The 57,671-nt window shown below is 47.0% G+C and carries 43 protein-coding genes and 5 tRNA genes (2 of these 48 cut by a window edge); 15 read left to right on the top strand and 33 right to left on the bottom strand.

Annotated features, from left to right (window positions below; translation table 11 throughout):
• Positions 1-53, top strand: partial view of a 5'-methylthioadenosine/adenosylhomocysteine nucleosidase gene (locus DXD65_RS12920; protein WP_008662547.1) — the final stretch only. The gene continues 652 nt to the left of window position 1, outside the view; only the last 53 of its 705 coding nucleotides appear in the window; the start codon falls outside the window, past its left edge; the stop codon is at positions 51-53.
• A gap of 24 nt (positions 54-77) precedes the next feature.
• Complete coding sequence (locus DXD65_RS12915; RefSeq protein WP_008662549.1) at positions 78-569, top strand: S-ribosylhomocysteine lyase; 492 nt, start codon at positions 78-80, stop codon at positions 567-569.
• A gap of 105 nt (positions 570-674) precedes the next feature.
• Here the strand turns inward: DXD65_RS12915 and DXD65_RS12910 are convergent, their stop codons facing one another.
• The 6 genes from DXD65_RS12910 to rpsO form a co-directional block, all read right to left on the bottom strand.
• Entirely contained in the window at positions 675-2,321 is a 1,647-nt protein-coding gene (locus tag DXD65_RS12910; RefSeq protein WP_008662551.1) for an AMP-binding protein, read from the bottom strand.
• 87 nt (positions 2,322-2,408) lie between these two features.
• A complete protein-coding gene (locus DXD65_RS12905) occupies positions 2,409-2,984 on the bottom strand; it encodes a helix-turn-helix domain-containing protein (RefSeq protein WP_005830747.1) in 576 nt (191 codons plus the stop codon).
• Positions 2,985-3,160: 176 nt separating this feature from the next.
• The gene (locus DXD65_RS12900; protein WP_034532744.1) at positions 3,161-5,485 is read right to left on the bottom strand and encodes an outer membrane beta-barrel family protein; all 2,325 of its coding nucleotides are present in this window, start codon (positions 5,483-5,485) and stop codon (positions 3,161-3,163) included.
• Positions 5,486-5,628: 143 nt separating this feature from the next.
• Entirely contained in the window at positions 5,629-6,117 is a 489-nt protein-coding gene (locus DXD65_RS12895) for a DUF4251 domain-containing protein (protein WP_005830743.1), read from the bottom strand.
• A 13-nt stretch (positions 6,118-6,130) separates the two neighbouring features.
• Complete coding sequence (locus DXD65_RS12890) at positions 6,131-7,018, bottom strand: helix-turn-helix domain-containing protein (protein ID WP_005830741.1); 888 nt, start codon at positions 7,016-7,018, stop codon at positions 6,131-6,133.
• A 92-nt stretch (positions 7,019-7,110) separates the two neighbouring features.
• Positions 7,111-7,380, bottom strand: a complete 270-nt coding sequence (gene rpsO / locus DXD65_RS12885; RefSeq protein WP_005830737.1) for a 30S ribosomal protein S15 — start codon at positions 7,378-7,380, stop codon at positions 7,111-7,113.
• Positions 7,381-7,538: 158 nt separating this feature from the next.
• On the opposite strand from rpsO, the gene typA reads away from it, so the two are divergent.
• Positions 7,539-9,338 carry a translational GTPase TypA gene (gene typA / locus DXD65_RS12880; protein WP_005830735.1) on the top strand — a complete coding sequence of 600 codons (1,800 nt, stop codon included), beginning with the start codon at positions 7,539-7,541 and terminating at the stop codon, positions 9,336-9,338.
• Positions 9,339-9,428: 90 nt separating this feature from the next.
• Here the strand turns inward: typA and DXD65_RS12875 are convergent, their stop codons facing one another.
• Together DXD65_RS12875 and pckA are read right to left on the bottom strand one after the other, a co-directional pair.
• A complete protein-coding gene (locus tag DXD65_RS12875; RefSeq protein ID WP_022400767.1) occupies positions 9,429-10,076 on the bottom strand; it encodes a nitroreductase family protein in 648 nt (215 codons plus the stop codon).
• A 137-nt stretch (positions 10,077-10,213) separates the two neighbouring features.
• On the bottom strand, positions 10,214-11,821 hold the full coding sequence (pckA, locus tag DXD65_RS12870; RefSeq protein WP_008662559.1) for a phosphoenolpyruvate carboxykinase (ATP): 1,608 nt from the start codon (positions 11,819-11,821) through the stop codon (positions 10,214-10,216).
• Positions 11,822-12,114: 293 nt separating this feature from the next.
• On the opposite strand from pckA, the gene upp reads away from it, so the two are divergent.
• The gene (upp, locus tag DXD65_RS12865) at positions 12,115-12,774 is read left to right on the top strand and encodes a uracil phosphoribosyltransferase (protein WP_005830723.1); all 660 of its coding nucleotides are present in this window, start codon (positions 12,115-12,117) and stop codon (positions 12,772-12,774) included.
• Here upp and DXD65_RS12860 read toward each other — a convergent pair.
• The 8 genes from DXD65_RS12860 to DXD65_RS12825 form a co-directional block, all read right to left on the bottom strand.
• Positions 12,717-13,805 carry a hypothetical protein gene (locus DXD65_RS12860; protein WP_005830721.1) on the bottom strand — a complete coding sequence of 363 codons (1,089 nt, stop codon included), beginning with the start codon at positions 13,803-13,805 and terminating at the stop codon, positions 12,717-12,719. The two genes, upp and DXD65_RS12860, sit on opposite strands and share 58 nt — an antisense overlap.
• Before the next feature lie 12 nt (positions 13,806-13,817).
• On the bottom strand, positions 13,818-15,206 hold the full coding sequence (locus DXD65_RS12855) for an MBOAT family O-acyltransferase (RefSeq protein ID WP_008662563.1): 1,389 nt from the start codon (positions 15,204-15,206) through the stop codon (positions 13,818-13,820).
• 3 nt (positions 15,207-15,209) lie between these two features.
• Positions 15,210-15,452, bottom strand: coding sequence for an acyl carrier protein (locus DXD65_RS12850; RefSeq protein ID WP_005830717.1), 243 nt, complete (start codon positions 15,450-15,452; stop codon positions 15,210-15,212).
• A gap of 8 nt (positions 15,453-15,460) precedes the next feature.
• Positions 15,461-16,969, bottom strand: coding sequence for an amino acid adenylation domain-containing protein (locus DXD65_RS12845; RefSeq protein WP_008662567.1), 1,509 nt, complete (start codon positions 16,967-16,969; stop codon positions 15,461-15,463).
• Positions 16,970-17,270: 301 nt separating this feature from the next.
• Complete coding sequence (locus DXD65_RS12840; RefSeq protein ID WP_008662569.1) at positions 17,271-18,953, bottom strand: SusD/RagB family nutrient-binding outer membrane lipoprotein; 1,683 nt, start codon at positions 18,951-18,953, stop codon at positions 17,271-17,273.
• Positions 18,954-18,984: 31 nt separating this feature from the next.
• A complete protein-coding gene (locus DXD65_RS12835; protein ID WP_034532661.1) occupies positions 18,985-22,365 on the bottom strand; it encodes a SusC/RagA family TonB-linked outer membrane protein in 3,381 nt (1,126 codons plus the stop codon).
• A gap of 629 nt (positions 22,366-22,994) precedes the next feature.
• Positions 22,995-23,999, bottom strand: a complete 1,005-nt coding sequence (locus DXD65_RS12830; RefSeq protein ID WP_005834397.1) for a 2-oxoacid:ferredoxin oxidoreductase subunit beta — start codon at positions 23,997-23,999, stop codon at positions 22,995-22,997.
• A gap of 99 nt (positions 24,000-24,098) precedes the next feature.
• Positions 24,099-25,946: a 2-oxoacid:acceptor oxidoreductase subunit alpha gene (locus DXD65_RS12825; protein ID WP_009037628.1), complete on the bottom strand. Its 1,848-nt coding sequence runs from the start codon at positions 25,944-25,946 to the stop codon at positions 24,099-24,101.
• A gap of 165 nt (positions 25,947-26,111) precedes the next feature.
• Between DXD65_RS12825 and DXD65_RS12815 the strand changes: the two genes are divergently transcribed.
• A tRNA-Arg gene (locus DXD65_RS12815) sits at positions 26,112-26,183 on the top strand.
• Positions 26,184-26,248: 65 nt separating this feature from the next.
• Here DXD65_RS12815 and secDF read toward each other — a convergent pair.
• From secDF to DXD65_RS12790, 5 genes are all read right to left on the bottom strand, one after another.
• A complete protein-coding gene (gene secDF, locus DXD65_RS12810) occupies positions 26,249-29,248 on the bottom strand; it encodes a protein translocase subunit SecDF (RefSeq protein ID WP_008662577.1) in 3,000 nt (999 codons plus the stop codon).
• Between the two features lie 83 nt (positions 29,249-29,331).
• The gene (locus tag DXD65_RS12805; RefSeq protein WP_009037630.1) at positions 29,332-31,416 is read right to left on the bottom strand and encodes a M3 family metallopeptidase; all 2,085 of its coding nucleotides are present in this window, start codon (positions 31,414-31,416) and stop codon (positions 29,332-29,334) included.
• Between the two features lie 35 nt (positions 31,417-31,451).
• A complete protein-coding gene (locus tag DXD65_RS12800; RefSeq protein WP_117887705.1) occupies positions 31,452-32,552 on the bottom strand; it encodes an endonuclease/exonuclease/phosphatase family protein in 1,101 nt (366 codons plus the stop codon).
• 92 nt (positions 32,553-32,644) lie between these two features.
• Positions 32,645-33,535, bottom strand: a complete 891-nt coding sequence (locus tag DXD65_RS12795; protein ID WP_117887704.1) for a rhomboid family intramembrane serine protease — start codon at positions 33,533-33,535, stop codon at positions 32,645-32,647.
• The gene (locus DXD65_RS12790; protein WP_005830648.1) at positions 33,516-34,199 is read right to left on the bottom strand and encodes a rhomboid family intramembrane serine protease; all 684 of its coding nucleotides are present in this window, start codon (positions 34,197-34,199) and stop codon (positions 33,516-33,518) included. The genes DXD65_RS12795 and DXD65_RS12790 overlap by 20 nt, the downstream gene beginning before the upstream one ends.
• A gap of 246 nt (positions 34,200-34,445) precedes the next feature.
• Between DXD65_RS12790 and DXD65_RS12785 the strand changes: the two genes are divergently transcribed.
• Both DXD65_RS12785 and argS read left to right on the top strand, forming a co-directional pair.
• Positions 34,446-34,712 carry an HU family DNA-binding protein gene (locus DXD65_RS12785; RefSeq protein WP_005830643.1) on the top strand — a complete coding sequence of 89 codons (267 nt, stop codon included), beginning with the start codon at positions 34,446-34,448 and terminating at the stop codon, positions 34,710-34,712.
• A 155-nt stretch (positions 34,713-34,867) separates the two neighbouring features.
• Entirely contained in the window at positions 34,868-36,685 is a 1,818-nt protein-coding gene (gene argS, locus DXD65_RS12780) for an arginine--tRNA ligase (RefSeq protein ID WP_117887703.1), read from the top strand.
• 141 nt (positions 36,686-36,826) lie between these two features.
• On the opposite strand, the gene topA is transcribed toward argS, so the two are convergent.
• The 4 genes from topA to DXD65_RS12760 all read right to left on the bottom strand — a co-directional run bounded on the left by topA (position 36,827) and on the right by DXD65_RS12760 (position 44,710).
• Positions 36,827-39,229 (bottom strand): type I DNA topoisomerase, encoded by a 2,403-nt coding sequence (gene topA / locus DXD65_RS12775; RefSeq protein WP_117878815.1) that lies wholly within the window; start codon positions 39,227-39,229, stop codon positions 36,827-36,829.
• A 145-nt stretch (positions 39,230-39,374) separates the two neighbouring features.
• Positions 39,375-41,006, bottom strand: a complete 1,632-nt coding sequence (locus tag DXD65_RS12770) for a TonB-dependent receptor (protein ID WP_008662591.1) — start codon at positions 41,004-41,006, stop codon at positions 39,375-39,377.
• Between the two features lie 15 nt (positions 41,007-41,021).
• The gene (locus tag DXD65_RS12765) at positions 41,022-44,066 is read right to left on the bottom strand and encodes a tetratricopeptide repeat protein (RefSeq protein WP_008662593.1); all 3,045 of its coding nucleotides are present in this window, start codon (positions 44,064-44,066) and stop codon (positions 41,022-41,024) included.
• Positions 44,067-44,170: 104 nt separating this feature from the next.
• Positions 44,171-44,710, bottom strand: coding sequence for an NUDIX domain-containing protein (locus tag DXD65_RS12760; RefSeq protein ID WP_005834443.1), 540 nt, complete (start codon positions 44,708-44,710; stop codon positions 44,171-44,173).
• Between the two features lie 106 nt (positions 44,711-44,816).
• On the opposite strand from DXD65_RS12760, the gene DXD65_RS12755 reads away from it, so the two are divergent.
• Positions 44,817-45,308: a 3'-5' exonuclease gene (locus DXD65_RS12755; protein ID WP_005830635.1), complete on the top strand. Its 492-nt coding sequence runs from the start codon at positions 44,817-44,819 to the stop codon at positions 45,306-45,308.
• Positions 45,309-45,379: 71 nt separating this feature from the next.
• Here the strand turns inward: DXD65_RS12755 and DXD65_RS12750 are convergent, their stop codons facing one another.
• The 3 genes from DXD65_RS12750 to DXD65_RS12740 form a co-directional block, all read right to left on the bottom strand.
• The gene (locus DXD65_RS12750) at positions 45,380-45,859 is read right to left on the bottom strand and encodes a DsbA family protein (protein WP_005830632.1); all 480 of its coding nucleotides are present in this window, start codon (positions 45,857-45,859) and stop codon (positions 45,380-45,382) included.
• Positions 45,860-46,078: 219 nt separating this feature from the next.
• The gene (locus DXD65_RS12745; protein ID WP_117887702.1) at positions 46,079-48,148 is read right to left on the bottom strand and encodes a tetratricopeptide repeat protein; all 2,070 of its coding nucleotides are present in this window, start codon (positions 48,146-48,148) and stop codon (positions 46,079-46,081) included.
• Positions 48,149-48,158: 10 nt separating this feature from the next.
• Positions 48,159-49,271: a CHAT domain-containing protein gene (locus DXD65_RS12740; protein ID WP_117887701.1), complete on the bottom strand. Its 1,113-nt coding sequence runs from the start codon at positions 49,269-49,271 to the stop codon at positions 48,159-48,161.
• A 304-nt stretch (positions 49,272-49,575) separates the two neighbouring features.
• On the opposite strand from DXD65_RS12740, the gene DXD65_RS12735 reads away from it, so the two are divergent.
• The 4 genes from DXD65_RS12735 (at position 49,576) to DXD65_RS12720 (ending at position 52,430) form a co-directional block, all read left to right on the top strand.
• The gene (locus tag DXD65_RS12735; protein WP_005830624.1) at positions 49,576-50,178 is read left to right on the top strand and encodes a DsbA family protein; all 603 of its coding nucleotides are present in this window, start codon (positions 49,576-49,578) and stop codon (positions 50,176-50,178) included.
• A gap of 241 nt (positions 50,179-50,419) precedes the next feature.
• Entirely contained in the window at positions 50,420-50,887 is a 468-nt protein-coding gene (locus DXD65_RS12730) for a hypothetical protein (RefSeq protein WP_016272409.1), read from the top strand.
• 9 nt (positions 50,888-50,896) lie between these two features.
• A complete protein-coding gene (locus DXD65_RS12725) occupies positions 50,897-51,694 on the top strand; it encodes an inositol monophosphatase family protein (RefSeq protein ID WP_005830618.1) in 798 nt (265 codons plus the stop codon).
• Between the two features lie 31 nt (positions 51,695-51,725).
• Positions 51,726-52,430: a ComF family protein gene (locus DXD65_RS12720; RefSeq protein ID WP_005830616.1), complete on the top strand. Its 705-nt coding sequence runs from the start codon at positions 51,726-51,728 to the stop codon at positions 52,428-52,430.
• A 1-nt stretch (position 52,431) separates the two neighbouring features.
• Here the strand turns inward: DXD65_RS12720 and DXD65_RS12715 are convergent, their stop codons facing one another.
• From DXD65_RS12715 to DXD65_RS12695, 5 genes are all read right to left on the bottom strand, one after another.
• Entirely contained in the window at positions 52,432-53,037 is a 606-nt protein-coding gene (locus tag DXD65_RS12715) for an outer membrane beta-barrel protein (protein WP_005830614.1), read from the bottom strand.
• A gap of 186 nt (positions 53,038-53,223) precedes the next feature.
• A tRNA-Asn gene (locus tag DXD65_RS12710) sits at positions 53,224-53,297 on the bottom strand.
• A gap of 21 nt (positions 53,298-53,318) precedes the next feature.
• Positions 53,319-53,392: transfer RNA gene (locus DXD65_RS12705), tRNA-Asn, on the bottom strand.
• A 21-nt stretch (positions 53,393-53,413) separates the two neighbouring features.
• Positions 53,414-53,487, bottom strand: a tRNA-Asn gene (locus DXD65_RS12700).
• Positions 53,488-53,508: 21 nt separating this feature from the next.
• Positions 53,509-53,582 (bottom strand) — tRNA-Asn (locus DXD65_RS12695).
• Positions 53,583-53,663: 81 nt separating this feature from the next.
• Here DXD65_RS12695 and DXD65_RS12690 point away from each other — a divergent pair.
• From DXD65_RS12690 to DXD65_RS12680, 3 genes are all read left to right on the top strand, one after another.
• Entirely contained in the window at positions 53,664-54,647 is a 984-nt protein-coding gene (locus DXD65_RS12690) for an adenosine kinase (RefSeq protein WP_005834458.1), read from the top strand.
• 108 nt (positions 54,648-54,755) lie between these two features.
• Positions 54,756-56,522, top strand: coding sequence for a S41 family peptidase (locus DXD65_RS12685; protein ID WP_005830610.1), 1,767 nt, complete (start codon positions 54,756-54,758; stop codon positions 56,520-56,522).
• A gap of 154 nt (positions 56,523-56,676) precedes the next feature.
• Positions 56,677-57,671, top strand: partial view of a DUF5723 family protein gene (locus tag DXD65_RS12680; protein ID WP_057254077.1) — the 5' portion only. 403 nt of this gene lie beyond the right edge of the window; 995 of the gene's 1,398 nt are visible here — the first part of the coding sequence; it begins with the start codon at positions 56,677-56,679; its stop codon lies off the right edge, out of view.

The raw sequence follows: 57,671 nt of genomic DNA, 5'->3' as shown, positions 1-57,671 counted from the left end.
GTTCGTTCCTCACGATATGGACCTTCCTCTCCACCCTTCCCAGCAATTTATAACTCATAACTTATAACTTATAACTCATGAAGAAGATTCCCAGTTTTACAATCGACCACATCCGCTTGTTGCGCGGCATTTACGTATCCCGCCAGGATGAAGTGAACGGAGAAACAGTCACTACTTTCGACATCCGTATGAAAGAGCCCAATCGCGAGCCTGCTTTGGGACAAGGTGCTCTGCATACTATCGAACATCTTGCCGCCACCTACCTGCGCAATGACCCGCAGTGGCAGGACAAGATTATCTATTGGGGTCCCATGGGCTGCCTCACCGGTAATTATCTGCTGATGAAAGGTGACTTGAAGCCGCAGGACATACTGGCACTGATGCAGGACACCTTCCGCTTTGTTGCCGAATATGAAGGTGAAGTCCCCGGTGCCGCTCCGCAAGATTGCGGCAACTACCTGCTCCACGACCTTCCGATGGCTAAATGGGAGTCTGCCAAATACCTGCATGAGGTCTTGGAACAGATGAAAGAGGAGAATATGAAGTATCCGGAAAAAGAAGAAAAATAAGGGGGTTAGCGATTAGGGATTAAGGATGGGTTTATGCCTATATTAAAGTCTATGCGGCCCCAAATAATCCCTAATCGCTAACCCCTTATCTCTTATCCTTTATTATCACACAATCTCAATCCCCTGCTCCTTGCAAAGCTGTAATCCCAGGTCTTTCAGCTTGAATTTCTGTATCTTGCCACTTCCCGTCATGGGGAATTCTTTGATGAAGAAGATATACTTGGGTATCTTGTAGCGTGATATTTTGCCGATGCAGAAGTCTCGTACATCCGATTCGTGCATATCCACTCCTTCGTGCAGGATGATGAAAGCGCCTACGGCTTCACCGTACTTCTTAGAGGGAATGCCGGCTACCTGCACGTCTTTTACGCCTTCCAGTTGATAGAGGAACTCTTCTATCTCGCGGGGATAGATATTTTCACCACCGCGGATAATCATGTCCTTGATGCGTCCTGTAATGCGGTAATTGCCGTCCTCGTCCTTTATTCCAAGGTCTCCCGAGTGCAGGAAGCCGTTCTCATCAATGACTTCGGCTGTGGCTTCCGGGTTTTTGTAGTAACCCTTCATGGTGTTGTATCCGCGGTTGCACATTTCACCTTGTACGCCTACGGGACACTCTTCTCCGGTTTCGGGGTCGATAACCTTTACTTCCGTATGTTCAAAGTCGTGTCCTACGGTATTGCAACGTACATCGAACGGGTCGTCTATCCGGGTGGCGGTCATTCCGGGAGCAGCTTCGGTCAGCCCGTAAACGCTGGTTACCTTCATGTACATTTTCTCTTCCACCTGCTTCATCAGCTCTACCGGGCAGAGGGAACCTGCCATGATACCCGTACGGAGGCTGGACATGTCGAACATGTCGAACATCGGATGGTTCAGTTCGGCAATGAACATGGTGGGTACGCCGTAAAGTGCCGTGCAGCGCTCCTTGTGGATAGAGGCGAGCACTACCAGTGGGTTGAAGCGTTCCACCATTACTTCTGTACAGCCGTGTGTCAGGCAGTTCATGGTGGCAAGTACCACGCCAAAGCAGTGGAACAATGGTACGCAGACGCAGAGCTTGTCATCGGCGGTAAACTTCATGTGCTCACCGGTAAGGAAACCGTTGTTGGCAATGTTGTAGTGGGTCAGCATGACGCCTTTCGGGAATCCCGTAGTGCCGGAGGTGTATTGCATGTTCACTACATCGTGGCAAGTGACCTGACTTTTGAGTTCATTCAGGCGGCTGTCTTCTATATTGTTGCCCAAGAGAAGTATTTCGGCCGTGTTGTACATGCCCCGGTGCTTCTCCTGCCCCACGTAGATGACGTTTTTCATATAAGGGAAACGTTCGCTTTTCAAGTGTCCGCGTTGGCAGGTCTTCAGTTCCGGAAGCATGGTATAGGTCATCTGCACAAAGTCACTGTCCTTTTCGCCATTGACGATGCAGAGGGTATGCATGTCGGAGTTCTGGCAGAGATATTCCAGCTCGGACTGTTTGTAGTTGGTGTTTACCGTTACGTAGACGGCACCTATCTTGGCGCAAGCGTATAATAGAGTCAGCCAGTCGGGTACGTTGGCTGCCCAGATACCTACGTGTGTTCCCCGCTCCACGCCGATGGCGATAAGTCCTTTGGCCATGTCGTCCACCCGGCGGTTGAACTGGCTCCAGGTGAAACGCAGGTTGCGGTCAGAGTAAACGATATATTCTTTGTCTGGTGTTGTTTCGGCCCAATGTTCCAACCATTGGCCGAGGGTACGTTCGTATAACATGATGTGGAAGTTGAAAGTGGAAAGTTGAAAGGTGAAAATAGAAAGTATTTATCATTTTCCATTTTCACCTTTCAATTTTCCATTAATTTAAATTGGTGTATAAACTACTGCAAGTATCTTGGCTGCCTGCCCTTCATAGGCGTGTACGTGGTGCGGAACGATGGAATCGTAATAGATGCTGTCACCTTCTTCGAGCAGGTAGGTGTTTTTGCCGTAACTGATTTCCATGGTTCCTTCCATCACCATGATGAATTCTTCGCCTTCGTGTGAGGAGAGTACAAAGTCACTGTCGTCCGTAGCGGCCACATCAATGATAAACGGCTCCATGTGGCGGTCGGCTTTGGATTTGGAGAGTGAATGATACTCCATATGCTTGCGGCTGTGGATGGCATTGTTGGAGAAACTGATGCTGTTCTGCGACTCGTCCTTACGGCAGACCACGGGACCGTTCTCATCCTGGTCGTCAAGAAAAGTTCCCAAACGTACACCCAGCACACGCGCTATCTTGATGAGGGGAGCCAGTGACGGGAGGTCGATGTTGTTTTCTATACGTTCAATCTGTTCGATAGCAAGTCCCGAACGCTGTGCCAGTTCTTCCATACTGATGGATTGGCTTTCACGGAGTGATTTTATTTTTTCTCCTACGATTTTGCTGGTATCCATAATGATAGTATTTTCTGTCTAAAGGTTATAATTTATAGCTGTTAAACCGCAAAAATAAGAGAAACTTTTACTTGATGCAACATTCTGAGGGAAAATATTGCTGAAATATCTCCGGTGGTCGGCTTATTTGTATAATATTCTTCTGTTCTGTTTCTCTTTCTTCCCCAAAGTTCTGTTTATAGCCGCTTCAAGTCTTGTTCCGATACGTGCTTTCCTTTGTACGCTTTGCCTGCTGCATTGAAACGATAGCTTAGGTTCAGGGAGAAGCTGCGCGAGTCCGGGTTTGCCTTTTTCGTATAGGTCAGCCGGGGACCGAACAGCATGAAGGAGCCATACCGGGAATTCCACAGGTCATTGGCTTGCAGTCCGAGCGTCAGCCTTTTGTTGAAGAATGTTTTGCGGATGCCGGCGTTTATGCCCCAATAGGAACGTTGCAGCATGGCGCCGAAGTTGCCTTCGCTCTGGTAGTCGGCATCAAGGGAGAGAATCCACTCGTCCGGAAGCTGGAGACTGTTTTGCAGAAAGAGGTAAATGCTGCCGCGGTTCATATTCTTGCTACTGCCTTGATTGGTGACTTTGAAGAACGGTTGGGCGAAGTAGATGCCGAGCTCCGGTTTCCAGATGCCGACGGTGGGTGACAGATGGGCAGAGGCGGTGAGATACTGCATCCGTTTGAAATTTCCGGTAGTGAAGATGACAACATCCAGATTGTCCTCGTATTCTTTGGTCATGAAGGCAATGGCATTGCGGCGGTATTGGTAGTTAAGTCCGAATTGTACCCACTTGTAAAGGGCCGTGAACTGCAGGTCGTGGTTGGTTTCGGGGGTGAGCAGTGGGTTTCCGCCTTCGTAGATGAAACGGTTGTTATAACTCAGTGTGCTACGTAGCTGGAAGAAGCTGGGGCGGTTGCTTTTGGCTGTATAGCTGAGATTGGCTTGGGCTTTGCCGAGAGGAAAGTCTACCGATAGGTTGGGGCACCAGTCATTGTAAGTACGACTTTGACCGGACACGTACTTTTCCTGCTCCCAATAGTCGGAGACGGCATGCTCGAAGCGCAGTCCTGCAAGAAGGCTGATTTTTCCTAATGTCAGTGAGTATTCGGCAAAGACGGCGGACTTGCTTTCGTCGATTCGACTGTCTGTATCGGGAAGTATGTGCTGCCGGTTCAGGAAATTGTCATTTCGCCGGATGAAGGTGTAATCGGCACCGGTCTTCAGTTCACCTTTCCAAAGGGGATGGGTCAGAATCAACTTGGCGGCATAAAGGCGGTTGTCGGCGTGGTTGAAAGAGCTGATGTCGCGATTGCCTTCGGTCTGGCTTTCTTCTTTAGCCTCCTGGTGATTATAACTTTTTCCGTATACCAGGTCGGTGTTGAAGTTTATGTGGAGTTGCTTTATGCTGCCCTGATAGTAGGCATTCAGCTGGTGCCGGTTGGTTTGCTGCAAGTTTTGGGAGGAATGTATGGTGTGATCGGCCAATTCTTCATTTGCCCGGACGGTATATGCCGAATGGTCACTGCTGTGATAATCGGGGGTACGATGAAACTCATAGGAGGCACCGAGGCTGTGTTGGGGGTTGAAGTCGTAACTGGCGCTTGCTTTTCCTCCGGCAAGTAGTCTCTTATTATATAAGTGAACCCGGTTATTTACATCCCATTGTATTTCGGACGGTATCTGGTAGCGAACCTCCTGGTGGCGTTTTCTGTTTTCATAATTGGTGTACAGCATGCCCAGCAGGGACAGTCCTTTCTTCTGATAATTCAGATTGACTTGTCCGTAATGGCTGTTGCGTCTCCGTTGGGTGATTCCTGCACGGAAATTACCGCCAAAACTGTCTCTTTTGTTACGTACGGTGCGTATGCGTACAACGGCTTTAACGGTAGCATCGTACTCTGCACCCGGGTTGGTGATGAGCTCCACTTTTTCAATATCGGCGGCAGAGAGGCGTTGCAGCTCGGAGTTGTCTTGCAGAAGGCGGTTGTCTATATAGATGACCGGTGTCCCTTTGCCAAAAACGGTATACCCCTCATCAGAGGAGCGCAGTCCGGGGATATGTTTCAATACGTCGTTGGCATCATTCAAGGATGCGAGCAGGGTTTGCCGTACGCTTGTCTCCAACTTTCCGCCCTTTAGTCGGAAAACGGGGCGGGCGGCGGTGATGACGGTTTCCGCAAGTAGCACGGCATCGGTTTGCAATATCCAGTTGTGGGTACTCCCGGTGGGGCAAGGCTGGCAAAGGGGTTTGTAACCGATGGAAGAAACTTGTAGTAGATAGTTTCCGGGAGCGGGAGGGAGAAGTTCAAAACTACCGTCGCTTCGGCTACACGTTCCTTGTATGAAGGTGGAATCTTCGGAAAGGAGGGCGATGTTGGTAAACTCTATCGGTTGCTTTTCCTCTGTGAGAATTTTACCTCGGATGGAGGGTGTTGCCGGGCTGGTTTGTGCTTTTGTTGTCGTGACGCTCATTAGGAGCAGGGCAAGAATACATATTATCTGTTTCATGTTCCGGTTGTTGTTTGATTTCGGGACACGAAGGTATCCGCTTTCTGCCGGGATGGAAGAAACAAAAAGCGGATAGTTGTCTGACATTTGCCTGACAATAGACTGACAATACTTTCTTTTGTCCTTTTAAAGGGGGAAGATGATTACTTTTCTGTATCCATCTCTCCGGTGAACGAGATGGACTGTTTGTTCATGGGTTGCACATGGATACTGGTAGAACCATCGGGAAAGATGGTGAGGCGGTACTCATAATTGTCTTCATCACTACGGGTCTTGAAGTCTATTTGGATTTTGCCTTTTTTGAGTGCTCTGGTTGTGTATCCGGTGATGGATGCATTGAAATTCAGGCTCTTGCCTCCTCCATACGGAGCATTGTAGGCCACTCCAAAGTAAGGCAGGTAAGAGAAAACGGAGTCGTTTCTGATTTCCAGTGTGTAGTTGGTGGTCAAGTTACGGCTACCGCCTCTCATCGGTTGCATCCGATCTACGTTGATTTTGTATTGTTTAGCAGCAATAGCTTCTTTTACAGCACGTTCAGTGCGCTCTTTCTTTTCGTTACGGTTTTGGGCGGTTGTCGGCATTGCGACAGTCAGGCAGATTAGCCCTAATAGGATAAGTTTGTTAGTCTTCATGATTCTATAATGTTTAGGTTTTTATTTCCAGTCCGTAGGCGCGGCCACGATCTGTTGTTATTCTGAGGTTGCTGTTATCCTCGACAATGGGCTTCAGACGCCGTATCAATGTGTAAAGCGTTTCGTCTGCATTGTCTTTTCCCGGCCATAGCGATTGGCAGATGTCGGATTTGAAAAGTAGGTGTGAGGAAGAAAGGTAGAACATCTCCATCAGTGTGTACTGCATGGGGGTGAGTTTTAGCTTTTCCTGCTGTTCGTTATAGAAGCAGGCTTCCTGGAGGGAAAGCGAAAGGTTGCCGAAGGTAATGAAGTTTTCTTGTTGCTGCCCGTTACTGGCATTAGTCTTTGTGCGCCGACGGAAATAGAAAAAGGTGAATCCTCCCCACAGCAGGGCGGCCAATAGCAATGTTGCCGGAATTGTCTGCTTGGATAAGCTGAACAGCATGGTAGCTGAGCAACGGGCATATCCCCGGAAGGAAAGTGTCAGTCCAGATGCATCGGCTGTGGTGGAGAGCCATACCAATGTGTCGCTGGCAAGACATCCGGCAGGAATCTCATTGAATACGGTGGCGGGAGAGTTCTTTTTCAGTATATGCAGCGAAAGGGTAGAGACATCTTTCAATCCGGTGATGGACAATGCTTCGGTAAAGGCTCTGTGGGAACCGTTTACAGAAACGGGGGCACCTATCACTTCTTGTAGTTTGGCATAAGTCTGGATTGTGTCCGCATTCAACCATAATCCCTTGTTCTGCAATACTGTGCGTTGCAGTGCCTGGTTCAGGTCAGAGACCACACGTTGTTCTGCCTGCGAATAGCTGCGATAACCGAAGCCGAATGATAGCAGTATCAATAGAAAAGTGATTGCTATCGAAAGATTTGCTGCTGATACTTTTCTTTTCATGGATACAAAATTAGGTATAAATCGGATTATGAACAAAAAAGGAAGTTTCCTTTTGGAAAACTTCCTTTTTTAATGGTTTTGCCGCAAGTAGATTACTTACGCAAGCCGAGTTCTTTGACGATAGCACGATATCTGGTGATGTCGCGGTCCTTCAGATAAGTCAGCAACGCACGGCGTTTACCTACCAACATAGTCAAAGCTCTTTCTGTACTATAATCCTTTCTGTTGAGCTTAAGGTGCTCAGTCAGACGAGCAATACGGTAGGAAAACAAAGCTATCTGAGCCTCAGCTGAGCCAGTATCAGTGTTAGACTTTCCGTATTTGCCGAAGATTTCTTGCTTTTTAGCAGCGTCTAAATACATAATGTTTAATTAAAAGTTATTATAAATATTCCCTTTCGGGGCTGCAAAGATAGGGATAAACTTTTATATCACAATGATATTCAGCAAAAAAATCATATCTATACTGCATATCTAATCCAAAATCACTAACTTTGTCGCCTGAAAATAATAGGTATTATATGCAAAAGATTAGAAACATTGCAATTATTGCCCATGTGGACCATGGGAAAACGACGCTCGTTGACAAGATGCTTTTGGCCGGAAACCTTTTCCGCAGCAACCAGAGCACAGGTGAATTAATGTTGGATAACAATGACCTGGAGCGTGAACGAGGTATAACGATTCTCTCAAAGAACGTTTCTATCAACTACAAAGACACCAAGATTAACATTATTGATACTCCGGGACACAGTGACTTCGGAGGTGAAGTGGAACGTGTATTGAATATGGCGGATGGATGCATTCTGCTTGTGGATGCTTTCGAAGGTCCTATGCCGCAGACACGGTTTGTATTGCAGAAAGCTCTGCAGATTGGTCTGAAACCTATCGTTGTTGTGAATAAGGTGGATAAGCCAAATTGCCGTCCCGAAGAAGTGTACGAGATGGTGTTCGACTTGATGTTCAGCCTGAATGCAACCGAGGACCAGCTGGATTTCCCCGTTATCTACGGTTCTGCCAAGAATAATTGGATGAGTACCGACTGGCAGCAGCCGACTGATAACATTTATCCGCTTCTGGACTGTATCTTGGAGAATATTCCTGCCCCCGAACAGTTGGAGGGTACACCGCAAATGCTGGTTACTTCGCTGGATTATTCTTCGTATACCGGGCGTATTGCTGTGGGCCGCGTACACCGTGGCATATTGAAAGAAGGCATGAATGTGTCTTTGGCAAAGCGTGACGGGAGTATCGTGAAATCAAAAATCAAGGAATTGCATACATTCGAAGGTATGGGCCGTGTAAAGGTGCAGGAAGTGTCTTCCGGTGACATCTGTGCGTTGGTAGGTATCGAAGGATTCGAAATCGGAGATACGGTCTGCGATTACGAAAATCCGGAAGCGTTGCCGCCTATTGCCATTGATGAACCTACGATGAGTATGCTCTTCACCATTAATGACTCTCCGTTCTTCGGTAAGGAAGGTAAGTTTGTTACTTCCCGCCACATCCACGACCGTTTGATGAAGGAGTTGGATAAGAATCTTGCACTTCGCGTGCGCAAGAGCGAGGAAGACGGCAAGTGGATTGTTTCCGGCCGTGGCGTGCTTCATCTTTCCGTACTGATTGAGACCATGCGTCGTGAAGGGTATGAGTTGCAGGTAGGGCAACCGCAGGTAATCTTCAAGGAGATTGACGGCGTGAAATGCGAACCTATTGAAGAGCTTACCATCAATGTTCCCGAAGAATATGCCAGCAAGATGATTGATATGGTGACCCGTCGTAAAGGTGAAATGGTGAAGATGGAAAGTGCCGGCGAACGTGTAAATCTTGAGTTCGACATGCCGTCGCGCGGTATCATCGGTCTGCGTACCAATGTGTTGACCGCTTCTGCCGGCGAGGCTATCATGGCACACCGTTTTAAGGAATATCAACCGTATAAGGGTGAGATTGAACGGCGTACCAACGGTTCTATGATTGCCATGGAGTCCGGTACGGCTTTTGCCTATGCCATTGACAAGTTGCAGGACCGCGGCAAATTCTTCATTTTCCCGCAGGAAGAGGTTTATGCAGGCCAGGTAGTGGGCGAGCATTCCCATGACAACGACTTGGTGATTAATGTAACGAAGTCCAAGAAGCTTACCAATATGCGTGCCAGTGGTTCGGATGACAAGGCACGTCTGATTCCTCCCGTACAGTTCTCTCTTGAGGAGGCACTGGAGTACATCAAGGAGGATGAATATGTGGAAGTTACTCCTAAATCAATGCGTATGCGTAAGGTTATCCTCGATGAGCTTGAGCGTAAACGCGCAAACAAGAACTGATAAACAGAAGAGTTTTAGTTGTTATATATGAAAGGAGTGCCCCGCCGAAAGGTGAGGCACTCCTTTTTATTGTCGTCATTCAAACGAAAGTCAATCGATGAATTTTACCTTTGCCGCATTACGGGGTTTGGCAGTGGGCGTTTCGTCCGGATAGCCGAAAGCGATACAGTAAAGTAGCTGATAGCCTTCCGGAATATCCAGTTTCTTCAGGTATTCGGCAGCAGCCGGAGTAGAGGTCATGAAGCGCGTGGGACCGCCCAAGCAGCAAGAACCGATTCCCATGGACCAGGCTGATAGAATCATATTCTCACCCAGCAGTCCGCAGTCAATCTGCGAAAGGTCATAAGACGGGTCATTGGCAATAAATACTACTGTAGAAGCGTTGCGAAACATGTTCTTGAATTTCGGGTCTTCGGCGGCTTTGGGATTTTCCTTCTTGTAGATTTCCGTGATGCCGTTGATGAAATCCGGGTTATCCACTACACGCACTTCCCACGATTGCTTGTTCTGTCCGTTGGGTGCATTGATACCGCAATCCAGGATAATCTGCATGGTGTCGCGATTCACGGCTTGCGGTTTGTACTGGCGGATGCTGCGGCGTGACATGATGGTTTCAATCACCGCATTCTCTTTGCTTTCATTTGCATTGGCAACTTGGGTCTCTTTCTGGACCTGGGCACCGCAACTGCAGAGCAGTAACAAACTTGCGCCTGCCAACATCAATCTGATACTTTTCATATTGCTTTATTTGAATAATGGTTTCTGCAAAACTACTAAAACTTTCGGATTATCAATGAGATAGAGATATTAAAAAAGAAAAAAGGCATCTCCCGGAGGAGATACCTTTTCCATATGTTTCTAACTTTATTGTCAGATTAGAGCTTCGGACCAGCAGCAACCAAAGCCTTACCAGCTTCGTTGCCAGTGAACTTAGCGAAGTTCTTGATGAAGCGACCAGCCAGGTCTTTTGCTTTTTCTTCCCATTGGCAAGCGCATTCGTAAGTATCGCGAGGATCAAGAATCTTCGGATCTACATTAGGCAATTCAGTAGGAACCACGAAGTCGAAGAAAGGAATAACCTTCGTCGGAGCCTTGTCGATAGAACCGTCGAGGATAGCGTCGATGATACCACGAGTATCTTTGATAGAGATACGTTTGCCGCTACCGTTCCAACCAGTGTTAACCAAGTATGCCTTAGCACCAACCTTGTTCATCTTCTTAACCAATTCTTCTGCATATTTAGTAGGATGCAAGCTCAAGAAAGCAGCACCGAAGCAAGCAGAGAATGTCGGAGTCGGTTCAGTGATGCCACGTTCTGTACCAGCCAACTTAGCAGTAAAGCCAGACAAGAAGTAGTACTGAGCTTGTTCAGGGTTCAGGATAGATACCGGAGGTAATACACCGAATGCGTCGGCAGACAAGAAAATTACCTGGTGAGCGTGAGGACCCTTGGAAACCGGCTTAACGATGTTATTGATGTGGTAGATAGGATAAGAAACACGAGTGTTTTCAGTTACGCTCTTGTCAGCGAAGTCAATCTTACCGTCAGCAGCTACTGTAACATTCTCCAACAGAGCGTCACGCTTGATGGCAGCGTAGATATCGGGTTCGCTTTCTTTATCCAGGTTGATAACCTTAGCATAGCAACCACCTTCGTAGTTGAATACACCTTCGTCATCCCATCCGTGTTCGTCGTCACCGATCAACAGACGTTTCGGGTCAGTTGACAAGGTAGTCTTACCAGTACCGGACAGACCGAAGAAGATAGCAGAGTCAGTACCTTCCATGTTAGTGTTGGCAGAGCAGTGCATAGAAGCGATACCACGCAACGGGTTCTTGTAGTTCATGATAGAGAACATACCCTTCTTCATTTCACCGCCGTACCAAGTGTTCAAGATAACCTGTTCGTTGGTCTTCAAGTTGAATACAGTAGCTGTTTCAGAGTTCAGACCCAGTTCCTTGTAGTTGTCAACTTTTGCCTTAGAAGCGTTGAATGATACGAAATCGGGTTCTCCGTAGTTAGCCAGTTCTTCAGCAGTCGGGCGGATGAACATGTTAGTTACGAAGTGAGCCTGCCATGCCACTTCCATGATGAAACGTACTTTCATACGAGTAGCGGGGTTGGCACCACAGAAGGTATCAACAACAAACAGACGCTTGCCGCTCAGCTGCTTAACAGCTTTAGCTTTCAAGTCAGCCCAAGCTTCTTCAGAGCAAGGTTTGTTGTCGTTTTTGTATTCTTCAGAAGTCCACCATACAGAATCCTTGCTGGCTTCATTCATTACGAAGAATTTATCTTTAGGAGAACGACCGGTATAGATACCTGTCATTACATTTACAGCACCCAGTTCAGTTACCTGACCTTTTTCAAAACCTTCCAAACCTGGTTTGGTTTCTTCTGCGAACAGTACATCGTAAGACGGGTTGTGGATAATTTCCTTCACGTCTTGGATACCGTACTTGCTTAAATCTAAATTTGCCATTTCTTTTAATGATTTAAAATGTTGGTATTTGGTTTATAATCTCTTTCCTTAATCTCTTTTTACCTTTGATTTACAAGGAAAAACGGGTGTAGAAAAGCTCTTTTTTTCCTGCTTTTCAGCAGGTCCCTTGTTTTTCGCCTACAAAAGTAATACTTTCTTTTTAAAGAAAAGCTCTATTAGAGAAATTTTTCTCTAATAGGAAATCTTTTATAAAACCATAACAATATCTGCTAACTGAATGTTGCAAATTGGGTGAAATTCGTTTACTTTGCACATCAAAACATTCTATAATTATGAAGGTTATCAACTTTGCCGAGACAAATTCTGTCTTGAACCAATACGTGGCGGAAATTCGTGATGTAGCAGTCCAGGGCGACCGTATGCGCTTCCGCCGTAATATTGAACGCATTGGAGAGATAATGGCGTATGAAATGAGTAAGGAACTGACGTATTCTGTCAAGCAGGTACAGACTCCCTTGGGGGTGGCGTCGGTCAGCACACCCGATGACGAGGTGGTGATTGCCACTGTTTTCCGTGCCGGATTGCCTTTGCATACTGGATTCTTGAATATGTTCGACCATGCCGGGAACGCTTTTGTTTCCGCTTACCGTTATTATAAGGATAAGGAATGCCGTACGGTGGATGTACACATCGAATACATCGCTACTCCGGATTTGTCCAAGAAGACATTATTGATTGTAGACCCGATGCTTGCCACGGGAGAAAGTATGGAATTGGCCTGGAAGGCCTTCGTCACCAAGGGGATGCCGGCCAAGTTGCAGATAGCTTGTGTCATAGCCAGCCAGCAGGGCGTAGAGCATCTGGAAAAGCTGTTCCCTGGAGATGAAGTGACCTTGTGGTGTGCAGCAATCGACCCGGAGATGAACGAGCATTCCTATATCGTTCCCGGGCTGGGAGATGCCGGAGATTTGGCGTTCGGTGACAAGATATAAGGTTCATATATCTTTTCCATCAGCCTTTTCCCAAGTGCGGGCCTATAATGACCCGGTTCATAATAATTGTGGATGTCTTCCGTGTATTCGTTGATACCGGTGAAATCAAATACATTCCGTTTTCCGAAGAAGCGCTTCAGTGTCTTTACGTCGGCAGGGTTTATGTTGACTTGCAGGTAGTCGGGACTGATAATGATTTTTACATCGGTATCATGTTTCCGGCAAATCCACTTTATTTCCTGCAACAGATTGATTTGCTTTTCCCTGAGCACTTGGGGGGCTTCCCGGTATTTCCCGTCTCTATAATTCTTCATTTTCTCTTTGGTGAATTCTCCTTTCCGGTTTTCCCAGTACTTATCTCCCTCTTCCTTTATCATTTTCTCTCTGGGATTTAACACGTCATTGGTTACCGGGTTTCGGGTGGAGCCATAGGGGTTTATAACCCCTTTCATGTAAGGGCGATAGGTATGGAACAGCTTGTAGTCCAGATAGGGGAAGAGAAAGTTCGGGTAGAAGAAGGCTTGGCAGAATTCCTTCTGAAACTTGAAGCTGCTTATTCCCGATATGGCGGGTGGCAGAATGTTGGAATGTCCGGTCAGGCAACGGTCGTTGTGCAATGATTCCTTGTCGATAATCAGCAGCAGGTTCTTGATTGTTGCACCTGCCTTGTCCAGTGCCTTCAGCTTCAGGCAGACGGCGGCAAGGCTTTCGGCATTTCCGAATAGCCGTACGGCTCTTCCGCCGTGGAGGTATTTCTCCCATTCATGGCATTGATAAGCCATAGTGCAGGAGTTTCCCATGATATAGGAGTCGATGGGGATGGTATCCCGGTTGTTCAGATACATCTGCCACCCCACGTGCCCTTCGTTTAGTACAACCGGGGTTTGGTCGTATCGTTCATAGTTCTTCAGGACCATGAAAGGGTCGTCCAGGAAATAGACTGCCAGTAGGGCTATAAAAGGGATAAAAAGGATAAAGAGCTTTTTCATGAAACGTATGGCTGCGTTCCGTTCGCTGTTTTTCTTCATCATGTGTCTTTATTGTCAAAATTGTAAATATATGAAGCTGTCCGAGTTGAACTGTCCCAGTGTGAAAAGTATTATGGCGAGCAGATAATAGATACTCCATCTTACGGCTGCCGGCTGTCGTCCGAGGGCTTCTAGCAAATCATGCTTGGACATGAAATATTCGTAAACCAATATCAGTACGAGTGCGCTTCCTGCCACAATGCTGTTGTGGTCCGGCATTCCGATGTTCATTTCCTTCCAACTGTAATGTACGCCGAAGGAGAGGTGGCTGATGTAGTGGAACGCTTCGGCCATAGAACTTGCCCGGAAGAATATCAGAGATACGGCAAAAAGTAGGTAGGTCCTTACGACGGATAATGTGGCATATAAGCGGCTTCCCAATTGGGCTTTCAGTCTGCGGTGAAATGCTGTGGTCTTCATCTCGTAGAAGATGATGACACCTTGAATTAGTCCGTAGACAGCGAAGTTCCATCCGGCACCATGCCAGATACCCAGTCCCGTGAAGGTCAGCGCCAGACTTAGAAATACGCCCCATTGTCCCCATCCACGCAGGTTCGAGGACAACGGGAGGTACAGATAGTCGCGTACCCAGAATGAAAGCGACATGTGCCATCGGCGCCAGAAGTCGGCAGTGGTCTGTGCAATGAACGGCCGGTTGAAGTTTGGGCTGAGCTTGAATCCCAGCATGCGCGCTCCTCCCAATGCGATGTCGGTATATCCGGAGAAGTCGGCATACAGCTCTATCGGATATAGGAGGCATGCCATCAGCAATTGCACGCCCGAGGCTGTGTATACCGACCCGAAGACACCGTCTATGTATGGGGCGATGGAGTCGGCCAGTATCAGTTTCTTTATTAGTCCCACGACAATCAGTCTCATTCCGTAGACCATGGATGTATAGTCCGTGGCTTTGCAGGACTTCAGTTGGGGGAGCATGTCACTTGCTCTTTCTATGGGACCGGAAAGGAACTTCATGAAGAAGAGCATGTATATCATGAAGTCGGGCAGGCTCTTTTCCGGTTCTTCTTCTTGCCAGTAGATTTCTGTCAGGTACGAAATGGCCTGGAAAGTATAGAAAGAGATTCCCAGTGGAAAGAGAATGTGGCAGTTTGTAAGCCGGTCAGCATACCGGAATGCCAACCAGCTTACAACCAGAAAACACACACCTGAAAAATAAATTCCCTTCATGCCGCTTTCCCGCTTGGCCTGTCCTATCCATTTGCCAAGGTAGAAGGTGGTAAGCGTGAGGATGAGGGCCGTTATCAGAAAAGCGAGGTGGTAGAAGCCTATGAAGAGGCAGCTGGCTGTCAGTAAGGTCGCTTTTCTGAATCGTGAAGGAAGCGTATGGTATAGAATGAAAGTACACGCAAACAGTACGACGAAGTTCAGGGATATGAATGACATTTCCTAGTTGGTTTTGGTTAAAATGGCATGGCAGATGTCTCCCACGTTTTTGAGTTTTACAATATCTCTGAAGGTGAAGCGTACATTGAATTTCTTCTCTATCTTGTTTATCAGTTGCATGTTGGTCAGTGAATCCCATCCTTCCACATCCTGGGCGGTGGTCTCATTGTCAAGTACAATGTTCTCTCTTTTCAGTACCTCCCGAAAGATGAGGCTCATTTCATTCAAAATAGTCTGTGTATCCATTGTCAAGTTTAAATTAGTTCTTGTATTTTCTTTCTGTCTGTTTTGCTACTGGTGTTCAGCGGAAACTGTTCCAGGCAATGCATATGCTTGGGAATCATGTAGTAGGGAAGCCTGCTATACAGATATTCCTCCATCTGCTGTTTGTCGAGCTGTTTCTTCTCTACGACGAGATGTAGTTCGCACTGATTGCCGTTGTCGTATTTGGGAATGACGACTACACGGCATTCACCGTTGAAAAAGTTTTTTGCCACATGTTCAATCTCGCTCAGCTCGATGCGAAATCCTTGTATCTTTATCTGTGAGTCTTTTCGTCCGCAATAGATGATGTCACCGTCGGCATCCATCCGGCAGAGGTCTCCCGTCTTGTAGTATACTTTTCCATTGGCGGTCTCTACGAGGCATTCCCCGTTTTTTTCGGGAGCATTCCAGTATCCACCCATCACTTGATTGCCGCTAATCCATAGTTCGCCGGTTTCTCCGGTAGGCAGCGGGCGACCGTCGTTATCCATAATTAGGGCATCGATGCCTTCGAAAGGCCTTCCGATAGCGGTCATGCCGTTGTGATGCTTGCAGGAGGTGACGGGTATCCGGTAGGCAGTGCAGTAGATGGTTCCCTCTGTCGGTCCGTATAGGTTTATGAAAGAGGCATTGGGGACACATTTTCTGAAAGCATCCAACAGCTCCGCGTCAGAAGCCTCGGCAGTAACCACTAGATATCTAAGTGCGGGGAGGTGTATCTCCGGAAAATAGGGACGTAGCAGCTGGAGCAGTGAAGGGGCCACGGCAGCGAAGGTCAGGTCGTATTTTTCCAGAGTTTCAATTACGTTGATGTATTTCACGCCTTCCGGAGAAACGGTGTATATGCAAGCACCCAGCGTCAGCGGATATAGAAAGGATACGATGGAAACGTCAAAAGTGAGTTCGAACATCTGCAGCATCCGGTCGTTCTCGTCCAGTTGCCAGCCGAGGCGGTGGTAGGCGGTATAGAAAGCATTCAGGTTACGGCGGGAGATGGGTACTCCTTTGGGTTCGCCCGTGCTTCCGGAGGTAAAGATGATGTAGGCATTTTCCTCTTCTGCCGTATGGAGGATGTCTTCTGCGGCATGGAACGTGGCGGAGTTCTCTGCCTGCTCTATTTCGGAGGTACATATCAGTTCCAGATTCCGGGTGTCGAGGTTCAAGACATGGATATTCTCGGTATGCAGCACGAGGCGAATGCCTGCCGAGTCGGCAATTCTGTCGTTCCTATGTTTGGGGTAGGAAGGATGCAGGATGACGTATGTCTTTCCGCAAATCAGTGCAGATAGTATGGATGCGTATGTTTCCAGTCTGTTTTCTGCGACGATGCCGATAATTTTGTCTTCTCTGTCCTTGAATAGGGAGGATATTTTCTGTACGCAAGTTGCCAGCTCTCCATAAGTGCAGGCCGTGTCTTCGATGACGAATGCCGGTCGGTCGGCATATTTGCCGAAGGCTTTCATGATGTCGCCAATCAAGTCATTTGGATACTTTTTCATTTAGTCCGTTATGTTATAGTTCAGTTTTTGCGGAAGCGATGTTTGTCCGTCGTTCATTAAAGACAGTGGTTTCCCGCAATCTCCCTACCGGGAAATCCTTAAGATTTCTAAAAAAGGAGGGATACTGTTCGGAATAAAAGAAACAGAGGGGGCAAATACATACTCACCACAGGATAACACGGATTAACACTGCTAAAAGCTCTTTATTATCAGAACTCCTAAGGCAATCTGTGTTAATCCGTGTTATTCTGTGGTGAGTATGATATACTCTTCGGGCAAAATGGGTTTGCGAACAAAGTCCTTATTTTGCCCAGAACAGTTTGTGGTAGTAAGTGTCTTCGGCTGACACCTCTTTATAGTAGGGATTGTAGTTGACTTCCGTATTCGGGTATCTCCAGCGGTTCGGCACATTTGTGATGGTACCGGCCACTTCGGGGAAGGCCAGGCCGGACGGATAGCCGGTACGTCGGATATCACTCCATGCCTCACGACTGGCTAGGAAACCGAAATGCAGCCACTTTTGGGTAATGATAGCATCCAGCTTGTCTGCATATTCCGTGCTGTTCCATTTGGCAGCAGCGAAAGAGGCTGTTTCTTCGGCAGTGGGGGCATTATACCGGCGTGCGTTTTCACCCGTACTTACCGAGTCGTAATAGTAGTAAAGCGTGATGGACTGGCTGACAGCCTTTTTGAACTCTTCTTCCGCTTTTGCTTCATTCTTTGCCACTCCATACCCCATTTCATAGGATTCCGCTTTCAGGAAATGGATTTCGGGTGAGGCCATTATCAGCATGTCGAATTTATCGTTTTCCCAAAAGAAACCTTTCTGCGTGATTTGTGAGAAACCGGTGTTGCTGGTATTGACTTCGTCTTGTGCCTGCGAGTTGTAATATTCCGTCAGCTCATCTGCCACGGTAAGGTCTGTGCCCAGATAACGGTGTTCGTCCAATTGACCGGTGTTTTGGTTGGTAATCTTCACGGGATTGAAGTTGAGCAGGATGCGCGGGTCGTCTTCTCCTTTCACATAAACGCCGCTCAGTGGGTCATTGCTGGTCATATCATAGTTGCCATGGCCCAGCATGCGGTCGATGATGGCGCCCGAAGCAAGTCGGTTAGTTACCCAGTCACCCAGTCCGTGGCCTGCGGTGAAGTTCAGTTGCCCAGACTTCTGGTTGACAATGAGAATGTTGTTTTCTTGTTCCTCTATCAACGGATAGGCTGACGGATTTTCCAGGATTTCCTTGATGGCGGTACGGCCTTCCGCCTGCAAGTCTCCTTGCGCGGCTACGCGCATGGCAAGGCGCAGTCGCAAGGAGTTTGCATAGCGTTCCCATTTGTCCATGTCCCCGTTGTTGATAAAGTCTTGTGTATTGAAGTTCCTCGGTGTGGGGATGGAACGGAACCGTGGAGCAATTTCTTTGAGCTCATCAAGAATGGTTTTATAAATATCCTCGGCCTTGTCATAATGAGCATACGATTTACCTACATCGTTGGTAAGCGGCAGCGTACAAGCTTCCGAGAAAGGCATATCCCCGAAAACGTCCACTGTGGCGGCAAAGAAATCGTACAACTGTACTTTGGCGGCAAGATAGAATGCCTCGTCCTGGGCTTGTTCTGCCGCGCTTTCTTCCTCGTAGAGAGATTCCAGCTTACGGAACTGGGCCAGTGCCGAATACACATTGTCCCACTGTCCGTCAATAGCGGGTATATAGCCGGGGGTATACATATCCGTAGTGTTGGAGTAGCCGAAGGTTTGTGCATACTTGCCCGTAAACTGTGAATCGAATCCGAAGAACCGGTTGTATTCGTAAACATCATAGTCCTTTACTTTTTGGAAGACTCCTACCATCAGATTACTGATGGTGACTTGGGTTACTTTGGAGGGGTCTTCGTATTTGCTGTCGAAGTCATAATCCGTACAGCCTGATGTTGTCAGGAGGAATGCTCCCAATGAAACAAGAGATAATATCTTTGTCTTTTTCATACTCTTTTTTGTTTTTTGGATGGTTGTTTTGTCAGAAACTTGCACGAAGTGAAACACCGAAACTGCGGGTAGCTGTGGTAGAACTTCCCACGGTAGCCTGGTTGGCCCAGGATGTTCCGACGGACGACTCCGCATCGTAGTTTTTCAGTGCTTTGTAGAAGTAGAAGAGATTACGTCCGAAGACCGACACACTCAGCCGGCCCAGTCCCAGTTTGGAGATCATCTTTTCGGGAAATTGGTAGCCGATGGTCAATTCACGCAGTTTGACATAAGAATTGTCGAATACCGAATGGCGGTATGTCAGCTGTTCGGCCTCCGTTCCCCAATTATAGGTGGTGTTGTAGTAATAGCCTGCCGGAATGATACGTGTGTTTCTTTCGCCAGTGGAGGCCACTACACCCGGAAGAATGATGCCGTCGTGGTAGATTATCTCTCCGTTGGGGCCGACACCCGTGGAAGGGTCTACTTGTACCGGAATTCCGCTGGAATTGTTGTCGCCCGGATAGTAATAGGATAGTCCGCCGTGTTCCGTATCACGGTACTTCAGGGATTCGGGTGTCAGACCCACTGCGGTGGCATATTGGTTCATTTCGTTGATAACATCTCCTCCGATGCGGAAGTCGATACTGAAATCGAGGAATACATTCTTGTAGGAGAAAGAGTTGAATAGACCTCCTACGCCTGCCGGATTGATGTTGCCGACTTTCTGCAATTCGGTTTGGTTGAGGTAAAGACCTTTATCGGAAACGAGGTACTCACCGTTTTCGTTCACCTGGGGAACCTGCGCATAGATGTCACCCATTGGCTGGCCTTCCACAGCTTGTATTTTTATTCCACTACCTCCGGAGTTGAGTATTTCCAGATAGGGCACTCCATCGGCCAGTTTCACTACTTTGTTCTTATATACACCATAGTTGGCTGTCAGGTCCCAGCGGAAATCTCTGGTCAGTATGGGAGTGGCACTGATTGATATATCCCAGCCGTGGTTGGCTACCTCGCCCACATTCATCAACACATTCTTTACGCCTGATGTGGAAGGTTGCGGCGTGGAGAGTATCTGGTCCTTTACACGGTTGTTGTAGTAAGATACATCTATACCCAACCGGTTGTTTAAGAACTTGCTTTCCAGACCTATCTCGTATTCGTACTTCTTTTCCGGACGGATATCTGCATTCCCCCATGAAGAGGGAATGGTGTTCCAGGTGAATCCGTTGTCCGAACCTTGCTCGTAGACGATATTGGCGGTATAGGTTTCAGGAGCATTTCCTACGATACCGTATGAGAGGCGCAGTTTTCCATAGTTCCACCATGACGGCATGTGGAAGGCTTGGGTGAAGAGGAAACTCAGATTGGCGGAAGGATAGAAAAAACTTTGGTCTTTTAGGGTAGACGAGCGTTCCTGGCGTCCGGTCAGTTCAAGGAATAGATAGTTGTCCCATCCCAGGCTCAGTGTACCCATATAGCCGGTTTTCAGTAGTTCCATACGTTGCAGGGTACTGCTTGGCGTGTAGCGGCTGGCATTGAGGTCGAACCAGTTTTCCGTGACAAGCCCGCCATTGGTGGAGACCCTGATATTGTTCATATTTTCGTAGCGTCCGGTCCAGCCTACGGTGGCGGCAATGTCGAAGCGGTTGATATTATAGTTGAAGTTCAACATAACATCTCCATAGACAATGTCGTAACGGCGGTTGATGGACTGGAAGCTACCGTTGGGGTCGTATAGGGAATTGGGTTGTTCGCTTTCATATTTCAGTGTTTGCTTCACATCTGTGATATCAGTTGAAACCTGGGCGCGCAGACTCAGCCAGTTGGTTATCTGCCAGGTGGGGCGAATCATACCGATGAGCCGGTTCTCTGTCTCGTCGCTATGGTGATGGTACATATTCCACAGCATGTTGTTCACTCCGGTGGCGTAACTGGGGTCGTAGGCCCATGATTCCTCAGGAGTCAGCGTGGCGTTTCCTCCGACAAAGGTATTACGGTATCCCAGACTGGTGACGTAACTTTGTTTCAGATAGGGAATGTCCAGGAAGGTGGAGAACATGTTGCCGAAACCGCTGTATAGGTTGAGCGAGGTTTGCGGGCGGTCTTCTACATTCTGTACGATGTAGTTAAGGGAGTATTCCAGTTTCAGCGGTTTCGCCAGTTGATACGAACCGGTCAGCTTGAAGTTGTGTTTGGTGAAGCTTCCGGTCAGGGCATTGGGAATCTCGTCCATGAATGTGTAGGAGAAGCGGTTGCTGGTGGTTTCCGTCCCTTGTGAGATGGCGAGATTGTAAGTCTGGGTCCAGCCGGTGCGAAACAACTCTTTCCACGGGTTGTCGGTCAGTGCCTGGTAGGGGCGCATCTTCCCGTCCCAGTAAAGTACCTCGCTGCCGTCGTATTTCGGGCCGAAGGACAAGGTGGTGGAACGGAGGCTTTTGTAGCTTTGTCCGTTTAGGGTTCTCTGATAGAAGCCTCCCGTCTGTTTCTCATAATCGCTGTATGCGGTGTTGTAGGTTCCCGGCCCGTATACGGTCTGTACTTTTGGTAGATAAGCCGGTAAGTTTGCCATGACTTGGGCATTGAAGTCCACCGTCAGCTTGCCGCTTTTGGCGCGCTTGCTAGTGATGACTACCGCACCGTTTGCAGCCTCCGAGCCGTAGAGAGCTGTGGCGGAAGCTCCTTTCAGAATACTGAGGCTCTCGATGTCCTCTGGGTTGATGTCTACCAGACCATTGGAACGGATTTGTCCGTCGTTGCCAAATTCGGCGAAGTCCGTGCTTTTACCCGTGCCGCCGTTGCGGATGGGTACACCGTCCAGAATGATGAGTGGCTGGTTATTTCCAGTGATGGAAGTCAGTCCGCGTACGTTGATGGAGACAGCTCCGGCAGAACCGCCTTGTGTCTGTGTGATGCGGACTCCCGGTGCTTTACCGTACATGGCAGAGGCAAAGTTGGGTGCTCCTGCCTTTACCAATTCGTCTGCACTGATGGTACTGATGGCATAGCCGACACGTTTCGTGTCTTTTTTGATACCCATTGCCGTTACTACGACTTCTTTCAGTTGCTGGGTATCTTCGCTGAGTGTAATCTTCAGGTCGCCTTGCTTTTTTCGTTTTGCCAGGTTTATCTCCCGAGTAGCATAGCCCATGTAAGCGATAGAGAGTGTTGCATCTGCAGGAACGGTCAGTGTGAAGTTGCCGTCCACATCGGTAATGACGCCGTTGTTGGTGCCTTTCTGTATGACGCTGGCACCGATAAGCGGTTCTCCCGTTACATCTCTTACAATGCCTGTAATGGTTCGGTTCTCTTGTGCAAAGGCTGTTCCGGTGAAAAGAAATGTTAATAACCAACTTGCAATAATCAAACTTTTTTGGAAGTGCGACGCTGAATGTGGAATGTCACACCGTTTTCTCATCCTGATTTTCATACTACTGAAAAATAATTGATTTATCTTATTATAAATGTTACGTCCTTTCGGCAGATATTTTAGCAAGAGGTATGCCAAACGAAAGGCAGACTATCCTTTTAAGGATGAATAATGTTGATAATCAATTGCTTATTTTCTATCGGGAAAAAGGGAAGTTCGGGTGTTTGTGGTGTGGAGATGTGGAAAAAATCCACAGTAGGTATTCCACAATTTCCCTCTCTTCCCTTGAAGTCTTGTTGTCGACCCTTATTGGTAGCCTTGTTCATCGGAGGTATGCTCTATCACTACAATAAAATCTGGTGCAGTTGCAGTGGTTGCATTTTTTTTCAGGGTGGGAGTGTTTTTGACCTTTATCCGGGAAGGATTACTCGAACGAAAGAGCTATCAGCCTGCGGTTTGTGAGATTGATATTAAGCCAGTATAAATCAGAGAATTACTTTCAAAATGTGACTACTATGGTTACTGTGGCAAATATAGTTATTCTTGATGGAAGAACTGCATGTTTGGCGTAATAAGTATCTATGTTTGGGAGAGAAAGGATAGGGAGGTACTCTTACTTTTAGGAAATTAATATCATGTTTGCACCTTATTTGTTTCGTGCAAACATGATATTAATAAATCTTAGTGGTTTATTTTACTTCCCACGTATCATTCGTCATCAATAACTCCTCGAAGTTGTGATACTTCTTCTTGGCAGACACCTCTTCGATTTGTTCATGAACAGCATCGTCGTAAGTAGGAGCTTCCACATCGCGGATAACACCGAGTGCAATCGGGAAGTCGGGACCTTCCATCAGGGCAAGCTTCAGTTGCAGGGTGTTGTCCATGCAGTGGGCATCGTGGATGAGGATATCCTTCTCTGTAATGCCGTTCTCACCGAGTTTCACGACTTTTAGACCAAAGCCTTCCTGCATCAGTCCGTATTCGTTGTTCTCGCCGAAGAGCATTGGTTCGCCGTGTTTCAAGTAGATAGCATTCTTGGCGCGGTCTTCCTTTTTGGCTACGGAGTCATGCGTACCGTTATTGAAGATAACGCAGTTTTGCAGAATCTCGCAAACGGAAGCCCCTTTGTGAGCCATGGCTGCCTTCAATATTTCCACTGTCCCCGGAGCATCGGTAGCTACCGCGCGGGCAAAGAAACGGCCGCGGGCACCGAAGCAAAGCTCTGCCGGGTGGAATGGATCTTCTACCGTACCATAGGGAGACGACTTGCTGACGAAACCACGTGGAGAGGTCGGAGAATATTGACCTTTGGTCAGACCGTAGATGCGGTTGTTCAGCAGAATCATGTTCAGGTCGATGTTACGGCGTACGGCGTGGATGAAGTGATTACCGCCGATGGCCAGACCGTCACCGTCGCCGGAGATTTGCCATACCGTCAGGTTGGGATTGGCAACCTTGGCACCTGTAGAGATGGCAGCAGCACGTCCGTGGATGGTCTGCATCGCATACGTATTCATGTAATAGGGCAGACGGCTGGAGCAGCCGATACCTGAGATGACGGCATTCTCCCAAGGAGCTTTGCCGATTTCTGCCATTGCTTTGTGCAGTGAAGCCAGAAAGAAGTGGTCACCACAACCCGGACACCAACGGGGTTGTCCTTTTTTATAGTCTTTTGCTGTATATTCGCACATAATCTTTTTTAATTGATAGTTGATAATTGATAGTTGATAATTGGTGGCTGGTCATTGATAATCCGCATATTACGCATGGTTATTATCAATTGTCAACTGTCAATTATCAATTAATTTATTGAACGCTGCGACCAGCTCGGCAACGACGAACGGTTGTCCTTTGACTTCGTTGAACTGGTACGGGGTGAAGTTGTCTATCTTCATACGTAGATAACCTGCAAATTGTCCGAGATTCTGTTCGGCAACTACCACCTTCTTGTACTTCTTCAGAACGGTTTCCGTGTTCTTGGGGAGCGGATTCAGATAAGTGAAGTGGGCGAGGGCAACCTTCTTGCCTGCCTTGTTCATCTCTTCCATGGCCGAATACAAGTGGCCGTATGTACCGCCGAAACCGACAATCAGCAAATCGGCATCGTCTGCACAGCCTTGCACTTCTACATCAGGTACGGGGATTTTGGCAACCTTCTCGGCACGCAGGTGGCACATCAAGTCATGGTTTTCGGGATCGGTGGAGATGGCACCGGTATTGCTGTCTTTCTCCAGACCGCCGAGGATGTGCATATAGCCTTCTTGTCCGGGGATGGCCCAATAGCGGACACCTGTTTCGGGATTGCGTTTGTACGGAGTATAGTTGTCCTTCATTTCGGAAGTCACGTAGGGAGGGGTGATGGCGGGATAGTCTGCCAGTTTGGGCAGCTTCCAGGCGCCGGAGCCATTGGCAACAAAGCCGTCGGTCAGCAATACGACCGGGGTCATGTGCTCCAGTGCAATTTTGCTTGCCATGTAGGCTGCGTCGAAACAGCTTGTGGGTGAAGAGGCGGCGATGACGGGCATTGGGCTTTCACCGTTGCGGCCGAACAATGCCTGCAACAAGTCTGTCTGCTCTGACTTGGTGGGCAGACCGGTAGAAGGACCGCCACGTTGCACGTCGAGCACAACCAGCGGAAGTTCTGTAATGACTGCCAGGTTCATAGCTTCCGATTTCAGGCAGACACCGGGACCGGAAGTGGAGGTCACAGCCAGCGCACCTGCAAAAGCGGCGCCGATAGAAGTGGCGCAACCGGAAATCTCGTCTTCGCATTGCACGGTCATCACGCCCAGAGACTTGTGCTTGGAGAGTTCGTGCAGTACATCGGTTGCCGGAGTAATGGGATAGGAGCCGAGGAACAGCTTCAAGCCAGCCTTTTCAGCTGCGGCGATGAAACCGTAAGCAGTTGCTTTGTTCCCCGTGATATCCATGTATCTGCCGGGAACGGTAGTCTTACTTTCAATCTTATATGTATGGGCTACGGAAGCATGGGTGTTGTGTCCGTAGTTATATCCTGCATGGATGACCTTGATATTTGCCCCGGCAATTTCGGGCTTTTTGGCGAATTTCTCGCGGATGAAATCTTCGGCTATTTTCAGATCGCGGTTGAACAGCCAGCATACCAGGCCTACTGCAAACATATTGCGGCATTTCAGCATGGACTTGTTGTCCATTCCGGTGTCGGCAAGGCAGTCTTTCACCATCTTCGAGATGGGGGCGGCGATGACATCCTGCTTAATACCCATTTCCTCTATCGGATTATCGGTCTTGAAAGCGGCCTTTTCCAAGTCTGACTTCTGGAAAGCATCTGTATCGATGATGATACAAGCAGTGGATTTAGCAAACTTATATTGGGTTTTCAGTGCGGCGGCGTTCATCGCTACCAATACGTCGCATTTGTCACCTGGGGTATAGACTTTCTCTGCACCGATATGTACCTGAAAACCGGAAACACCGGTGAGTGAGCCTTGCGGGGCGCGGATATCTGCCGGATAGTCGGGGAATGTACTGATATCATTGCCCACGGTAGCCGAAACTGTTGAAAAGATGTTGCCGGCGAGCTGCATACCATCGCCGGAGTCTCCGGAGAAGCGGACTACCACTTGCTCCAGTTCTTTGACCATCATGTCGTTTGCCATAACTTACGAATTACTATAGATTAATTTTTGGGGGTTACTGTATTCTATCACTGACCGACAAATTTCGTAAAGTTAATCGGATTAACAAAACTTTTTTCGGAAAATCGACAGAATACATTATCTTTGCATCCGCAATCTACTGCAATATGCAGAATCTATGCAAAAGGTCTTGTAGTTCAACGGATAGAATAGAAGTTTCCTAAACTTTAGATCCGGGTTCGATTCCCGGCGAGACTACAAAAAAGGAGGAAATCCATTTCGGATTTCCTCCTTTTTTAGTTTATAGTTTTTTGTCCAAATTCTTATTTGGCTACTTCTACAGCTGGTTCGGTACCTTTTTTGTTCTTCATCAGCAGATATGCGATAGGAGATGCAACGAACAGAGAAGACAGTGTGCCGAATACAACACCCAGAATCATGGCAAATGCGAAGCTGCGGATGGAATCACCACCGAGGATGAAGATACACAGTAACACAATCAAAGTACTCAGTGAAGTATTGATGGTACGTGCCAGAGTTGTGTTCAATGAGTCATTGAACAACTGGAATCTGTCACGCTTCGGATAGAGGCCGAAGAATTCGCGTACACGGTCGAAGATTACCACCTTGTCATTGATAGAGTAACCGATAGCTGTCAGGATGGCACCGATAAAGGTCTGGTCGATTTCCAGAGAGAACGGCATCCAGCCCCAACAGATAGAGTAGGCACCCAGGATGATGATGGTATCACAAGCCAATGCGGCTACTGAACCGATACTGTATGCAATATTGCGGAAACGGATCAGGATATAAATACCGATGGCAATCAATGCAAGTACAACGGACCAGATGGCTGAAACCTTGATATCGTCTGCGATACTCGGACCTACCTTCTGGGAACTGATGATACTTCCGCCCGTATGGTTTTCACGGTCGATGAAGGTTTCCAAAGTGATGTTCTGAGTCAGCAACGGTTTCAGTGTTTCGTATAAGTATGCTTCGATTTCAGAGTCAATGTTGTTACCTTCTTCTTCGATACGGTAGTTGGTACTGATACGTACGGTCTTACCGTCCGTACCGATGGCGATAACGCTGACATTGGCATCGCCGAACTTGCTGGAGATAAGCTCGCGAACTTGTTCCGGCTCTACCTTATTCTCAAACTGTACTTTGAAGTTACGTCCACCAGTGAAATCGATACTCTGGCTCAATCCACGGGTAGCGAGGAAAGCGATACATATCACTATGATAGCTCCCGTAGTGGTCAGCCACAATTTGTTCTTGCCCATGAAGTCGAAGTGTGCATTCGCCATCAAGTTCTTTGAAATCTTGGAAGAGAATGTCAGATTCAGCAGTTTGTCCTTGCTCATGAAATGGTCATAGAACAGACGCGTCATGAATACGGCAGTAAAGAACGAAATCAAGATACCGATAATCAATGTAGTGGCAAAACCACGGATAGGACCTGTACCGAAGTTGAACAAGATAATACCGGTGATGATAGACGTCAAGTTGGAGTCGAAGATAGCAGAGAAGGCGTTGGAGTAACCGTCAGCCAATGCTTTCTTTACACCCTTGCCTGCACGGAGTTCTTCTTTGGTACGTTCGTAAATCAATACGTTGGCATCTACAGCCATACCCAGTGCCAACACCATACCGGCAATACCGGACATCGTCAATGCTGCTTGGAAAGAGGAAAGGATCCCCAATGTGAAGAACAAGTTCAGCACCAAAGCACCATTGGCAACCATACCCGGAATGAATCCGTACATAGAGCACATGTAAACCATCAGCAGAATCAATGCTACGATGAATGACATGATACCGGCATTGATGGAAGCTTGTCCCAGTGAAGGACCTACGATATCTTCTTGTACGATGTGCGCAGGAGCTGGCATCTTACCTGATCTTAACACGTTTGCCAAGTCTTTTGCTTGTTCCGGAGTAAAGTGACCGGTAATCTGTGAGTTACCGCCAGTGATTTCATTGTTTACGTTCGGTGCGGAATAAACATAACCATCCAACACGATAGCGATGCTCTTGCCGATATTCTGTTTGGTGAGCTGAGCCCAGCGACGTGCACCGTCAGTGTTCATAGACATACTTACGGCAGGTTTACCGTAATGGTCGTATTCGTCTTTGGCGCTAACCACTACATCACCTTCCAGAGGCGCCTTGCCGTTACGTTCTGTGGAACGGATGGCATAAAGTTCGAAAGTCTGAGCTTTCGGATCATATTCATAAGGAGATACTCCCCATTTCAGACGCAAGTCTTTCGGCATTTCGGCCTGAACTTCCGGCATGGAAAGGTATCTGTTGATTTCAGCTGTATCCTTGTAGTTGGCATAGGCTACAACAGGACCTTGTCCGCTGGGGTTGACTTGCAAGATTGCGAACAGCGGGTGTTCTTTCTTTATTTGTGCAAGGTCAGCGGTTTGTGTCTTGTTTTCACCCTTTAAAGCAGCGGCAAGACTGTCGGCTGTGCTGGTAGCTTGGGCTACGGCAGGAGCTTCGGTAGCTGCGCTGTCTGCCTCTTCTGCCGGAGTTTCGCTTGCAACGATGGCACGCAACTTGGTGTCGGCAGCTTGCAGATAGGGAGTAACGTCTTTTGCTGTGTATGTTTCCCAGAATTCCAGATTGGCAGAACCTTGTAATAATTTTCTTACACGTTCAGGCTCTTTGATACCCGGAAGTTCTACCATGATACGGCCCATTTTGTCTTCCAGACTTTGGATATTGGGCTGAACTACACCGAAACGGTCGATACGGGTACGAAGTACATTGTAGGAGTTGTCAACAGCTGCCTTTACTTCTTCGCGCAATACTTTCTCAACTTCCGCGTCGGTAGATTTCTGAGTTACCTTGTCTTTTAATTGTTGGGTTGCGAACAGCTGTGACAGCGGAGCACCCGGAGCAAGCTTGTGATACTCTCTGACGAATAGGGTGATCACGTCATCCTGGCTTGTGGTAGCTTGCTTGGCGGCAGTGGCCAATGCTTGGTTGAATGCTTCGTCAGTCTTGTTGTCAGCCAATACTTTGATGACATCGGGTACGGAAACTTCAAGGATGACGTTCATACCACCCTTCAAGTCCAAACCTAAACTGATTTCCATCTCACGACATTGTTTCAGCGTCCAATTGCCGAAATACACTTTCTCATTAGCCAGAGAATCGAGGTAGTCCTGCTCTACTTTCACATCGCCTTTTGCAAACTCTTTGGCCTTACTTGTGTAATGGCGAGTTACAAAAGAGAAGGAGAGATAGAACACACACACCAGTGTGAGCAATATCGCAAAAACCCTTACAAATCCTTTGTTTTGCATGTTACTTTTAGTTTATTATGATTACTTTTTAATTAAATTCTGTTGCATACAAGGCTGCAAATATAGCTTTTTTTTCACAAATCTTACTTCATACCGCGATTTTTTAACATCGGGTCTAATTGAGGCTCAGTTCCTCTGAAGTTTTTATAGAGAGTCATCGGGTCTTCGCTGTCTCCTTTTTCCAGAACATTCTGGCGGAAGAGGTCGGCTGTCTGCTTGTCGAAGATACCGTGTTCCTTGAAAGCTTCGAAGGCATCGTTGTCCAGAACATTGGCCCAGAGATAGCTGTAGTAGCCTGCAGCATAACCGCCGATGATGTGGTTGAAGTATGTGGTACGGTAGCGGGGAGCTATTTCCGGAATCAGCCCCAGTTGGTCCATCGCTTCTTTTTCGTATGCAACGACATCAAGATCTTCGGTATCAGTCAGGTTATGCAGGTTCATGTCGAGGATGGCGGCGGCCAGCAACTCGGTAGTCATGAAACCCTGGTTGAACGTTTTCTGGTTCAGTATCTTTTCAATCAGGCTGTCGGGAATGACCTCGCCGGTCTTGTAATGCTTGGCATACATTTTCAACACTTCGGGTTCGGTAGCCCAATGCTCGTTGATTTGAGAGGGGAGTTCCACGAAGTCGCGTACGACATTGGTGCCTGAAGTACCTTTATACTGGCATTGGGTCAATAATCCGTGCAGGGCATGGCCGAATTCATGGAACAAAGTTTCCACTTCGTCGATAGTCAGCAGGGAAGGAGTGTCGCCTACGGGCTTGGTGAAGCTGCATACGTTGCATACCAATGGACGTATGCTGCCTTGTTGTTCGCGGTAATTGCTCATCCAGGCACCACCGCTTTTGCCGGGACGGGGGAAGTAATCTACATAGAAGATACCTACTTGTGAGCCGTCTGCGGCTTTCACTTCAAACACTTCTACATCGGGATGATAGACGGGGATACCTTCGAGCTTTGTCAGCGTGATGCCATAGAGCTTATTGGCAACGGCAAAGGCGCCTTCACGTACGTTTTCCAGTTTGAAGTAGGGCTTAATCTCTTCTTCTTCAAGGTTATATTTCTCCTTACGGAGTTTTTCGGTGTAGTACCACCAATCCCATGCTTCCAGTTTCTCTCCTTTGCCTTCCTTGTCCATCAGCTTTTGCAGTTCGGCTGCTTCGGCTTTTGCTTTGGGGAGTGCATAACTCCACAAGTTGTTGAGGAAGTCCATCACGGCGGTGGAATTCTTTGCCATTGTATTGTCCAATACAAAGTTGGAGTAACAGTCGAAACCCAGCAGTTGCGCCTTTTCAAGTCTCAGGCGTACGATGTCGGCAATGATTTTCTTGTTGTCGTTCTTGTCATTGTTATTGCCGCGGTTGATGTAGGCCTTGTACATCTGTTCGCGTAGCGGCCGGTTGGCGGAGTATTGGAGGAAAGGCAGGCGGCTTGCATTATGGAGGGTAAACAGCCATTTGCCTTCCTGTCCGGTGGCACGGGCTTCAGCCATGGCGCTTTCGCGGAACCATTGGGGAAGTCCGGCGAGGTCTTCCTCTTTTCCTACATAAAGCTTGAAGTCGTTGTTTTCGTTCAGGATGTTGTTGCTGAACGTGATTCCAAGTGTGGAAAGCTGCTTGTTGATTTCACGCAGACAGGCTTGTTTGTCGGCCGGAAGATTGGCACCGGAACGGATAAATTTCTTATGGGTTTTTTCCAGCAGCCTTTGTTGTTCGCGGGTCAGGCCGAGAGCATCTTTCTGGCTGTAGACAGCATCCACTTTCTTGAAAAGCTCCTGGTTGAGGGAGATGTTGTCTTCATGTTCGGCCAATGTCGGAGCCAGTTTCATGGAAAGGGCTGTCAGTTCATCGGTAGTTTCGGCCTCCGTCAGGTTGAAAAATACACCGCCTACACGGTCCAGGGTGGGAGAGCTGTTGTCGAGGGCAACAATGACATTTTCGAAAGTAGGGGCTTCCGTATTGTCAATGATGGCTTGGATATTGGCGTTCTGCTCTTCTATACCTTTCTGGAATGCGGGTTCATAGTGCTCCAACTTGATTTTATCGAATGGAGGCACGCCATTGGGTGTTTGAAACTCAGTAAGGAACGGATTGCTTTCCGTCTGGGTGGCACAGGAGTACATCATACAACTTGCTGCTAAAATTAGAATACATTTTTTGAACATTGTTTTCTAAGTATTAAATGTTTAAGTATTAATTTTCAATATCTCTTAGTGATATAGCACCATATCGGATAGTGGTCTGACTCTTTGATGGAGCGGTCTACTGTACAATTGTAGGCTCTCAGGTTCTTGCTTGTCAGTATGTTGTCTATCCGGAAATAGAATCTGTTCTGGTTGTAGGAGATGCCCAGCCCCCGTCCTGATTGGGTGAATGCGTCGTCCAAATCCTGGGCGATGGTGCGGTGGGTATAGGAGATGGGGGTATCGTTGAAATCGCCGCATACAATAATGTAAGGATGCGGTGAAGCGGCTATTTCATGTGCAATAGTGTCAGCTTGCGGGGCACGGATGGCCGATGCTTCTGCCAGCTTGCGTATGAGCAGGCGTGCGCCGCTTTTCACTTTTTCCTTTTCGGGAGATTTCAGCATGTCTTCGTACACGACTTTATCGGCTTTGGTCAGCTTGTTGGACTCCAGATGATTGTTGATGAGGGTAACCGTGTCTTCCCCAATCTTGATTTCATAGAGTACCGAACCGTTGTATTCGCTGGGATAATCCAATATGCGTGACGAGAGAATCGGAAATTTAGAGTAACATGCTATCTTGTTGGTATGTCCCTTTCCGCTACCCACTGTGTTGATGCGGTGGTATGGATATGCCTTGAGTTCCCGCTCTACGTCTTTTTGCGAAAGATGCTTTGAGGATTGTACTGTGGAATATTCCTGCAGACAGAGGATATCGGCGCCACTTTCCTTCAAATAGGTCAATATCGGGTTTTTGCCATCTTGTTTGGCGGCACCGTCAAATCCCATAATGTTGTAGGAGAGCAGTTTGATACTTGTTTCCGGTAAGTGGTCTGTATGGAAGTTGATGGGCAGATAGGTGCGTATCTGCGAATAGCAGAGCAACATCCCTATTAGGGGCAGCAAAACCGACCTATAGCGCTGGATGACCAGCCAAAAAATGAGGAAGCCGGCATTTATCATCAGGAACACGGGAAATGTCAGCCCCAGGCACGATTGCACCGGATGTGTGACCGGCTGGATGTGCGGACTATAGGCGGTGAACAGTAATAGGCCCGTAAATAAGGCATTGACCGCTAAAATCAGGAGAGCGACAAAATTACCGAGATGCTTCATTATAATAGTTGAAAATTGAAAGGTGAAAACTGAAAATAAGAGTGGCGGTTATATTCTCATTTTTCATTTTCCGTTTTCCATTTTCCATTGGTTTAACGTTTACTCGCGTCGAACAAGCTTTTCTTTTCCTCTGTAGTAAGGCTTTCGTATCCCGATTTCTTTAATTTGTCGAGAATGCGGTCTATCTCGTCGGATTGGGCTTTTTTCCGTGCGTTGTAATCATAATCTTTTTGTTTGCCAGTACCGTAGTGTACTTTCATTTTCGGCTTTCTGGGTTTGAAGCTGACGATGGAAACTAAGGTATCCAGACATTTGTTTATCCATGAGGTCAGGTCACTACCTTTGCTGAGGCTGGCGGCAAACCATACCCCTGCCAGCGCACCTCCTAAATGTGCGATGTGTCCACCGGCATTGCTGGAGGTGATGAACAGTAAATCGGTGCCTATAACGATGAGTGCCAGGTATTTCAGCCGGATGGTTCCGAACAGCAGTAGCCGTATCGGATAGTTGGGCTCGCGATAGGCGGTGGCGGCTACAATGGCAAGTACAGAGGCAGAAGCACCCAGCATGAAAGAATAGTCTGTCATGGGACGGAAATACGGGAAAATGTTATAGGCGGCCATATAGAGCAGACCGCCGCAAATTCCTCCCAGAATGTATACACCCCGGAGATGCTTTGCAGAGAAGAAACTCAGGAACAGTGCACCGAACCAGTAAAGCCACAGCATATTGAAAAGAATGTGCATGAATCCTGCATGCATGAACATATATGTCAGTAGTGACCATGGTTGCAGGATGAAGCGTATGACTGATGCCGGCAGTTCCAACCATTCGAATACGCCTGCTATGCTCCGGTTGAACAACTGGAACATGACTTCGGTTAGCGTAGTAAGTATGAATACCGCTACATTGATGTAAATCAGTTGGATATAAATGTTCCCCCTACGGAAGGTTTCTTTCAAATCAGTTATAATAGTAGCCATTTCCTCTGTTCTTTTTTCTCCAGTACATAATCAGGATAAAGCCGAATACCATACCACCCAGATGTGCGAAGTGAGCCACATTGTCTCCTGCACTGTTTGCAAATCCGGCATAAAGTTCAATCAAGGCATATCCGATAACAAAATATTTGGCCTTGATGGGAACCGGTAACGGGAAGATGAACATTTGCTGGTTGGGGAACAACATGCCGAATGCCAGCAGAATGGCGTATACTGCTCCCGAAGCTCCCACGGTAGTCATCATATTGAGATATTCCTCCATCGGGATGATGGCCATGCCAGTATTTACGCTGTCATAGGCGGAAAGTACTGTCTCATAATGAATATACTGTACCACCTCCTGGATAATTCCGGCTCCTATACCGCACACCAGATAGTAGAACAGAAATCGTTTTGGCCCCCATACCTGCTCTAAAATACGTCCGAACATCCATACAGCAAACATGTTGAAAAATATGTGCGCGAATCCGGCGTGCATGAACATGTATGTTATCAATTGTGCTGCATTGAAATCTTCGGCAAGGAAAAAATGCAATCCCAGATATTGGGCGAGGTCGATGCCGTAGCTTTGGGCGACAATGGTGCCCAGAAACATCAGCACATTAATGATTAAAAGGTTTTTGGTTACAGTAGGTATAGTATTCATAATCTGTTGTTTCAATTCATTTTACAGTTCAAAAACAGTTGTCTGTTTTTGCTTTCTCCGGCAAAAATACGAATAAATTCTGTTCTATAACAGAAAAAGCAGATTCTATTCCTTCTTTTTCGTTGTTTTCCAATATTTTTTTAATGTTTTTATTTGATATTCAGAAATATTGCTCTATTTTTGTGGAGGTTTGTGATGAAAAGTAAAAATATCTTTTGTGTAACATATTAATTAATTTTAAGCATTATGAATAAGGCGGAACTTATTAGCGCTATGGCAGCGGAGTCTGGTTTGTCAAAGACTGATTCAAAGAAAGCATTGGATGCATTTATCGCGTCAGTCACTAAGGCAATGAAGGCCGGTGATAAAGTATCATTGGTTGGTTTTGGAACTTTCAGTGTGGTGGAAAGAGGAGCGCGTATGGGTATCAACCCCTCTACTAAAAAGCCTATCGAGATTGCTGCAAAGAAAGTTGTTAAATTCAAACCAGGTACGGAATTGACAGCTGAATAAGAACAGTATACTCAACATACAAAGAGGGGACGTTTTACAAAGAGCGTCCCCTCTTTGTATGTTGAATATCTTGTGAGGCCATAAAAACAAGCCTGCTTGTTTTGTACTGATTTCGGTTTACGCTATCTTTGCACGCAGGAAAATACATTTGAATCATGAATATAGAACAGAAACTGGTATCGTCCGTCATCGGCGGACTGAAAGCGCTTTACGGACAGGATGTTCCTGCCGCACAAGTGCAGTTGCAGAAAACCAAGAAAGAATTTGAGGGACACCTCACGCTGGTTGTATTCCCTTTCCTCCGTATGTCCAAGAAAGGACCGGAGCAGACGGCCCAGGAAATCGGTGAATACTTGCAGGCAAACGAGCCTTCGGTTGCAGCATTTAATGTCATCAAGGGCTTCCTGAACCTGACCATTGCCTCCTCTGCGTGGATAGAATTGTTGAATGGCATTCATGCGGACAAGCAGTACGGTATCGTGGCTGCTACTGACAACTCTCCATTGGTGATGATTGAGTATTCTTCTCCCAACACCAACAAACCGCTTCATTTGGGCCATGTACGCAATAATCTTTTGGGAAATGCGCTGGCTAATATAGTGGCTGCCAACGGTAATAAGGTAGTAAAGACAAATATTGTCAATGACCGTGGAATTCATATCTGCAAGTCCATGTTGGCATGGCAGAAGTACGGGAATGGTGAAACTCCCGAATCATCCGGCAAGAAGGGAGACCACTTGATTGGCGATTACTATGTTTCCTTCGACAAGCATTATAAAGCGGAAGTGAAAGAACTGATGGCCAAGTTCCAAAGCGAAGGCATGAATGAGGAAGAAGCCAAAGCCAAGGCGGAAGCTGAATCTCCTTTGATGAAGGAGGCTCGTGAAATGCTGGTAAAGTGGGAGGCCAATGACCCGGAAGTACGTGCGCTCTGGAAGAAGATGAACGACTGGGTGTATGCAGGTTTTGACGAGACTTACCGTATGATGGGTGTAACTTTTGATAAGATATATTACGAATCAAACACGTACCTCGAAGGTAAGGAGAAGGTAATGGAGGGCCTGGAGAAAGGCTTCTTCTACCGGAAAGAAGATGGCTCTATATGGGCAGACCTCACGGGTGAGGGGTTGGACCACAAGCTGCTGTTGCGTGCGGACGGTACATCCGTCTACATGACGCAGGATATAGGTACTGCCAAACTCCGCTTTGCAGATTATCCCATCGACAAGATGATTTATGTGGTAGGCAACGAACAGAATTACCATTTCCAGGTATTGTCCATCCTGCTCGACAAACTGGGCTTCGAATGGGGTAAAGGGTTGGTGCACTTCTCTTACGGTATGGTGGAACTTCCCGAGGGCAAGATGAAGAGCCGCGAAGGTACAGTAGTTGATGCTGACGACTTGATGGCGGAGATGATTGATACAGCCAAGGAAACCAGCAATGAACTGGGTAAGCTGGATGGTCTGACAAAGGAAGAGGCAGACAATATCGCCCGTATCGTTGGTCTGGGTGCCTTAAAGTACTTCATCCTGAAAGTGGATGCCCGCAAGAACATGACATTCAATCCAAAAGAGTCCATCGACTTTAATGGTAATACGGGACCGTTCATCCAATATACTTATGCACGTATCCAGTCTGTTCTCCGCAAGGCAAAAGAGGCCGGTATCGAAATCCCTGCCCAGTTACCTGCCGGCATTGAACTGAGTGAGAAGGAAGAGGGACTGATACAGATGGTTGCCGACTTTGCCGCTATTGTGAAGCAGGCAGGTGAGGATTACAGTCCGTCCATCATTGCAAACTATACGTATGACCTTGTGAAGGAATATAACCAGTTCTACCATGACTTCAGCATTCTGCGTGAGGAGAACGAAGCAGTGAAGGTATTCCGCCTTGCATTGTCCGAGAATGTAGCCAAGGTGGTACGCTTAGGTATGGGATTGCTGGGAATTGAGGTGCCGGATAGGATGTAAACATTGTACTATAAAAGAATAAGCCCGAGGATACTTCTTCGGGCTTATTTTTTTATAGTGCAATATTTATTCTTGTGGTAGAAATAATAGAAGTTTAAATTATCGTCTCCTTTCTCCCATTTTATACGTGTAGACTAAGTCCTATTTTGTCTTGCTTGTTTTGGCAGTTGCCTTGGCGGTTGTTTTAGTCGTTTTCGTTGCTTTCACCGCCTTTGCAGTCCGCTTAGACTTGCCCGTATCCTTGTCGCTTTGCAGTTTCACAATTTCCAGACAAGCCTGAAGGTTCAGGTCTTGAGGGATGATGTCTTTAGGAATCTTGTAGTTGCTGCCTTTATAAGCGATGTAAGGGCCATAGCGTCCATTCAGGATTTCCAGTTCCGGTTCTTCCTCAAACTTCTTGATATGTTTCTGGGCTTCTGCTTCTTGTTTCTTTTGCAAAAGTTCAATAGCTTCTTCCAGCGTAACGGTCATCGGGTCCATTGTCTTGGGTAATGAGGCATACAAGCCGTTGTTCTGGATATAAGGTCCGAAACGTCCCGCACCTACGACTACATTCTTGCCTTCGTACTCTCCGAGAGTACGGGGAAGTTTGAACAGCTCCAGCGCTTCTTCCAGCGTAATGGTCTCGATGGACATTTCTTTTTTCACCTGAGCGAAACGGGGCTTTTCCTCATCTTCGGCAGTACCTATCTGTGCTACTGGGCCGAAACGTCCGATTTTTACAGACACTTGCTTTCCGCTGACGGGGTCTGTTCCCAGAATCCGTTCGCCTGCCTTGTGGGCGGTTTTCGCGGCAAGTGTGTTTTCTACTGAAGGATGGAATTTTTTATAGAATGTTTTCAGAATGGCAGTCCATTGCTTGTCACCTTCGGCTATTTCGTCGAATTGCTTTTCGACGCTCGCTGTGAAGTTGTAGTCAAGGATGTCCGGGAAGTACTCTATCAGGAAGTCATTGACCACAATACCGGTGTCTGTCGGCATCAGTTTTGACTTTTCGGCTCCGGTGATTTCTGTATGGTTGTTGTCCGTTATTTCATTACCCTGCAGGTTAAGCACATTGTAGGTGCGTTCTTCACCAGCTTTTTCTCCTTTTATCACGTATTCGCGTTGCTGGATGGTGGAAATGGTAGGAGCATAGGTAGACGGACGTCCGATACCCAGTTCCTCCAATTTGCGCACAAGGCTTGCTTCCGTGTAGCGGGGAGGGTGTTGGGTGAAACGTTCGGTAGCGGTGATACCTTCATGTTCGAGCTTCTGTCCTTTTTTCAGAGGGGGCAGTAGGCGTGCCTCATCTTCCTGGGTTTCTACGTCATCATCGTATGATTCGCGGTAGACACGGAGGAAACCGTCGAATTTCACCACTTCGCCGGTTGCAGTGAAAGTCTCCGTCTCGTTGCTGATAGCAATGGTTACGGTTGTCTTTTCCACTTCGGCATCTGCCATCTGCGAGGCGATGGTACGTTTCCAGATGAGGTCGTACAGCTTTCTTTCCTGTGGGGTACCTTCTATCTTGGCATTCTCCATATAGGTGGGGCGGATAGCTTCGTGGGCCTCTTGCGCTCCTTTGGTCTTGGTGGCGAAGTGGCGGTTGTGTACGTAACGTTCGCCCATCAGGTTGGAGATGGTTTCACGGCTGGCGTTGACGGCAAGTTCGGAAAGGTTGACGGAGTCGGTACGCATGTAGGTTATCAATCCGGATTCGTACAGACGTTGCGCCACCATCATGGTCTGTGCCACGGTGAAGCCCAGTTTGCGGGCAGCCTCCTGCTGCAAGGTAGAGGTGGTGAACGGGGCTGCGGGAGTTTTCTTCAGCGGACGGGTAGTGATGTCGCTGATGGTAAACGTGGCTGCTTTACAGCTCTCCAGCAATTTCCGGGCTTCTGCCTTTGTCTTAAGCCGGTGCGCCAGTTCGGCTTTCATTTCCACTGTTTTGCCGTCAGTGTCCGGAACGAGGAATACGGCGGTAACACGGTAGGATGCTTCGGTCTGGAATGCATGTATCTCGCGTTCGCGCTCTACAATGAGACGGACGGCTACGGACTGTACACGGCCTGCAGAAAGGGCAGGTTTCACTTTCTTCCACAATACCGGTGAAAGTTCAAAACCTACGATACGGTCCAGGATACGTCGGGCTTGCTGGGCATCGACCAGGTTGATGTCAATGTCACGGGGATTTTCTATCGCTTTCAGGATGGCACCTTTGGTGATTTCATGGAAGACGATGCGTCTGGTGTGTTCCGGCTTCAGTTTCAGCACTTCGTACAAGTGCCATGCGATGGCTTCCCCTTCGCGGTCCTCATCGGAAGCCAGCCATACGGTTTCTGCCTGCTCGGCTTCTTCTTTCAGCTGGGTTACGATTTTCTTTTTATCCGCCGGTATCTCGTAATGCGGTTTGAAGTCTTTGTCTACGTCAATACTGAATTCTTTTTTCTTCAAATCACGTATATGGCCGTAGCTGGAAAGGACTTTGAAATCTTTTCCAAGGAATTTCTCGATGGTTTTTGCTTTCGCCGGAGACTCGACTATGACAAGGTTTTTCTGCATAAATTTCTGTTTTTTAGTGACTCCCGCCACTGAATTCGCCCGCAAAAGTAGGAAAAAAAGATTCTTCCCACCTTATAATATAAGGAGAATTTAGCAAAAATGACCTTTTTTGTTCAATTTAGAGCTCCGGCTTGTGCTGCCCCTATTAAAAGAGGAAGCTTACTCCGCCTAAGAAACTAAGACCTTCTGAAGGGTATCCCCAGTAGTACTGGTAATCTTTGTTCAGCAAGTTGTTCACGCGCGCATACACGGAGATACCTTTGAAGAGTTCGTAGCTGCCGTTCAGATAGAGATTGCTGACGGGGTCCGCCTTGTTGCCCTCCACGCCCTGGCGTGAGATGTGCTGATAGCCGATGCCGACAAGCAGTGGGGAGATGGGGCGTACCTTGAGATTGAGATTGCCTTCTACGGCCGGTTTGAAGCTTACTACGACATCAGAACCGTCTGAGTCCGTTGTCCAATGGCGATAGACGGCATTGGCGGCGAGATAGAAAACATCCTTGTAGTTGTAGCTCAGGTCGGCTCCGGCGTAGAGGTTCTTGGTATCTTCTGTGAGGTAAACATTGCTTATCCCGTCGGACTTGACAGTCGGAGTGTCAATCAGGTCGTTTTTCAAATCTTGATATCCGCCGTATAGGTTGAACCACAATCCGCTGACCGGGCTTGCCTTGAAGCCGATGGCTGCGTTGAGCTGTTCGTAGGTATTGTCAAGCTGCTGGTTTGTAATGCCATAAGGCGTAATGGTTTCCAGACGGCGGAAATCGTTCTGTAGCCGTCCTCCCTTACCTTGTGCGTAGAGGATGTAGCTGTCCGAGAAGATGTATTGTATTTCTACGTCGGGAGCGGCGCGGAACTTCTTGCCGAAACCGAAAGCCAGGTCGACGTGTGCGCCGAGACGTATTTTCCAGTCGTCATTCTGAAAGAGATAGTATGGATTGAAGTCTACGTCGGTGTGATTCTCGAAACGTCCGTCGCTGTAGAATGTGTTGTCCATGGCAAAAGCCATGCCGATGGTCTGCTCATCGGAGATGGAACCGGTGACATCGGCTTTGGTGCGCACGATATTTTCTTTGATATTGCTCACCATGAGGTCGTGTTGGCGCTGGTAGACCAACAAATTGGTTTCGGCACGGAATTGGAGAGGCATATCGTCGCTCGTGGAACTTACCCCGAAATGTACATCACCCGAAACGAATTTCTGCTTGTTGCTGACGAAGTCGGGCAGGAAGTTGAAATTGCTTTGGTTGAACTTTCCGGCAATATTCAAATCGACTTTGCTGAAAGCATGTACATAATCCATGGCAGCATGGGTACGGTAGTAGAATGAATTCCACTTCCCGCCATTATCCGGCAAGTCCAGTTTGCCATCCATGCCATCCATTGTGAATGTTAGGTTGAGGCGGTCTTTGGGGGATAAGGAGAAGAGGTAGTTGGCGCGTACATCGAGGTTACCGTAGTTACCGTATCCCAAGCGTACATATCCGGGCAGCGCTTTCGCCTGCGTCTCTTTTCCGGTATAGGCTTGCATGATACCTGCCGGGATATGGGTTGCCGGCATCAGGGTGGCGTCATATTCCACCGCCTTTTTGCTGACGGTAGGAGGTTCCACCCTGGGAAGCACGTTCACTTTGGAGGCGTCCATGATGTCCGGATTATATTCTTGTTCCACGACTACCGTACGGTTCATGGTGGTGTCTTGGGGTTGTGTCTGGGCTTGTGCTCCCAAAGAGAGGGAGACAAGCATAGTTCCTGCGAGGATATATTGTATCTTTTTCATAATGTGCTATATTTCTTACTTCAATTTCTCCAGTCTTTCGTTAATCATGCTTGCTATATCGTCATCGGCCTGGTAGTTCTGCTGCAGGCTCAATAGGTATTGGCGTGCATCGAGCTTCTTGTCCATGGCTACATATACATCAGACAGAAGGATGAAACTGCGTGCCAGCCAGTAGGCATGCGGTGTGCTCTGGTCGATGAAATTAAGGATTTCCTTTTCTGCAGAGGCATAATTACCGGCGTTGTACCATTGTAATGCCACCAGATATTTGGCTTCGGCTCCATAAAGGGTACGGGTGTCTTTGGCCAGCAGCTGAAGGTCATCCATTGCCTTCTTGTCGGCTTTCTGGTTGAGGTATGCCTTGGCACGGTAGTACAATGCCTCGTTCCGGAGCTCCGGAGACAGCTTGGCTTCGGCAAGCAAGGCTGTGGCGGCGTTGATGACTTCCGCATCATCATGCATCAGTGCTCCACAGCGCAGTACACCGATAGCGCCAAGCTGGCGGCGCTCTGCCGTGGTGGCTTTGGCCTGCAATTTCTTGTAGTCGGCCAATGCCAGGTCATATTGCTGGCGGTTGAACAGAATTTCTCCATGCATCAGCAAAGCCTCTTCAGAATATGGGTTATCGGGGTATTCCAGCAGTTTTCCGGCATGTTCCAATACCGCCTCGTCATCTTTCTGCTCTTTGCCTATGACGCAGAGGTAGTAGTGTGCATTCAGGCTGAAAGCGCCTCCCGGATAACTTTGCAGATAGCGGGTGAAGCTCTCTTTGGCAGGTGCGGCTTCGCCTTTCATATATACTTTTTCGGCAGCGATGTAAGTCAGCGAGTCTTGCTCACTGGGTTCGAAGCGGATTTCTCCCGGCATCTGGGCGGCGAGGGCGGCAAACTCGTCCACGCGGTTGGCATCTACGTAGATGGACTTTAAGTCGCGCATGGCAAGGCGGGCTTCCTCGCTTCCGGGATATTGGGTGACTACATGTTTGTAGGCTTCTATGGCACGGTCATAGTCGTCGTTCTGGTAGTAAAGCAGACCGATTTCGGCGGCGGCTTTACGGCTGACGGGACTCTCGGGATACTTGCCGAGCAATTCGCGGAAGGCGGCGATAGCTTGGGGGCTGTTGTTGCTCTGTACGTAGGAGCGCCCTTTTTCGTAAAGGGCATTGATGGCATAAGGCGAATTGGGATATTTGACGGCAAGGCGGTCCAGTAAAGTAACCTTTCCGGAATAGTCTTTTTGCAGGCCGGCTACAAGGGCCAGCTGATAGTAAGAGTAGTCTCCGGCAGGTGTTCCCAGACTTTCTGCTTTTGTATAGTATTGCTTGGCCTCGTCGAAGCGGCGGACGTGCAGGTTGCAGTCACCGATACGGTTGTAGGCATCTGCCAATGCGGTCGGGTTTTCACCTTTCTCCAGTTGGACAAAGTTGCGGAAACGGTTCTCTGCCGTCGAATAGTCTTTCTGGTGGAAAGCGATGTAGCCCAGGTTATAGTAGGCAAGGGCAAACATTTCCGTATCCCTCTGCCGGGTGAGTGACAGATATTCGTTGAAATTGCGGGCGGCTTCTCTCATCCGGTTCAGGCGGTAATAAGACTCGCCGAGCCAGTAGAGGGCGTCTGCCTTGGTCTGGAGGTTGTATTGTCCCAGCGTGACGCTTTGGTTGAAGTAACCGATGGCTTGCTCGAACTGCGTGTTGGCAAAAGACTGGGTCCCGAGTTGGAACAGAATCTTCTGCTTGGCTTCCAGAATGGCTTTGCTGGGATGGGAGATGCGGTCGATGGATTTGAGTGCGGCATCGTAGCTGCGTGTATTCATGTACACTTCCACCAGGTAGTTGCTGACTTTCTCGGCATAAGGAGAGTTTGGAAATTCGTTTAGGAATTTCTCAAAGACGGTCACCGATTCGCCGAAAGCGGAATAGGAGGTCTCGTGAATGCATAAGGCGTAGTTATAGGCGGCTTGTTCCTTGATTTTCGGGTCGGCATTGGAAGCGGCAGCCTGCTCGAAGGCCATACGTGCCTTGGTCTTGTCGGCCAGTTGCAGGTAAGCCAGTCCCATGTGCAGGTAGGCATTTTGGGAGAGAGCGTCGTTCTCGGTAGTCACTTCGCCAAGGATGGCAGGAACTTGGGAATACACGCCGCATTGATAATAGGACATACCCAGCATGTAGAGGGCATCTCTTCTATGAGTGGCAGATTCGGCATTGTGCTCCAGGTATTGCTCGAAGGACTTTATGGCTTCGTGATATTTCCCGAAATGGTATTCGGCTGTACCGAGGATGCGGTTCAGCTCCGCCGTGTGCGTGTAGCTCAGACCGTCGGGGTGGGCCGACAAAGCATTTTGCGCTACAATTTCCGCCTTGTCGTACTGTTTCTTCAGCAAGTAGATTTCGGCGATGTAATAGGGGACCAGGTTCTTGTACTTGGCATTGTCCTGCAGAGGCAGGAAACCGCTGAGCGCTTCGTCATACCGTCCTTGGGTATATCGGATATAAGAGATGTAGTAAGCACAGTCCGCTGCATATTTCCTGCTGGTGCTGCGCAGGGTCTCGAACCAGATGGCTGCTTCCTTTACATTGCCCGTCTTCAGATAGCAGGTGGCAAGGCGGTAGGTCATGTCGTCACGCTCCTCGGTACCCAGAAGGTCGAGGCGGGCAGAGTTGAACATGGCGAGGGCATCGTCATAATTGCCTTCGAAGAAATAGGAGGAGGCGATTAATGCATAGATGCGGTTGGCATGGGGAGTATCAGGATATTCGTCCAGAAAGGCGCGGAGCAGGTCTATGCTTTTGGGGTCTCTGAGCTCGTATGCGGCGCATACCAGCATGTATTCCGCTTCTTGCCGCTCGCCGGTATCGGGCAGAGGCTTGCCGTCTGCATTCATCTGGCGTACATAGGCTTGCAACGGGGAGATGGCGGCAGCATAGGCCTTTTGCTGGAACAGCGTTTGTCCTTCCTGGTAGAGTCGCTTGGGAGAAGTACTCTTCTCGCTTGTTTGTGCTGAGGCGAGTAAAGGTGCGCAACAGAGTGCTGTGCACAATATTCGGGAGATTTTATGTTTCATCTTCTTTTGTTAGAATAGGTATTTTACAAAAATACGGGTTTTAACCCGGAAATGTTACACTTGTTTGGCTTTTTTAGGATATATACCATAATAGGAACGAATAATCATTCACTTTTGTTCTTCCGTATGTCTTCCAGGAAGATACCCACTCCTTTGCGGATGGAGCCGAGTCCGAACTCTTCCGTACGGATATCTTTCAAGGGGAGGAAGAAGAGGTCTGCCGCGTCGTCCATCGCCTCGAAGTGCAAGGTGTCCTCCACCGTACAACGGAAAAACATATCCAGCGTGTGTACGGGGAAGCCGGAATAGATGTAAATATTGGGTAGGGAGAAGAGATATTCGGCCTTTGCCACCTTCATGCCGGTTTCTTCTCTTACTTCGCGGGCAACGCCTTCCTCACCGGTCTCGGTCATGTCGATGAAGCCTCCGGGGAGGTCCAGCGTCCCTTTGGCAGGCTCTTTGGCGCGGCGGCACACCAACAGCTCGTCGCGCTCGTTCAGTATCAAGGCGACGGTGGCGGAAGAGGGGTTGAAGTAGTAGACGAAACCGCAGTCGGCGCACTGCTTCGACTTCTCGTTATGAACTTCGAAATGGGCTGAACCGCATTTCGGACAATATTTGAATTGCGAAAGTGGATGTTCCATGATATTTTAACCTTTGTCCGGGGGACAAAGATAATGGAAACCAGGTGTAGAATGAAAGGAACAGAGTGAATTTTTCGTATCTTTGGCGACTATAAAACCATATCGGATGAAAGATTTTGCTGCCATTGATTTTGAAACGGCCAACGAACAGCGTACCAGCGTTTGTAGTGTAGGAGTGGTTATCGTACGTGATGGAGAGATTGTGGACCATTATTATAGCCTCATCCGTCCCGAACCGGAGTATTACACTTATTGGAATACCCGCGTGCATGGTCTGACGTTGGCAGATACCCAGGATGCTCCTATCTTTCCCGTTGTGTGGCAGGAAATAGCTCCACGCATTGAAGGCTTGCCATTGGTAGCGCACAACAAGGCCTTTGATGAAAGCTGCCTGAAAGCTGTTTTCCGTACTTACTGCATGGATTATCCGGATTATGAGTTTTATTGTACTTTGCAGGCATCACGTCGTGCTATAAAGGGATTGCCTAACTATCAGTTGCATACAGTGGCTGTTTGCTGTGGCTATCAGTTGGAACATCATCATCATGCGTTGGCTGATGCTGAGGCTTGTGCATGGATAGCGAAACAGGTCATATAAATAAACAGAGGAGACTTGTCATGAAGCCTCCTCTGTGGAATTGTTTGTTTCCTTGATAAAACTCTATCAGTTTATCCTAATGGATTTTCACCTTGGTCACCATCATTGCCGCCGCCTCCGCTTTCGTTTCCTCCGGGATTTTCTTCATTGTCCGGCACGATTTCAGAGCCGGTTACCAATCGTGTGATGCCCGATTGTTTCATCATGTTCTTCAAACGTTGTCCCGGCACGAAAATCAGTTTCTGGCGGTAAACGACATCAGCCGTTACAGACTTTGCATCCTCCTGGCTTTTGCCGTTCAATCCCGGTCGGAGGCTTCCGAAGTCTCCCAGCCGTACGGTTGCACCGATGCTGGCATAGGTGCAGAGTGCGTCAATCATACCGTCCAATACGGCTTTTACGATACCTCTTGGCACCATCCCTTGACTGGTCACCTGGTCGCATAATCTATCAAAGTCAATATTTGCTACGGAATAAGAAGCAGCTACATACTTCTCGGTTTTGGTACCAATGCCTACCATTCTCTTTTTTACTACATAACGAAATGCCATAATGTTTTTTGTTTTTAATGGTTGTTACTTGCGGTTTCGTTCACTCGTCAGTTAGCGAGACCTGTTTCTTTGTGACCACGGTGCGAAGTTACAACACTTAAAAACGGCATGGTGCTTTAACGGGACTGAACGACTTTTTTTAACGTTGTATTTAGCCATTTGACGACATGGAAAGTCCTATGCTATAACCTATTGCCTATATTTAAAAAAAATGGGTGATTACATAAAATAATAATTTTGTGATTCTCCATCTGTAATCAAGTACAATCCATTGTCTGTAAACTTGATGACTTTGGGTTTGAATGTGAGTTTCTTCAATGCCTCTGCCAAATTGGATGGAATGTTTTTGTAATATACTCCGTTTTTGCAGCAAGCTATCATCCCGTAATTGGTAATATAGGCATAGTAAACCTCTTCGTATAGTTCTTCGGCTTTCAGTATGAAATTTTTGATGGTTTCATTTGAATAGCTGTAATGCTTGTCCGTGATAACTACCCATTCTCCTCTATCATTGAAGCAGGCCGAAAGAATATTGTCGTCTCTTAAATCTCCTGTACGATACTGCTCCAGTTTTTTGAGAAATTTCTCTGGGTGTCCAAGCGCCCAATACCCTGAACCGCCTAAGATAATTACATAGTTGCCATTTTCAGTGATGTTGATGTCTGTTATTTCAGAATTGCTACTGTTAGCTTCTTCTATACGTTTCTTAAGCCTGCTGGGAGTACTGCCGGTGTAGGCATATCCACTATTCCCATACACTCCTACTCCTGCTCCATACATAGTGATTGCTCCGGTACGGCATTTCCCCCATTTGTTGATGGCTTCTGTGATGTATGACATGTATGAGCTGGTCGGTAAATTTATATAGCGAACAGTACCGCTATAGGAAAATGGTTTTGAAACGGTTCTGGTTCTGGCTGGAAGAACCGGTTCCGCTTTTTCTTTACAGATATAAGAAGTACCGGCTATCAATTCATTTCCAATCCATTTTCCTGACTGAATGGTGTGTGCCGTAATATCAAAGTAAGCGCCGTATCCATTTCTTTCACCATCCTTCCAAGGGCCGAACCACATATCCCCATTTTCCCAGATATGAATGCCGTATCCGTGGCGTTGTCCATTATAGGTTTCTCCCCAATATTTATTCCCGTTTGTGTAGTTTGTCCGTTCGAATATTTGTCCGGGGTATTCCTTGGCTTCTATTTCATAACTGTAGGGGCGGAGCAGCATATACGGTTTTCCGGTGTTTCGGTTGTATTTTACACCATTTTCAGAGCCATTTTTAACTATTATGTCATCTTCTTGAATATAGATGAATAAAGTGAATTCTGAGTTTTTAGTAAAGCCAATTTTAATATTATCTTCTTTGACTTCTACCCTGAATCCATTTATTTCATCATTTTGGGTTTGTCCTAGAAAAGCCTCCCCTCCTATTGTTTTTCCCCACTCTACCGTGCTATTGCGAACAGATTCATGCATGCTTTTCTGTTCACTTTCCGAAGGTGCAGTGTAGAATGGTTTATAGTCCGGTATCATTTTGAGGAGAGTATTCTGTCCGTTGAATCCCGCTTCTTCCAATCTTTCTATGGCAGCTTCTGCTATAGACTTCTGGAGTTCTCCAATGTCTTTGTTGAGAGCAGCCTTTTTGTACCAATATAACGCTGAATTCCCATCTTTTCTCAAGATGTTGTCTATGCCGTATTCATAAGAGATTGCAAGCGAAATCTGTCCGCTTGCATTCCCGTTTTTAGCTGCTCGTTTTGTCCATGCCATTCCGGCGGGGTAATTCTTTGTGACTCCTAACCCGTTTTTCAGTAAATAGGCTAAGCGGCTTTGTGCATAATAAGATTCCGGGCTATTATTGTGTTCGGCGGCTTTTTTATACCAGATAAAAGCCTCTTCATAGTTTTCTTTGTCTTCATATATGCGTCCAAGGTTCTTTTGTGGAAAAGCCCCATTTTTTTCAGCTGCTTTTTTATACCAATAGATGGCCGTTTCTTTATTTTGGGTTAAATTCCCCCAGCCATTACTATAGGCTGCACCCATATTGTTTTGTGCAGCAGGATTTCCTTGCTCAGCCGACTTTCGCCACCAATAAACGGCTTGTATGGTATCAGGTTTTATACCCCATCCCCTAAAGTAGCTCTGTCCGAGATAGAATTGTGCAATCGCGTTTCCATTTATTGCATCTGTCCTATAGTCCGCAGCATTCTTGTGGTTTTGCCCATAAATACTGATGGTAAATACTGCAAGGAATATGCACAATAAGTAATTTTTCATGTTTTTCATAAATTAAGAGTTAATCAATTGCATCCAATAAAATGAATGCAGCCCAGTAAAAGGGATCCTTATATTTTTTTATTTTCTTGAACTCTTTGGGCATAGGCTTTTTGCTCTGTTTTTCTTTTTGCCTGGCTTCTGACTGCCAGCGCTTGTCGGGAGTTGTTTCAATTTCAACTTCGTAGTCACGTACATACTTCTGGGCCTCGCGCAAAGATTCAAATTTGCTCTTTCCTGCGAGCAGATTCTTGTAAAACTGTGTCATCAAGAGTTGAGTAGCATTATCGTTCACTTTCCAGAGACTCATTAATAATGTGTTGGCTCCCGCTTTTTTGAAACCGCGCTGCAAGCCGAATACTCCGTCACCGGTTATTTCTCCCAGTCCGGTTTGGCAGGCAGAAAGTACTACCAGGTCTAACCCTCGTAAATCTAAACCGGCAAGCTCTTTGGCGGTGAGTATGCCGTCTTCTAATCCTTCCGGCAAAGGATTTCCTTTCAGTGCAATATTTGCTCCTGACAATAGCAGTCCTGATCGAGTCAATGCTTTGTCTTCTACGTAGCGTGATTGGTTATTGTCTCCCATCATCAAGAAATCAAGATCCTTTGTCTGTCTGGCTTCTGTTTCTGTCCAATAGAAACCATGAGTGGCGATATGTAGCATACTGATATTCTTACCTGATAAAGCTTTAAAAGATTCTTCTGTACCTCGTAAATCCATATATAAGGCTGGCTGAAGTCTCGTATTCTCTAGTGCTTGTTTAATTTGTTCAGCTTCTATCTTAGTGGCGGGAAGGTATTTGGCTCCGTCACGCAGGTTTAGGGAATCCGGATAGAAGGTATGTTGAATATTCAAGTCTCGAGGAATATCAGTATATTTTTTGTTTTCGACTACTAAAGCTGTTGTATCAGCATCATATTTAAGACCTCCATAGAGAACAGCTTCTTTAATATGGCTTTTGTCTTTTATCATAACCAATTGTCGCGTAGACGACAACCGATAGAAATTTATTTGTTCCGCTATAAAAGTAGAGTCGCTGCTTGGAAGGTGTTCTATGGCGATGTTATGGAGTCGCCCAGCAGGAGCAAAATAAACATTCTTTCTTTGTTTGGAACGGCAACTTTTTATTCTCAACTTTGCTCATTTAAGAGTCTGTTTAAAAACCAACTGAATAAAAGCTTTTATTACGCCAATGAACCTATTATTAGAGCGATTTTTCCCCTTTTTTAATCCCTACTTCCCTTTTTATTAATACTTTTGGGCGTTGTTTTTAATTCGTTAGACAGATGTCTTCTTTCCGTTAGACAATTATTGTTCTTTCGTAAGATGGACGTTTAACGAAACAGCAACAATTGTCTAACGAATTAAACTCGGTGCATCAGGACTTGTTCTTGCAGCATTGAATGAATAATATTGCCCAACTGATATTCTAAATTATATGAGTGCTTATTACGATTTATACCAGACCCCCAATCCTTCTCCGGAGGACGGTGAAGAAAAGCTGCTTCACGCCCGTATTCTTCCCAAAGGAACCATTCCTGCCGATAAATTCCGCGAACTGGTTCACAAGGCTACCGGTTTCAGCCCTGCCATTCTCGATGGCACGTTGCAGGCTATAACGGATGAGTTGCACAGTTGGCTGGCAGACGGATGGATAGTTGAAGTGGGCGAATTGGGATTCTTTTCGTTGTCATTGAAGTGCGACAAGGCCGTGGCGAATAAAAAGGATATTCGCTCTCCGTCCGTACATTTTCAGAATGTGAACTTACGTATCAGCAGTAGATTCCGCAACCGCTTTCAGACAATGGAGCTGGAACGGAAAGCATCTCCCTATATCTCTCATTCCAAATTGACATTGGAGGAGCGGAGAAAAAAACTGTTGCAGCATTTGAATAAGTATGGCTGCATTACGCGTACTGATTATGAACAGCTGACCGGAAAGGCGAAACATCAGGCGGTGGCCGATTTGAACCTATTTCTGGAAGAAGGTATTATTCGCAAATATGGTAGTGGAAAAACAGTGGTATATCTCAAGCCATGACAAGCAAGAGAGTTAGAGGAGTTATCACTTTGCTCCGCTAGGGGTTACAGCCGATACTCTTGTGTATGTATTCACAGAACTATCGGCTTTAACTCCTAAGCCGACTTGCCGGCTGATGACTCCTTCTGACTCCCGATAACTCCTTTAAACGAAAGAGCCGTGCGTATAAAAAGGGAAGAAACTTTTAGTACTGCCGATTTGTTTTTAACTTTGTCAATTGAAAACTAATAAAAACAAGCGTATGAATATGAAGGTTGTATCTATGTGCCTGATATGTGCCGGAGCTTTGTTGACCGGTTGTGGAAACGGCGGTAAAAAGGAAGCGGAAACTTCGGAGAGAAAGGAAAAAGAGGCCGTGGTTGGTAGTGATAAAGACGAACATGGTTGTATTGCTTCTGCCGGATATACGTGGAGCGAGGTGCAGAAAGATTGCATCCGTTTGTGGGAGAAAGGTGTCCGCATGAATGCAGTGGATGATGCCGGGAAGACTTTGTTCTTGGTGTTCAGTCCGGACTCTACGCAAGTGGAGTTGTTTTTCTCGGAGGAAGGTGTTTCGAACGAAATTCTGGACCGTCGAGGTCTGCCTGCCGGTGGATATGCCTGGAATGTGGAAGATGATGATACGAAAAACGTACGTCTGGAAGACGGTGAGTGGACGGTCAGCCAACGGGGGAGGCTCATTTATCAGGAAGATGCGAATGGTAAATAATATAAGAATATGGAAAATTTGAAGGCGTTGACAGAGGCTGTCTGCTGTGTAGCCCGTGAAGCCGGGCATTTTTTGAAGGAAGAGCGGAAAAGTTTCCGTCGGGAGGTGGTGCAGGAAAAACATGCGCACGATTATGTATCTTATGTGGACAAGGCTTCCGAGAAAAAGGTTGTATCTGCCCTTAGGAAATTGCTTCCCGAAGCCGGATTCATTGCCGAAGAAGGGTCTGCTGCCTATAGTGACGAAACGTATTGCTGGGTAGTGGATCCTTTGGATGGGACAACGAACTATATTCACGACAATGCTCCCTATTGTGTAAGTATTGCCTTGCGTGACAAGCAGTCGCTTTTGCTGGGTGTGGTTTATGAACCCTGCCGAGACGAGTGTTTTTATGCTTGGAAAGGAGGAGGAGCCTATGTGAACGGAGAACGGTTGCGTGTTTCGCTTGTCAGTGAACTGAAAGACGCTTTTGTGGTGACAGAGTTACCCTACAATTTCGAGCAGTATGCCCGTACGGGCGAACATTTGATACACGAACTTTACGGTAAGGTTGCAGGCATTCGCATGAATGGTTCGGCGGCGCTTGCCCTCTGCTATGTGGCTGCCGGACGTTTTGACGCTTGGCTGGAAGCTTTTATCGGTAAGTGGGATTTCTCTGCGGCTGCACTCATGGTGTTGGAAGCCGGCGGTAAGGTAACAGACTTTTTGGGAAACGAGAACTTTATAGAAGGGCATCATATCATAGCCACCAACGGGCCGCTGCATCCGTTGTTTTTGCGGTTGGTACGGGAGGCGCTGCCATTCTGATACGGTTCTTATTGCCTTATTACACTTTTTTATGGAAAACACATTTAAAGCCTGGTTCTTGTCCTTTGTCCATCTCTTCTTCCCGCGTCAGTGTGCTGTATGCGGGAGCTCTTTGCAAGAGGGAGAAGAGGGCATTTGCATCAGGTGTAATATGAATATGCCACGGACAAACTATCATCTTCGCGAAGACAACTCCGTGGAGCGTATGTTTTGGGGGAAGATACCTCTGGAACGCGGCACTTCCTTCTTTTATTATCACAAAGGAAGTGATTTCCGCCACATCCTGCATCAACTGAAGTATGGAGGCCGGAAAGATTTGGGAGAAATAATGGGGCGTTTTATGGCAGCGGAGCTGGCGGCTACCGGTTTTTTCCGTGGTATAGACGTAATTATCCCCGTTCCTCTACATCCCCGCAAACAAAAGTTGCGCGGATACAATCAGAGTGAATGTATAGCGCGCGGCGTTTCTGCCGTAACGGGTATTCCTATTGATGTGTCCTCCGTGCTGCGCAGAAGACATACGGAAACGCAGACCCGAAAGTCTGCTTACGAGCGTTGGGAAAATGTAGACGGTATTTTCCTTCTCCGCTATCCGGAACGCTTTGTGGGGAAACATATCCTTATTGTGGATGATGTACTGACCACCGGAGCCACTACAACTGCATGTGCCGATGCGCTTAAAGATGTGGGAGGCGTACATGTTAGTATCCTGACGCTGGCAGTGGCGGGTTCGTGAATCAGAAGCGGAAACGTCCGCCTGCCACGATTGTTCCCGTATATCCTACGCCGAATTCGGTGAAGAAGGCAAACTGATTTCCATATTCGATACCCAGAAAACTGAACTGATAGGCAAATTCCTTTTTGTGATAAGTGTCTCCTCCAAAGCTGTTCCGGAGGAAATAGGCGCCGAGCCCTGCAGAGGAATATAGGGAGAATTGGGGGCGGGTGAACCAATGCCACCGGAAGGTGGGGAGGATATACAGATAGCGCCGGTCATCGTTCTTATTCTCATCCAAAACTTCATAAAGGCTACTGGCCGTCCCTCTATTACCGGTTATTCCTCCGGTTACGCCTAGGCTGATTTTACGGTTGATTCTATAAATATAACTGATATTCAGAGCGCCGTAATAGCTGGTCTTCTCGCGTGTATAGATTCCAAAACTTGCTGTCGGAGCAATAAACTCTTCGGCTATACTATTGGCGTCGGTAATGGGGAGGAAGCCGTAACTGACGGATATTTCATGGTGGCGGAATTTTTCTCGCGTAGAAACAAGAGAGGTTTGTGCTTTACCAGCGGTACATAGGCTGAATCCTATGACTAAAAAGAATAAAAGAGTTTTCATTGTAGTTTGGTGTTTGGATTAAAATATGTTTTTCTAATAAATAAAGACAGGTGCTTTTATGAAACTCCTTACTTTACATTTGGCAAATGTATGTTAAATCTTTGAATATGAAATAGAAATGTTTGTCTTTTGTGTGGGATAATGTGGGAAAACAAAAAAGGTTCGCCTAATTGACGAACCTTTTCGCTCTTCCTCTTGGACTTGAACCAAGGACCCTCTGATTAACAGTCAGATGCTCTAACCGACTGAGCTAAGGAAGAATATGCATTCAAGTTTTTTCGCTCTTCCTCTTGGACTTGAACCAAGGACCCTCTGATTAACAGTCAGATGCTCTAACCGACTGAGCTAAGGAAGAATATGCATTCAAGTTTTTTCGCTCTTCCTCTTGGACTTGAACCAAGGACCCTCTGATTAACAGTCAGATGCTCTAACCGACTGAGCTAAGGAAGAATATGCATTCAAGTTTTTTCGCTCTTCCTCTTGGACTTGAACCAAGGACCCTCTGATTAACAGTCAGATGCTCTAACCGACTGAGCTAAGGAAGAATGTTGTTTTTTCTCAAATGCGCTGCAAAAGTAATAGGATATTTTGAAATATGCAATATCTTTGCAAAAAAAATATCGAAGATGGATAAAATAATTGGGTTGGGCAATGCTTTGGTTGATGCACTGGCAATCATTGAGGATGATAATATTTTGACGGAGATGCAGCTCCCGAAAGGAAGTATGACTCTGATTGATGAAGATAAGTTCTTGAAAATTAGTGAGTATTTCAGCCGGATGGAGACGCATCTGGCTAACGGAGGTTCTGCCGGAAACGCAATTCGGGCAATGGCATGCCTTGGTGCGGGTACGGGATTCATCGGAAAAGTAAGCAATGACTTTTACGGTAACTTTTTCCGGGATAGTCTGCTGGAGCATGGGACAGAGGCGGATTTATTGCTTTCCACTACCCTTCCGTCCGGTGTAGCCTCTACTTTCATTTCTCCTGATGGAGAGCGCACTTTCGGCACTTATTTGGGGGCGGCTTCTACATTGAAGGCGGAAGATCTTTCGCTGGATATGTTCAAAGGATATGCTTACCTATTTATAGAGGGGTATCTGGTGCAAGACCATGATATGATTCTCCGTGCCATTGAGCTGGCTAAAGAGGCCGGCTTACAAGTATGTTTGGACATGGCGAGCTACAATATAGTAGAAGGAGACCTTGAATTTTTCTCTCTGTTGGTCAACAAATATGTGGATATTGTTTTTGCCAATGAGGAAGAGGCAAAGGCTTTTACGGGTAAGGAACCGGAGGAAGCATTGGATATCATTGCCAAAATGTGTAGCATAGCCATTGTAAAGGTGGGTGCCCGTGGTTCTCTGATTCGCAAAGGTACAGAGATGGTGCAGGTACAAGCGGCTCCGGTAGAGAAAGTGGTGGACACTACAGGAGCTGGCGACTATTTTGCGGCAGGTTTCTTGTATGGACTGACGTGTGGCTACTCGCTGGAGAAATGTGGCAAGATAGGCTCCCTTCTCTCCAAAGATGTGATACAAGTGGTGGGTACAGAGCTTCAGGCTGCACAATGGGAAAAAATCAAGGAAGAAATTTTATTAATTAATTAATGTGCTGATGTGCCAATGTGCTAATTGGCTGCGCAATATTTGTTTCGCTATTACGCTGCAGGTTATTAGCACATTGGCACATTGGCATATTAGCACATTATCATAATTATGAGAAGAATTTTAAAGATACGCTGGATGGTTACCTTGCTGATTGTAGCGGGAGCCGTTTGTTTTTGGGGGTTTAAGAGTGGTGATAGCCGCAGTTTCCAAATAGCAAAGAATCTGGATATATTCAATTCCATTGTGAAAGAGTTGGATATGTTCTACGTGGATACGATTGATCCGAACAAGACTATCCGTGAAGGCATTGATGCCATGCTCTACTCGCTGGATCCCTACACGGAGTATTATCCGGAAGATGACCAAAGCGAATTGGAGCAGATGCTGAAGAATTCCTATGGTGGTATAGGTTCTGTGATTACTTGGAATCCGAAACTGAAACGTTCCATGATATCTGAGCCATACGAGAATATGCCTGCTGCCGATGTAGGCCTGAAAGCCGGAGATATTTTGATGGAAATTGACGGAAAAGACCTTGCCGGAAAGAACAACCAGGAAGTCAGCGAGATGCTTCGCGGACAAGTGGGTACCAGCTTCAAGCTGAAAGTGCAACGTCCCGGTACAGAGAAACCGTTGGATTTCGACATTGTGCGCCGTTCCATCCAATTGCCGTTCATACCTTATTATACGGTGCTGGATAATAATATAGGTTATATCAATCTCAGCACCTTCTCGGGGAATCCTTCCAAGGAGTTCAAGCAGGCTTTTCTGGACTTGAAGAAGCGGGGGATGACTTCGTTGGTGATTGACTTGCGGAACAATGGGGGTGGCTTGCTGGATGAGTCTATAGAGATAGCCAACTTCTTTCTGCCTCGCGGAAAAACACTTGTGACGACAAAGGGTAAGATTAAGCAAGCCAGCAATACCTACAAGACATTGCGTGAACCGTTGGATCTGGAAATTCCTTTGGCTGTTCTGGTCAATGGCGGAACGGCTTCTTCGTCAGAAATCCTTGCGGGCTCTTTGCAGGACCTTGACCGTGCGGTCATTATCGGTAACCGTACTTTCGGTAAGGGATTGGTGCAGACCACCCGTCCGTTGCCATACGGTGGTACCATGAAGCTGACGACTTCCAAATATTATATTCCCAGCGGCCGTTGTGTGCAGGCTATCGACTACAAGCACCGGAATGAGGACGGCAGTGTGGGACGTATTCCGGACAGCCTTACTACCGTGTTCCATACGGCTGCCGGACGTGAAGTGCGGGATGGTGGAGGCGTGACTCCGGACATTGCGGTGAAGCAGGAGAAGCTGCCCAACATTCTGTTCTATCTTGTCAATGACAATCTTATTTTCAATTATGCCACGGACTATTGCCTGAAACATCCTACCATCCCTTCAGCAGAGAAGTTTGAAATTACAGATGCCGATTATGCGGACTTCAAGGCGATGGTGAAAAAGGCGGACTTCAAATACGACCAGCAGACAGAGAAGATGCTGAAGAACCTGAAGGAGATGGCCGAATTTGAGGGCTATCTGACTGATGCTTCGAAAGAGTTTGAAGCGCTGGAGAAAAAATTGTCGCATAATCTGGACCGTGACCTTGACCATTTCTCCAAGGACATCAAGAGCATGATTGCGGTAGAAATCATCAAACGTTATTATTTCCAGCGTGGAAGCATTATCCAGCAGTTGAAAGATGATGATGATTTGAAAGAGGCTGTAAAGATACTCACTGCTCCGGAAAAATATAAGGAAATGTTGAGTGCTCCGGCAGTGACGTCAATGTCTCTGCAACAAAGAAAGGAGACAGCCCCGGTTTTTCTGAGTACCGCTACGAGAGCAAATGAACATGTTTATGATGAAATAGTATAAGGACACTCTTAAGAGGATTCTTTTATTTGCTCCTTAATTTATACCGGATAGTCTCTGTATAAGCCTTTTATACACGACTATCCGGTTAAGTTGTTTGTAGGGTATTAACTTGTTTTATATTTTTGCAGGTGATAATGAAAATATTGACAAGGTTATGAAACAATTGAATTCTCTGAGAGTATGGCTGTTTGTGGTATTGTTGCTTTGCTTCTCTCTTTCCGGACAAGCCCAGTTCCTGCGCACTTCCTACTTTATGGAAGGAAGTAACCAGCGTATGCAGCTCAATCCGGCCTTGATGCCGGGACGCGGTTATCTGAATATTCCCGTGATAGGTTCGTTGAATGCTACCGTCAACTCCAGTTCCCTGGGGTATAGGGATATTATGGACATTATTGAGAACAGTGATGATAGCGACTATTTCATGAGCAATGACTTTATGAACCGACTGGATGCTACCAATAACTTGAATGTGAATTTGAGTACCGACATTCTGTCTGCCGGGTGGTATAAAGGAAAGAACTTCTGGTCAGTCAATGTGGGGTTGCGTAATGATATCGGTGCCGCCATACCGAAAACCATGTTCCAGTTTATGAATAACATGAGCAGCCGGGAGTTCGGTGACAATATTTCTGACTATTTGGGTATTAACGAAACCATTAATGGACAGAAGCTTGAGATAAATTCCTATGCGGAAGTCGGCCTTGGCTTTGCAAGGAATATCACAGACCGACTGGCTGTGGGTGGTAAGGTGAAGATGCTGCTGGGTATCGGTAACTTAAAGCTGAACATCAACCAGATTCATGTGGAAACTCCTTCTGTCGGCTCTTCAGGAGTGACGAGTAAAGCTTCCATTCAAGTGGATGCAACTTTGGAGAACTCGTCAAAGCTGTTAGAACTTCCCGAGAATGAGAATGGTGATTATATCGATGAAATCGATTTTGGCAGTTTTGGTTTTGCCGGATATGGTGGGGCTATTGATTTGGGAGTATCTTACAAGTTACTGGATAAATTGACACTTTCTGCTTCAGTTCTTGATTTGGGCTTTATCAAATGGTCTAAATCGAATACCAGTATAGCGCGAGCCAATACAGAGCAGACTTATGATCTTCTTGACCCGGCCTCGCAGCAGGAGTTCATGGATATTGTGAA

Origin of the sequence: Bacteroides sp. 4_1_36 (assembly GCF_003466325.1) — a bacterium.
Classification (GTDB): domain Bacteria; phylum Bacteroidota; class Bacteroidia; order Bacteroidales; family Bacteroidaceae; genus Bacteroides; species Bacteroides uniformis.
Note: the sequence above shows the minus strand (reverse complement) of the source record. Positions and strands in the feature narration are given on the sequence as shown.

What these genes read in the sequence shown, in the direction of transcription:
- typA (WP_005830735.1), top strand. Translation starts at nt 7,539, where the DNA reads ATGCAAAAGATTAGAAACATTGCAATTATTGCCCATGTGGACCATGGG.
- DXD65_RS12770 (WP_008662591.1), bottom strand. Translation starts at nt 41,006, where the DNA reads ATGAAAAAGATACAATATATCCTCGCAGGAACTATGCTTGTCTCCCTC.
- DXD65_RS12725 (WP_005830618.1), top strand. Translation starts at nt 50,897, where the DNA reads ATGGAAAATTTGAAGGCGTTGACAGAGGCTGTCTGCTGTGTAGCCCGT.
- secDF (WP_008662577.1), bottom strand. Translation starts at nt 29,248, where the DNA reads ATGCAAAACAAAGGATTTGTAAGGGTTTTTGCGATATTGCTCACACTG.
- DXD65_RS12685 (WP_005830610.1), top strand. Translation starts at nt 54,756, where the DNA reads ATGAGAAGAATTTTAAAGATACGCTGGATGGTTACCTTGCTGATTGTA.
- DXD65_RS12760 (WP_005834443.1), bottom strand. Translation starts at nt 44,710, where the DNA reads ATGGAACATCCACTTTCGCAATTCAAATATTGTCCGAAATGCGGTTCA.
- DXD65_RS12830 (WP_005834397.1), bottom strand. Translation starts at nt 23,999, where the DNA reads ATGTGCGAATATACAGCAAAAGACTATAAAAAAGGACAACCCCGTTGG.
- DXD65_RS12835 (WP_034532661.1), bottom strand. Translation starts at nt 22,365, where the DNA reads ATGAAAATCAGGATGAGAAAACGGTGTGACATTCCACATTCAGCGTCG.
- DXD65_RS12860 (WP_005830721.1), bottom strand. Translation starts at nt 13,805, where the DNA reads ATGATGAAGAAAAACAGCGAACGGAACGCAGCCATACGTTTCATGAAA.
- DXD65_RS12750 (WP_005830632.1), bottom strand. Translation starts at nt 45,859, where the DNA reads ATGGCATTTCGTTATGTAGTAAAAAAGAGAATGGTAGGCATTGGTACC.
- upp (WP_005830723.1), top strand. Translation starts at nt 12,115, where the DNA reads ATGAAGGTTATCAACTTTGCCGAGACAAATTCTGTCTTGAACCAATAC.
- DXD65_RS12800 (WP_117887705.1), bottom strand. Translation starts at nt 32,552, where the DNA reads ATGAAGCATCTCGGTAATTTTGTCGCTCTCCTGATTTTAGCGGTCAAT.
- DXD65_RS12915 (WP_008662549.1), top strand. Translation starts at nt 78, where the DNA reads ATGAAGAAGATTCCCAGTTTTACAATCGACCACATCCGCTTGTTGCGC.
- DXD65_RS12845 (WP_008662567.1), bottom strand. Translation starts at nt 16,969, where the DNA reads ATGAAAAAGTATCCAAATGACTTGATTGGCGACATCATGAAAGCCTTC.
- DXD65_RS12805 (WP_009037630.1), bottom strand. Translation starts at nt 31,416, where the DNA reads ATGTTCAAAAAATGTATTCTAATTTTAGCAGCAAGTTGTATGATGTAC.
- DXD65_RS12910 (WP_008662551.1), bottom strand. Translation starts at nt 2,321, where the DNA reads ATGTTATACGAACGTACCCTCGGCCAATGGTTGGAACATTGGGCCGAA.
- rpsO (WP_005830737.1), bottom strand. Translation starts at nt 7,380, where the DNA reads ATGTATTTAGACGCTGCTAAAAAGCAAGAAATCTTCGGCAAATACGGA.
- DXD65_RS12875 (WP_022400767.1), bottom strand. Translation starts at nt 10,076, where the DNA reads ATGAAAAGTATCAGATTGATGTTGGCAGGCGCAAGTTTGTTACTGCTC.
- DXD65_RS12790 (WP_005830648.1), bottom strand. Translation starts at nt 34,199, where the DNA reads ATGAATACTATACCTACTGTAACCAAAAACCTTTTAATCATTAATGTG.
- DXD65_RS12905 (WP_005830747.1), bottom strand. Translation starts at nt 2,984, where the DNA reads ATGGATACCAGCAAAATCGTAGGAGAAAAAATAAAATCACTCCGTGAA.
- DXD65_RS12715 (WP_005830614.1), bottom strand. Translation starts at nt 53,037, where the DNA reads ATGAAAACTCTTTTATTCTTTTTAGTCATAGGATTCAGCCTATGTACC.
- DXD65_RS12795 (WP_117887704.1), bottom strand. Translation starts at nt 33,535, where the DNA reads ATGGCTACTATTATAACTGATTTGAAAGAAACCTTCCGTAGGGGGAAC.
- topA (WP_117878815.1), bottom strand. Translation starts at nt 39,229, where the DNA reads ATGCAGAAAAACCTTGTCATAGTCGAGTCTCCGGCGAAAGCAAAAACC.
- DXD65_RS12890 (WP_005830741.1), bottom strand. Translation starts at nt 7,018, where the DNA reads ATGAAAAGAAAAGTATCAGCAGCAAATCTTTCGATAGCAATCACTTTT.
- DXD65_RS12735 (WP_005830624.1), top strand. Translation starts at nt 49,576, where the DNA reads ATGAGTGCTTATTACGATTTATACCAGACCCCCAATCCTTCTCCGGAG.
- pckA (WP_008662559.1), bottom strand. Translation starts at nt 11,821, where the DNA reads ATGGCAAATTTAGATTTAAGCAAGTACGGTATCCAAGACGTGAAGGAA.
- DXD65_RS12765 (WP_008662593.1), bottom strand. Translation starts at nt 44,066, where the DNA reads ATGAAACATAAAATCTCCCGAATATTGTGCACAGCACTCTGTTGCGCA.
- DXD65_RS12755 (WP_005830635.1), top strand. Translation starts at nt 44,817, where the DNA reads ATGAAAGATTTTGCTGCCATTGATTTTGAAACGGCCAACGAACAGCGT.
- DXD65_RS12690 (WP_005834458.1), top strand. Translation starts at nt 53,664, where the DNA reads ATGGATAAAATAATTGGGTTGGGCAATGCTTTGGTTGATGCACTGGCA.
- DXD65_RS12730 (WP_016272409.1), top strand. Translation starts at nt 50,420, where the DNA reads ATGAATATGAAGGTTGTATCTATGTGCCTGATATGTGCCGGAGCTTTG.
- DXD65_RS12785 (WP_005830643.1), top strand. Translation starts at nt 34,446, where the DNA reads ATGAATAAGGCGGAACTTATTAGCGCTATGGCAGCGGAGTCTGGTTTG.
- DXD65_RS12855 (WP_008662563.1), bottom strand. Translation starts at nt 15,206, where the DNA reads ATGTCATTCATATCCCTGAACTTCGTCGTACTGTTTGCGTGTACTTTC.
- DXD65_RS12720 (WP_005830616.1), top strand. Translation starts at nt 51,726, where the DNA reads ATGGAAAACACATTTAAAGCCTGGTTCTTGTCCTTTGTCCATCTCTTC.
- DXD65_RS12900 (WP_034532744.1), bottom strand. Translation starts at nt 5,485, where the DNA reads ATGAAACAGATAATATGTATTCTTGCCCTGCTCCTAATGAGCGTCACG.
- DXD65_RS12745 (WP_117887702.1), bottom strand. Translation starts at nt 48,148, where the DNA reads ATGAAAAACATGAAAAATTACTTATTGTGCATATTCCTTGCAGTATTT.
- argS (WP_117887703.1), top strand. Translation starts at nt 34,868, where the DNA reads ATGAATATAGAACAGAAACTGGTATCGTCCGTCATCGGCGGACTGAAA.
- DXD65_RS12895 (WP_005830743.1), bottom strand. Translation starts at nt 6,117, where the DNA reads ATGAAGACTAACAAACTTATCCTATTAGGGCTAATCTGCCTGACTGTC.
- DXD65_RS12850 (WP_005830717.1), bottom strand. Translation starts at nt 15,452, where the DNA reads ATGGATACACAGACTATTTTGAATGAAATGAGCCTCATCTTTCGGGAG.
- DXD65_RS12840 (WP_008662569.1), bottom strand. Translation starts at nt 18,953, where the DNA reads ATGAAAAAGACAAAGATATTATCTCTTGTTTCATTGGGAGCATTCCTC.
- DXD65_RS12825 (WP_009037628.1), bottom strand. Translation starts at nt 25,946, where the DNA reads ATGGCAAACGACATGATGGTCAAAGAACTGGAGCAAGTGGTAGTCCGC.